The following is a 57,671-nucleotide window of genomic DNA, read 5'->3' as shown; positions in this document are numbered from 1 at the left end:
TTTGATAGCTTGTGATTCCCAGGATTGTTCGCCAGCAGATTGTGCAGCTTGCAGGTCGGTTGATACCTCAGAGGATGCTTGGATTGGAGCTTTATTTGCGATGTCAAAGCCGCGCACTGGATTTGCCAGCGTTGGAATTGTTGCTGAGAGCAGCGACGGATTTGAAGTGGATATATCTGCTTTCTTAGACCCAAATATGCGATTGCTCATCTCACATCCTCAAGCATATTTTTGAATCAAATTATACAATTTGTTGGGTGGCGATCGCTATCGACTTAAGTATAAATTATTCTTTGTCGGCAGTGGCTCTGTGTGAGCGAGACTTGTAATTCTAGAAAGCTGGGATGAAAAACTGGGGCGATCGCTTTTGCAGGTGAATGAATTGGGTTAAGTTAGATTTATCTTGTCAAACTAGAAATTATTATGTCTTCTGCTCAAGATTTAGGAATAATTTTAGAAGACACACCAGAAGATGTTATATTTCCTCCTGGTGATTTATACAGTGATGAACCACCTTTGGAAACAGAACTTCACTTGCGGCAAATACTGCTATTGATTCAGTGTTTGGAATGGTTGTGGCAGGAGCGTCAAGATTTCTACGCTTGCGGTAACATGACGATTTATTACAGTCCGCGTCAACGCAAGTCTGAGCAATTTAGAGGCCCCGACTTCTTTGTAGTTTTAAATACCCAACGCAAAATACGCAAAAGCTGGGTAGTTTGGGAAGAAGATGGCAAATACCCAAATGTGATTGTAGAGATTCTTTCTGACAAAACCGCTGCTACTGATAGAGGGTTGAAAAAGGAAATCTATCAAGATATTTGGCGGACTCCTGATTATTTTTGGTTTGACCCGGTAAGTTTAGAATTTAAAGGATTTCATTTATTAGATGGCCGTTATCAAGAACTGCAAGCAAATGAAGCAGGTTGGTTATGGAGTCAGCAATTGCAGTTATATTTGGGAGTTTATGAATCGAAGTTGCGGTTTTTCACTCCCGATGGACAACTGACACCCACGCCTGAAGAAGTAGCACGCCAAGAACAGCAACAGCGTCAACAAGCCGAACAGCAACGCGAACAAGCCGAGCAACAACTTGCTCAAATGGAGTCCATGCTTGCTCGCTATCGGGAAAGATTTGGTGAATTACCAGAGTAATTTTGTTTGCTATATTTTCAAACGACGATTAACGTGTTCAACAACAATTCTTAATCAATTAAGTTCTCGATTATATTTATTCTGTTCTTTCGTCAATTTCTTCCCTTTTGGTTTTTTCATTAGAGTCTCACTCAATTGATGAATTTTAGTAATTCCTTGATAGCCTTTATCCGCTTAAATGTGTTGATTAATATGGGAGGTAAATAATGGATGGAGAAGAATTGAGAAGAAGATATGCTGCTGGGGAAAGAGATTTTAGCGGTCTCAATCTCAGGGGTGTTAATATCAGCGGCTCCGAACCAATGGAAGATGTTTTTATTAATATTGACTTGAGTGGAATCAATTTGAGTGGAGCCAACTTGACTGATACTATCTTGGCTGGTGCTGATCTTACTGATGCCAATTTGAGTAACGCCAATCTGACTAGTGCCCACTTGGGCCAGTGCAAATTAATTCGTGCTAATTTGAGTGGAGCCAATTTGACTAAAGCTTGTTTGGATGTTGTTAAGTTCATGGATACTGACATGAGTGGTGCTGAATTGCGATCCGCTTCTATCAGCCAAACTCAACTGGGTAACACCAATATGAGTGGAGCCAAGCATGTGAGTAATGTTGACTGGACTGGTACTACCGTCAGAGGTCTTGTTTTGGAGGATGGAAGTGTCCTCAACGACGATCACGACTGGTGAGACCATTGTTAGTTGAGAATTCGCCAACAGGGACGCATTCAATCCTAAATTTTGAAAATCAGTAACATCCATTTCAAGATTGTAAAATCACATCCATCCTCCAACTTCCGCATCAGTCAAGGGTTTCTCTAACTTACTGTATTCTGTTTGAGCCGCCCGCAATACGTGTTTCATCTGCACTGCTTCCCCAGCATCGGCAGCCAGGAAAGCTGCATTTAAAGCAATATTACGGATATTACCCCCAGCCACATTGAGCCGTGCTAGTTGCAAAGCATCTAAGTCTGCGGTTGGGGTTTCGGCTGGAAAGACGCGTCGCCAAATCTCGGCTCGTTGGGTTGTATCAGGGAAGGGAAACTGCACTACAAAGCGAATCCGTCGCAGAAAGGCTGTATCAATTGCACTCTTCAAGTTCGTAGTCAAGACTGCTAAACCTGGGTAACTTTCCATGCGTTGCAATAAGTAGCTAACTTCAATATTGGCATAGCGATCGCGCGCATCTTTAACTTCACTCCGTTTACCAAATAAAGCGTCGGCTTCATCAAATAACAAAATCACTCCACCTTGTTCTGCGGCATCAAATACCCGGCGCAAATTCTTCTCTGTCTCACCAATATATTTGCTAACTACCGATGATAGGTCAATCCGATAGAGGTCGAGGCGCAATTTCTGGGCCAGAACTTCTGCCCCCAAGGTTTTACCAGTGCCGCTACTACCTGCAAATAGAGCGCTGATTCCCAATCCCCTAGCACTCTTGCCCCCAAAACCCCAATTGTTATATACAGTACTACGTTGGCGCACATGAGCCGCAATTTCCCGCAGAACTTGTTTCTGCGCTTCTGGCAATACTAAGTCATCCCAATCACCGGATGGCTCAATCCGTTGGGCAAGTTCATCTAAGCGCGGACGTGCTTGCACGCGGCAGGCATCCCATAAAATGCTAGTGATATCGGTTTCTGGTGTTTGTGCTAATTGTCCTGCGGCTTCTGCACAAGCAGCGCGAATGGTTGCAGCACTGAGGTTAAACTGATCCACTAGGGTTTTGACTTGCCCATTCATTTGCGATGCACTCGCCCCTAATGCATCTTGCCAAACTGCACCTTGTTCTTTGCTAGTTGGTTGATGTACGTCAAAATTAACTACTAGGCGTTGTGATAAGCCGATGCGTTCCCGACTTGTGACTATTAAAAAGCCCTTTGTGCGTTCGATGAAACGAGCGATCGCATTTAGCCGCGCTGTATCATTAGTATCCAGTTCGTTGCAGTCTATCAGTAAGGCACTCTTACTTAAAATCGTCTCGCGAGTCCACAGGCGGATGAGATTATCCAACTCGCCAGGTGCTAAAGGAATGACTTGTGCAGGTATTACCCACAAGCTTAAACCCTGAAGTTGACAAATTGTGGCGGCAATGTCACGTTTACTGGCAGTTTCACCACTAGATAACTGGATAATTGGCAAGCTATTAACCTTGTAAGCTTGTGACCAAACTGCTGCGATTCGCTCTGCTAAATCTTGATGCGAAGGTACTAAATCGCTAACCTCTTGTAATGGCTCAATGATACCAGCTAGCCGTTCGTCAAGATATTGAATACCCGTGAGATAATGTAAAATCCGCTCGTCAATTCTCAAGGGACTAAGAGTTAGGGAATGACCATCACCAATTTGAATTAACCGCCAATGACGTAAGGGAGCATTTGGAGCGATCGCATCCCAGTGGACATTAGGTAAAGCTGCCAAAGCTAAACCCAAAGTTGGGTAAGCTCGTTGTGATTCATCGTGAACTATAGCACACAATTTGGCAAAATCTCCATTTAATTCCATACCTGCACACAACAGCAACAAATCGCGTTCAAAGGATGAGAGGCGAAACATTTTGCAGACTCTCTCTAATGCCGATGGTGCAGGCATAGCAGCAGTAGCTTCCTGTAACTCCTGCTGTAAATGCTCTTGGTTGTTCTCTTCAGGTTGATTTTGCTCTTTTGCCGTGTGATTTTCTAAAATACCACGCACCACGGCTAGGGCTGCTGATAGGTAGCGGTAGTTTGCCTCATCCCAATTGTGATTAATTGTCGTAGCATTCATAAAATTGTCACCTGTGGCGAATCATATTCCCCTAACTGATTCTTTTGCAGTGGACTTTCGGCGCCATCCACCCGCGCCCGAACAATATAAGTTCCTGGTTTGACATTTTTGACCGGAATCGCGATCGCATCAGTGTCTTGGGTAGGTGGTGCAGCCAAGAAAGAGTAAGCTACCGGATTATCACCTGATACCTCATTGAGTAGCAAAACTACCCGCTGTGCCTTACCTACTTTTGGCTGGAATTTAACGGTAATTTCTGCTGCGCGTAAATTCTCACCGCTATTTTCTACTTGAGTGACGAATGCTGTAATTGTTGGATGTAAGACAAAAGCCGCCACGTTTGATTCAACTAGATGATTCGTTTGCCCTGCATTACCCATTGTTAGATGTACAACTTGCACACCCTGTACGCTTGCGTATAAATCTGGCGGGACTAATAAACTGATTTGCGTTTCTTTTACTTCTTGAGGTACTAGTAATGTCTCCGTATTACCAAAACGAACTCGTGTGATTTCACCGCGTAACCGTTTACCACGAATTACTAATGTTGTACCTGTAACAATCATTTGTTCAGTCTTGGCCGGAGCTATAACTTGCTCTATATTCGGTTGAGATAAGGGCATCATGTAAAAACTTTCAGACTTGTCATTGGTACTTTCAATCAATACCATTGATGCCAGATAGGTAGCTGAAGGTCGATAGTGTGTTTGTAAAGCAGACCATAACTTAGAAGTTTCTTCCATGTTAAAAAACTCTGGAGTCAATTTGATCTGCCCAATTTGTTCAGCTAAAGCGGATACAGACACACTTGCTACAGCTTGCGAAAAAGCACTTGAAGTATTGGTTGTAGATGCATTGATCAAAGTATTTTCAATAATATCGGATGTGATAGCTGGTGTTTTGTGTAATAAATGCATTGCATAGCCGAGTAAAAGCTCTGCCTGAAAATCCTTGGCTCCGTAGGCTGTTAGTAAGTAGTGCAGGTCAAGAGCTAGTGGTGGAGTTGGAGAGCGTGGGTTTCCATTAATCCGTGAGTGCCTGCTCCGAAATTCTTGAGATACCCAATCGACATTGCGATTCTGCGTCACTTGATAGAGAAAGAGGTTGATTTGGGCACGCTCGTCAGCTTCAACTGAAATTCGATCGGGCGGTAGGGCAGTTACAATCACATCACCAACACTAGCAGCGATCGGATCGCTGACTAAACCATTTTCCAGCAAGACTTTTAGTACTGCTGTCACTGCGGCTATAGAGAGCACATTACTCATCCTGATTCCTCATGGCAATAGCACATATTAATCATGTACGCCAGAGAACATTAATAGAATATATTTTGCAAAACTTTAAGTATTCTGTAGCAAAGACTATCAGCACGCCAGACAAAAGCGCGTTGTCAACTATTAATTAAGACTTTAAATAATTAAAACTAAAGTCCCTATGACTACTAACCCAGTTCCTAAAATGATCTTCCAGCTTAATGTTTCTCCCAAGAAAATAACTGAAAACAATAAAACTAATACCAAGCTTGATTTATCAATTGGTGCGACAAGTGAAGCTTTTCCTACTTGTAAGGCTTGGAAGTAAAAAATCCATGATAATCCTGTAGATAATCCAGATAATAATAAGAAAATCATGGTTTTTTGGGATATAGCTAAGATATTAACTACGTTTCCTTGAAAAAATACAATCCCCCAAGCAACTACTAAGATGACAACAGTTCGGATTGCTGTTGCTAAATTAGCATTCACATTTTCTATCCCAATTTTGGCAAAGATAGTTGTCAATGCTGCAAAGCCAGCTGACAATAATGCATATATCCACCATGTTGTGGTGTTGCTTTCCATCTTAGCCTCCTGATTTGCTAGTCAAAATTAGCAGTGTAATTTAAGAAGAGTGTTAAATTCAATTACTTGTCTGTAAAGTTTGACTTGCTAGGTGCGTAGTTTGCGCTCTACCGTTTCACTCTCTTAGTCACTCAGCACTACTGAAGCAGACGATTCTCGTCGAACTTGCGCTAACTTAATATCAGGAACAAATTTCAACTGCTATTAGGTCTAAAGTTTAAACATTTTATCAAAATTATCACATTACTTTAAGTTACTAATATGTTAAGCTGAGTATAATTAGATAACTGCTAGTAGCATATATTACTAATATTCATCTAAGTTATGAAGCAATCATATTTGTAATACTAGTACTATCTCTGACTAAAGTTAACATTTTAAAGTAACTAGGATGGGTTGCCCCAGATGAAATCCCCACCTTCTTCAAATTCTTGGAATGGTCGCTTCGTAGGTGATAACCAGCGATACCGTTTAGACAGACGGTTAGGCGGGGGTGGCATGGGAGAAGTCTTCCTAGCAACGGACACCCGTGTTGGTCAACAGGTAGCGTTGAAGTTGCTCAAAGATACGCTAGTGGCATCACTCGAAATGAGAAAGCGTTTTGAGCGGGAGGTGGCAGTTTGTGCTGCTTTGCAAAGCGACCACATTGTTAAGATTAGTGACTGTGGTGTAACCCCGGAAGGTTTTCCATTTTACGTTATGGAATATTTGCGGGGGCAAACGCTCAGGCAATTACTGCTGCGCGAAAAGCGGCTGTCTGTTGAGCGGACGGTGAAGATTATGGCGCAAGTTTGTAAAGGTCTACAGCTTGCTCATCAAGGAGTTACTCTCCAAAGAGATGGCGGCAAAACCACTGAACATATTCAGGTAGTTCACCGCGACCTAAAGCCAGATAATATATTTTTGATGCCGACAGATTTGGGAGAGTGGGTGAAGATTTTGGATTTTGGTGTTGCCAAGATTCGTAGTGAATCTTCAGAAAATTCCAATATTACAAATATAACTAGTACATTTATCGGTACATTTCGTTACGCACCTCCTGAACAAATCCAAAGCGATCAAAACCTGGATGCTAGAGGTGATATTTACAGCTTAGGGATTATCCTTTATGAAATGCTGAGTGCAGCCGACCCCTTTGGAATCAGCATTAAGGGTAGTCATGTTAGTGAGGCTTCTTGGGTATTAGCTCATGCTTATGAGCCACCAAAACCACTGCGCGAGCAACCAGGGTGTGAGCATTTACCCGTACAATTAGAAGCCGTGGTGATGAAATGCCTCCACAAGAACCCAGCCAACCGATTTGCAACGGTAGAAGAACTGAATCAGGCTTTACAAGCTGCTGCCAAATTTGCCACAGAATCTAGCGTACCCGAACAAATGACTGGGCGATCGCAACCTTCTTCTAATCAAGGCTCAAATCACGAAACTGTTCCCAGACAATCAAACGACGACACGATTCTGCGTCCTCCATCTGCTTTCAATCAGGGTTCAAATCACGAAACTGTTCCTAGACAATCAAACGACGATACTGTTATTCGTCCTCCATCTGCTTTCAATCAAGGCTCAAATCACGAAACTGTTCCCAGACAATCAAACGACGATACTGTTATTCGTCCTCCATCTGCTTTCAATCAAGGCTCAAATCACGAAACCGTTCCTAGACCATTTAACCCAGTTGAACAAAATCCACAGAGTCCTGTGAATAATCCGAACGCCAGCAAACCTGATGTGACGTTATATCAACCACGACCAGGATCTAATCAAGGCGGGCAACAAGTACCACCAGATAAGACGTTGTTTCAACCGCGACCAGGATCTAATCAAGGCGGTCAACAAGTGCCACCAGATAAGACGTTGTTTCAACCGCGACCAGGATCTAATCAAGGTGGGCAACAAGTGTCACCAGATAAGACGTTGTTTCAGCCGCGACCAGTATCTAATCAAACTAGACCACCAGTGCAACCAGATGTGACTTTATATCAGCCACGACCTGCGTCTAATCAACGCAGACCACAAGCGCGAACGGATGACACTATTTACCAACCAAGGCTAAGTGAGCAGCTAACTACGAGAATTACCCCCAATTTCTTGCGAATCGTAGGGGTGGTGTTGGCTATTGGGGTGACTTTAGCAGTAGTAACCTATATATATACTCAATTTCAATCTGGTAAACAGCCAAGCAACCAGCAAAATTTACCTAATAGCGATCAGCGCATTTAGAACTAATCAGCTAAAGAGGCTTTTGGGATTTTTGCACAGATGCGGTAATCATAAGTGATATCATGTCCGCTTGGTTACTTATTAAACCTCAAGAACCCCACCCCGCCAAAGCTACGCTTTGTCTCCCCTCCCCGCAGGCGGGGAGGGGCTGGGGGTGGGGTGCAATGATTGTGAAAATCATAGCTGATAAATCATCATAAAGACGCGATAAATCGCCGTCTCTACAATATCAGTCTTTTGTAGAGACGGCGATTCATCGCGTCTCCCGACTTGGGCGAATTGGCGTACTACTCATAGGGGTACACCAATCAGCATTGCTGTGCCCCTATAATTCATCCCAAACTACGGGAAAGGAATAATCTGAAAACGCCGAGAAATCACGATTTTCGCTGCGGGTTTCTTCATCCAGAACTTTGACAACTTTGTTATAAATATCTTGCGCTTGTTGCGGTGAATCACCGATGCTGGTTAATCCCACCTTGCCAAACTGCGAAAGGCAACCCATAAGATGAAACACTGTACCCGTTTCTGTACCACTGTCAAACTGCAATCTGTGGTGAGCGATGATATCCATTAAATCATTAGGTAATAATCCCTGATAGCGCTCTTTTTGGAGATTATCAGTGGCAACGTAGTATTTTGGACGACCTTGTTGACTATAAAATAAACCCGTGGAAAGGTCATAGCGACCGTTCGTTAATAATTTCAGGGTCATGAATGGATGAGTTGTACCGCCTTTACGTAGGTTAATTTCGATCGCCTGAATATCCCAGTCTCCATTACCCTTGTCAACGGCGATAAAATCTACACCAAACCGTTCTAAAGTGCCTTTATCTGCTAGCTTTCTGCCAACTTGAAGTCCCAATTGCTGTAATTGCAACCGATATCTTTCATCAGCAGGAAAGCTGCAACCAAGATAAATCTGACCGTCTGGGCCTCCGAGAATTTGGTCGTGAGTTGAAAGGATTTCCACTTCGCCTTGGGGTGTGATCCGTCCTTGAACGCTGGGCGATCGCTTAATTTCCCCTTCCACAAATGCTTCGGTAATTGCCCCTAATTCCGGGATTCTTCCCGAAAAATTATCCCATGTCTCAAGTTTTGCTTGAAAGCGCATCGTTGAAAGGCGATCGCTAATTACGGCTATCCTTTCGGCATGAGTACCAGTGTTTGGTGCTAAATTCGCAATCGGTCTGAGATCCAACAATGCATTCCCCTCGCCAGAAATGCCCTCGTTGAGTTTTACTACTACCCGTTTTAATGTTGGTTGGCGTTCCCACAAATCAACGGTAGCGGAAGCCAAATCTGTGGGGTTCCAAACTTTTTCGCTGCCATCTGGATGTGGTACTCCGCTTTCCTTGAAAATTTGCCGACTACCACTTTTTGTCCCCCAAATCTGTAAATCTGGTGCAGCAGCATATAGTGGTACACCTAATTTTAAAGACAATTCGCCTTCCCAGTGCGAAGAGTTGTAGCAGATCATAAATGATTTGTCTAGCCTCAAAGATTGCTGAATCCGCTCTAGCAGACGGGGGCGTTCTAAAATCTTTTGGCTCAGAGGCTTAAGGGAGGAATCGTAAGTAGAAAGTAACAGCAAGCGATTGCGAGCATGAGAAAAGGGAATTCCTGGCAACAGTTGCAAATAATAATCAATGATACTTGGATGCAGCGGTACTGATGTTACATAAATCAGCCGAGTTTGGGGATTCCGCAACCGAATTAAAGAAAATAGTAATCTTTCTTCATAATGTTCGCAGCCTTCGATCTTTTGGAGTTCGCGCTGGTCAAGACTCAAGGAGGGAATAATTAAAATATCCGCTTCGCTATTGTCAAATAGTTCGCTCGTTTTCCAGCGATCGCGCAGGGTTAATTGTAAGTGGCGAAACTTTTCAACCTGTTCTAACTCGGAAATATTTAATGTTGCCATAACCCATGCCCTCTAATGATCTCAATGTAGCGCACCACGCACCCTTTTGGACGATGTATAGTCGCTGTGTCAAGATTCAGGTATTTTTGTAAAAAATTTCTGGAAGTCCGCAAGGATCGATCAAACTATAGCAACCCGCAAATCGCCGACTTCTTTAATTCTTTTCCCTCTTAAGGTTGAGCTAATTGCTGCTTACTTTACCTCTAGAGGGCGATAAAGTACAGCAATATAATAGTTAACTTTAAAACAGATGAAAAAGATAAATTCTTCATCACATTAGAGTTGTGTACTTATTTTCATGGTCAGGCGTGAGGATAACTAATGTAAGTTGCGTAGAGTTGCTGGAATAAGTAAGTTTGGCAAACATCCAGGATATAAGTGCCTAAAATTGCAAATGGCTAGTGAGAGTCAAAGCAAAAAATAAACCTTGGGTTGAATTTTCGATCCAAGGTTTAGTTATGAGATAGGGAATAGGAGAAAGATGGAGTGTAACTAATTCCCAATGCCCCTTTCTCAATGCCCCATTCAATATTCACCAAGGTAAAACAGATGGCTAAATCAAAAGAACCAAAAGAGAAAAAAGAGCAAAAATTGCAACCGCCGCAGCAACAAGAAACTCCAGGTGTTGAATCAGAAATGACACCAAAACCCAAAGCTGATGATGCTCAGTATCGGGGTAGTGGGAAGTTACAAGATAAAGTAGCATTGATTACGGGTGCAGATAGTGGGATTGGTCGTGCTGTTGCGATCGCATTTGCAAAAGAAGGTGCAGATGTGGCTATTCTTTACCTTAACGAACACGATGATGCCAAAGAAACAAAACATTTGGTAGAAAAACAAGGGCGTCGTGCAGTAACCATTGCAGGTGATATTGGCAATGAAAGTTTTTGTCAGCAAGCCATACAGCAAACAGTTGGTGAGTTTGGCAAACTCGATATTCTCGTCAACAACGCTGCTGAACAACATCCAAAAGAAAGTATTGAAGAAATCACCGAAGAACAACTAGAGCGAACTTTCCGCACTAATATCTTCTCGATGTTTTTTATGACTAAAGCTGCACTCAAGCATTTGCAAGCAGGCAGTTCTATCATCAACACCACATCAGTAACAGCTTATAAAGGTAGTCCACAACTACTAGATTACTCCTCTACAAAAGGCGCGATCGTTGCTTTTACTCGCTCCTTATCAAAAAATTTGGTATCCAAAGGAATTCGCGTTAATGCTGTCGCACCAGGGCCAATTTGGACACCTTTAATTCCCTCAACTTTTCCTGAAGAGAAAGTTGAAACTTTTGGGAAACAAGTACCAATGGAACGAGCCGGACAACCAGAAGAAGTTGCTCCTAGCTACGTATATTTAGCTTCGGATGATGGTTCTTATGTTTCTGGACAAGTGTTACATGTCAATGGTGGAGATGTTGTCAATGGGTAAGTAGAATAGTTAAGAGTTAAGAGTTAGGAGTTATGAGTAAGGAGTTAGGAATTAAGAGTTATAAACAATATATTTTAAACTTACAACTTTTAAGTCCTAACTCTAAACTTATAACCCTTAACTTTTAACTTTTAACTCTAAACTTATAACTCTTAACTCTACCTCATGGTCATCCATTGGAGGGATGATTTAATGTCGAAATATTGATAGCCTGTCTAACAGCGTACATTTAAGAAATAATAACTACGTTTATGGCATCTCCTACACCATTGAATGGCAGAGAACTAGTAGATTGTGCTAGAGCAAATGCCCAGCAAGGAATTGAAACTGCTGCTTATCAATGTGGCTATGGTCAAGACCTCAACAAATTTGCCAGAGAACTTAGACAAGCTTGTGAAGACATGAATTTACAAGTGAAGGAACTTAGCGGATTGATTACTGACCAGGATATGATACTGCAATTGGGTACTGGCGAAATTGTTGCTCCAGATACGGAATCAGAATTGTAAAAGTTAAGTTAGTCATTTGTCGTTTGTCCTACCCTGCGGGTTCGCCTTTGGCGTTCTCGAAGAGTAGCCCCTGGCGCGTCTATGTCATTTGTAGTGTGTTATTCACTAATGACTAATACTTCTCTACGAGAGGCTCCGCCAACGACTACGCTCAGTACAAGTGACTAATGACTAATGACTTTTTTCATAACTTTAAAATTACCCGCGCTAAATTGAAATAAATCAAAACACCTACGACATCAACTGCTGTGGTAATAAATGGTGCTGACATTAATGCCGGATCTAAACGAAGATAGCGAAATAGAAATGGCAGTGATGAACCAGAGATCGAAGCTAAAATAGAGATAGCTACCAAACTAGTGCCTACAGCGATCGCTACTTCTATTCGTCCTTGCAAAAAATAAGCCCAGACAGTAGCGATCGTACCTAACATTCCTCCCAATAATGCCCCAGCGATCGCTTCCCGGCCGATTACCTGCAATGCACCAAGCGATCGGATTTCATCGGTATTCATCCCGCGAATCACCACTGTGGAAGATTGAGCGCCTACATTACCCCCAGTACCAGTCAACAAGGGGATAAAGGCCGTCAGTGTCACCACTTTTGCTAAAAGATCCTCTTGCGACTTAATAATTGTCCCTGTAACGGTATTAGTTATAAGTAAGACCAATAACCAGACAACTCGCTTCCGAGCAATTTCTAGCAAATTCATTTGAAAATAATTGTCGCCCCCCGACTGCACACCACCACCCAAGGCATAGATATCCTCGGTGGTTTCTTGTTGCAGAATATCAATTACATCATCTACCGTAACAATACCTACTAGAAGCTGTTCTCGATCTACCACAGGCACAGCCAAAAAATCATATCTTTGGATTAATCTTGCAACTTCTTCCTGGTCTGTATCAGTGTAGACAAACACCACATCACGGGTCATAATTTCGCCAATAATTTGCTCAGGCTGAGACGTTACTAATTCCCGCAACGATACAATTCCCGTCAAGCGCCTTGCCGCATCCATGACATAAAGATAATAAATCATCTCACTAGCATTAGCTAAGTTGCGAATTCGCTCTAGAGCTTGAGATACTGTAAAGTTTTCTTTCAGCGAGATCAACTCTAGCGTCATAATTCGCCCAGCTGTATCAGCTTCATAACCCAATAGTTGGGCTGTAGCTTGACGTTCTGCTGGACTCAGTTGTTCTAGCAAGCGATTAACGACTTTTGCCGGTAATTCATCAAATAACCTAGCTCGGTCATCCGGCGACATTTGATCGACAATATCGCAGACTTCCTGGCTTTTAAGTTCTTCAATTAACCGTTCTTGAACACTGTAGTCGAGATATTCATAAACTTCTATAGCTTCATCCTTAGAAAGCAAGCGAAAAGCCAAAGCGTGCATCGCTTCTGGCAAACCCTCAATCGCCTCGGCGATATCCGCAGGCTGCACGGGCACGAGAATAGATTTTGCTCCCTGCAAGTCTCCTGCCTCTAGGAGCATTTGCAGCTGAGTCCGCACTAAATCTCGCAATTCCCTGCGTGAGAGATTCTGGGTGGTAGAGTTTACATTGTTTGTCTCAGTCAAAGTCCACTTTCCTCAGCCAGTTTGAACAAGGTTGCTGCCCCTAGTCTAGGGGAAAGTGGGATGTGCAAGGTCAAACTTGTAATTTTTCTCACTTTGAGTAAATTGAAAACTTTTGTAAATTAACGAAAGAGTAGGGTTTCGGACGCTGACAATTCTTTGCGTTCAGCGATATCACAGCGTCTCGTTGACGCTGTGCTATCCGCCAGTCATACAGAATACCCAACTGAATTCTGACTCCTGACTCCTGAATTATGTTCGATAAATTAATAGTCAAGATGAAGTATGGATAAATATTAGTTTTTTAAATCTTTAAATATTAAAAGTTTTCTTTATCTAATTTTTATATAGTTAATAAATCTGTAGATAAAATACATTAAATTATCCGGTACTTTAACAATTTTTACTTAAACATCATCAAAACTTTTATATTCCTTTAAAAAAGAATATATTAATGTGAATATTTAAACAAAGTTCCATAAACAAGATAGACATAACACCGCATCTATTGTCAAATATGTAGAAGTAAAAGAATACTTAAGTAATCTATGTAAAGCTATTACATTTGACTAATTACGCATGTATTTGCTTTCTTGAGCATTGCTTGCCTTACTGAAATATGCATCTGCACATCATTGAAATTTAGAAGGTCTCAAAAACTCAGTAATTTTTTGAAAGCAAATAAAGACTAATATGTTCTTCAAGTAATTATTCATAATTAGTAATTAATAAAGATATATTTATAAGCCAATCAATGATTAGCCGATCAATATATTTATATCAAGCTTTATGATGCATTCTTGGTTGAAATATTCAATCTAAAACTAATCCTGAAACGTTAATTATGGCATCAAATCAAAACTTATCAACATCTGTAAGCCCAGTAATTACGACTAAATCATCTCTAGAAAGCATTGACCAAGGGCAAACCAGCATTTCTGCTCGGTCTAGCCTCATCTCTCAAGGAGATGGACTCAAGGCAGAGTATTACGACAACATCGACTTCACCAGCCTCAAGCAAACTCGCATAGATGCGACGGTGAACTTTAACTGGCGCGCTGGTTCCCCCGCTGCGTCGATTGATGCAGATAGCTTCTCAGCGCGGTGGACAGGTCAGGTAGAAGCCAAGTACAGCGAAACTTACAAGTTCTACACCACTGCTGATGATGGTGTGCGACTGTGGGTGAATGGTCAACAAATCATCAATCAGTTTATCGATCAACCTGCCACCGAATCCAGTGGCTCGATCGCACTAGTTGCAGGTCAGAAGTACGATATTAAACTTGAGTACTACGAAAATAAAAACAATGCCGTTTCTCAACTGCGTTGGTCAAGCACCTCTCAGGCGAAGGAAATCATTCCTCAGTCCCAACTGTATAGTAATGTCAGCACACCTAGTAGTGGCAATGGACTCAAAGCAGAGTACTACGACAACATCGACTTCACTAACCTGAAGGTAACTACTACAAATCCGACGGTGAACTTTAACTGGGGCGCTGATTCTCCCGCTCCGTCGATTGATGCAGATAGCTTCTCAGCGCGGTGGACAGGTCAGGTAGAAGCCAAGTACAGCGAAAGTTACAAGTTCTACACCACTGCTGATGATGGTGTGCGACTGTGGGTGAATGGTCAACAAATCATCAATCAGTTTATCGATCAATCTGCCACCGAATCCAGTGGCTCGATCGCATTGGTTGCAGGTCAGAAATACGATATTAAACTTGAGTACTACGAAAATAAAAACAATGCTGTTTCTCAACTGCGTTGGTCAAGCGCCTCTCAGGTGAAAGAAATCATTCCTCAGTCTCAACTTTATTCACCATTTCTTGAGACCACTATCACCTTGGGATCGTCTTCGATGACTGTGAACGAAGGCAGTGATAGTGTTACCGTTAAAATACTTAGAACTGGAGATTTAAGTAGTACATCTTCAATCAAGTATGCAACTATAGGTAATACTGCTACAAAAGGAATTGACTATGGGAATGAAGGCGTTGAAAGTGCTGGAATACTTACTTTTGCGGCGGGACAAAGCAGCACGCAGGTATCCATTCCGATCAATGATGATTCCTCGATAGAAGCAGATGAAACCTTTAATTTTGTCATCGATCAGGCAGAGGGGGCAACACTCGGAGTTCAAAGAACTCTCGCAATTACGATTCAAGACAACGATCGCTCCGGCCTCGATTTCAGTCAGCCAGTAGTTAGTGAGGGTGACGGTACTGCTAAGGTGACAGTTACACGGGGCAATGCTTCGGCGGCTGCTAGCGTCAACTACATAACCCAAGATGGGACTGCTAAAGCTGGATCTGACTACCAGGCTGTATCTGGAAGCTTGAGTTTTGCAGTTGGACAAACCAGCAACACCATTGTTATCCCCATTCTTAATGACAACGTTGGGGAATCAAATGAAACATTTGCTTTGAAGTTCAGTAACCCAGTTGGAGTGCAGCTAACTAATCAACAGACAAGTATCAGTATTATTGATAATGACTCTGGTAACTTTGCTTTAGATACGGTAGCTTCTGGTTTGAATCAACCTACAGCTTTTGAATGGGCACCTGATGGTAACAGTATGTTCATTGCCCAGAAGAATGGGGTAGTGCGAGTCATGAAAAACGGTACCTTATTATCTACACCATTTACTGATATTCGCGGACAGGTAAATGATACGCGCGATCGCGGTCTGTTAGGCATTGCCGTACATCCAGATTTTGGCAAAAATCCCAACGGCAACAACTATGTTTACCTGTTGTATACCTACGATCCACCAGAAACTAATACAAGCAATTCTAAGAACAATCCCAATAGTACATTGGACGATCCCGATCAGAATGGGAATCGGACTGCACGGCTAAGTCGCTTTAAAGCCGACCCCAACACTAATTACACTACTGCGATCGCTGGCAGCGAAGTTGTGCTACTCGGTACAAATGGCACTTGGGCGAATATTATCAAGCCAGATGGAAATAGTACAAATGTCTCACTTGGCTATGCACCATCAGGAATTCTCAACAAAGATACTGGTAAGCCGTTTACCAGCTTGCAGGATTATCTCAATAATCTCGATAAAGTCCAAAATATCCAGAATTTTATAGCCAATGATAGTGAATCTCACTCAGTTGGTTCTGTGCGTTTTGGTACTGATGGTTCTCTGTTTGTGAGCTTAGGAGATGGTACTTCCTACAATGGAGTAGACCCCAGAGCAATTCGCGTCCAGGATAAGAATAATCTATCCGGCAAGATTCTGCGGATTGACCCGATTACTGGTCAAGGCTTATCAAGCAATCCTTTCTACAACGGTGACGCCAATAGCAATATTTCCAAAGTTTATGACTTAGGTCTGCGTAACCCCTTCCGTTTCACAATTGATAAAAAGACCAATACCCCTGTAATTGGTGATGTTGGCTTCGGTACTTACGAAGAGGTCAATATCGGAAAACCAGGAGCTAACTTTGGCTGGCCATTCTATGAAGGTGGACTTGATGCAAATGGTAATGTCGTCAGTCTGAAACAACCAGTCTACGCTAATTTAGATGCAGCAAAAGCCTTCTATAATAGTGGCTCATCTGTTACAGAACCACTGTACACTTACAAGCATTCTGGTTCTAATTCGATCCTGGTGGGTGACTTTTACACAGGTAATACTTTCCCTTCAATCTATCAAGGTGCCTTATTCATTGGTGATTTCAGTCAAGGAACTATCGATGCTTTGATATTAGATAGTCAAGGTAAAGTTACCTCCGTTAAGCGGTTTGCTTCCCCAGCAGACAGGCCTAATCTAGGACTGCCTACACAAATCACCACTGGCCCTGATGGTAATCTGTATTACGCAAACTTGACCGGAGGCGAGATCGATCGCTTCCGACCTGTTTAGAGATGACTTGAAGGAGGCAGGAGGCAGGAGGCAGGAGGCAGAAGGCAGGAGGTAGAAGGCAGGAGGCAGGAGGTAGGAGGCAGGAGGCAGGAGGCAGAAGGCAGGAGGCAGAAGGCAGGAGGTAGGAAGTAAACTCTTGATGTCTGATTTTGACTCCTGTACTTTATACTTCATCTAGTTGAAAACTGCTGTATCAGTTATCAGTGAACAGTCGGATAACTGTTCACTGATTTTGCTCAAGATAACTTTGTCAGAAATCCCAACAATTTTTTGGTATTTGATGTTAAAAGTGTTCGGCGATAAGCATCAGCGGCTTTTTTAATCGCTTCGGCTTGAGTGGGATAAGGATGAATTACACTGCTTAACTTGCTCAAACCAATCTTATTCACCATTGCCGTAGTCACTTCTGAGATCATCTCACCCGCGTGACTGGCGACAATAGTTGCACCGATAATTTCATCAGACCCCTTTTTATGGTGGATTTTGAGAAATCCTAACTCTTCACCATCTGCGATCGCTCGGTCTACACTATTAAAAGGTATGTTGATGGTCGTCACTTCAATACCCAATTTTTCCGCCTCGTGTTCGTATAACCCTACGTGAGCAATTTCTGGGTCAGTATAAGTTACCCAAGGCATCACCAAACTACTGAGTTTCGAGCGTCCCAAGCCAAAGGGAGAAAACAGGGTATTTTTAATTACAATCCGCGCCGCGGCATCAGCAGCATGGGTAAACTTCCAGTTCATGCAGATATCGCCAGCTGCATAAATTTTGGGATTGGTCGTCTGGAGGTAATCATTTACCTTCACGCCTTGGTGCTTGTCATATTCTACACCCACAGCTTCTAAATTTAGATTTTCGACATTTGGCGATCGCCCCGCACCAACTAAAATTTCATCGACTGTCACCGAATCTCGATGACCATTGGTGGAGAAGTAAAGGCGTTTCCCTTCGGTGACAGTTACCACTTCTTCCAATTTGGAATCGAGTACTAGGCGAATTCCTTCTTTAATCAAAACCTTTTGGAGAATTTCAGCGCCCTCAGCATCTTCTTTATTAAGGATGTGAGAACCGCTATGGAAAAGTACCACCTCACAACCCAACCGTCGGAAAGCTTGCGCCAATTCGCAACCAATGGGGCCGCCACCAATCACCGCCAAACGTTCCGGTCGTTGAATCAGCGAAAACACTGTCTCATTAGTTAGATAACCCGCCTGTTCAATTCCTGGAATCGGCAGTTGTGCAGCTCTTGCGCCAGTTGCAATCACAGCTTTTTTAAACTTGAGGGTTTTATCGCCAACTTCCACGGTATTTTTACTCGCAAATCGACCGCTACCCAAAAAGACATCAACACCCAAGTTTTGAAACCGTTCCGCCGAGTCGTTAGGGCTGATATCAGCTCTTATCCGCCGCATTCTGGCCATGACTTTGGGAAAATCAACATCAATATTGCGTTGGGGAATATTAACTCCCAAGTCTTTAGCATCCCAGATTTCGCCAATGACGCGGGCAGAGCGAATAATAGTTTTAGATGGTACGCAACCAACATTTAAGCAATCTCCACCCATGAGATGCTTTTCAATTATCGCCACCTTTAAACCCAAATCCAGACCCGCCGCACCCGCAGCCACTACTAATCCTGCCGTACCAGCACCAATTACTACCAAGTCGTAAACATCGGCAGGTTGAGGATTAACCCAATTTGGCGGATGGACGTAAGATACCAACTTTTGGTTATACTCGTCTATTGGGCGAACTGTAACTCTCTCTAAATCTGAATTGGTCATTGGCAAAACCTCTTTTAAAATTAAGAATCCCGATTAATTTAGGCGGCTCAGTCTTTTATTTTTATGCTTGTTTAATGAATTAGACTTTGGACAAAATTAATTATTTGTCGGCGCATCCAATTCGGGCAATAACTGCCGAACGATTGAATTGACGCAGCGCGAAACCGCAACCAAGCCCGATAAAAATTAACGGACAATGCGAGCGTATCTTATGATTCACGAAGTCCTACGGCTTGAGATTAAGCGACGCTTTGCCTGTCTCCGGGTCGAAAGGCACTGATTGATGCTCATGCACAATCATCCACTTGCCGTCAATCTCACGCAAGCAAACAGTCGCCCGCACCCACATTTCGACTTTCCCTCCGTCTGTCAGTGTTCCGCTCACACGATAGAGGTAATGGCAGAAAGCTACCGTTTCGCCCGTCGTGATGCTCAGGTCTAGAATCTCATAGCCGATTGAGCCTTTAAACGAAGAAACCCACTTCTGGGCGCGTTCTTTAACCGTATCTGCTCCGATATATTGCAGTGGATTGATGATATCGAAGGACAGAATATCCGGCGCGTGATTGGACAAAAGCGCGTTGATGTCCTTGTTGCCTACTGCTTTGACGCGCTCCTCGATTATCGTGCGAATTTGGACTTCATCATTTGGTTTACTATTTTCAGTTGTCATATTATTTTCCTTTGTTCAATTGTTATCCCATTTTCCGCAATTTATTTTGTAATATACGAAGATTGCCAAAGATAGCGAGGGCATCTGTCCACCCTTACAATTCCTCTTCTAAAGCTTTCCGCGCAATCCGGGTTACATAAACTGTAACGGCGACTGTCGCAAATAAACCCAAAATGCGAATTGCCCATTGTAAAGTCGGGTTGGTAGGTTGAGCCTCAGTCCCAATCATCGCCAGATTACCTGCAAGGGAACCAATATAAACGTACAAAATGGTTCCGGGAATCATGCCTAGAGAGCCGATGAAGTAATCTTGAAGTGAAACTCCAGTGATGCCAAAGGCATAGTTAAGCAAATTGAAAGGAAATATCGGGGATAGTCGCGTTAACAGGACAATTTTTAATCCTTCTTTACCTACCGCTTGGTCAATGGCGGCAAATTTTTTGTTATCTGCGATTTTACCAGCAACCCAGTTTCTTGCTAAATAACGTCCCACAAGGAAAGCAGCAGTAGCGCCAAGGGTTGCACCGATAAACACGTAGAGAGAACCCCAAACTGCACCAAAAATTACACCTGCTCCCAAGGTGAGAATAGAACCTGGGAAAAAAGCAACGGTAGCGACAATATAAAGGGCAATAAAAGCTATGGCTCCCATCGCACCCAGGCTATCAATCCACTGCAAGGCTTCGCGTAAAATTGCTTGGGGATTAAAATAATTTGGATTTGCCGATTCTTGTGCCAAAGCCGGGTCTGTGTTTAATGAGAAACTACTTGCCAATATTAGTAATATTAATAGACTGAGGCTAAAAAACTTCTGCAAGCTTGTGGCATCAATACTTTTAACACTTCGGCTTCGCTCAGTGTTAAAGCCGAGCGGAGTCGTTCGCGTAGCGTCTCGCAGAGAGGCTCTAAATATCTGAATGATTGTTAGTTTTTTCATGAGTTGTGATTTCTTCTATTGCCACACTTTGAGCTAATGCTTTCTGAGCAATTTTTGTGATATATGCAGTTACAGCAACGGTAGCAATCAACCCAACCACTCGCATTATCCATTGCCAAACCTGAGTCTCTGGAGTAATTGGTTGATGAGAGGTGTTAATCATGGCAAGATTACCAGCTAAAGAACCAATATAAACGTACATCACAGTACCGGGAATAATGCCGAAGGAACCTAATATATAGTCTTTGAGAGAAACCTGTGTTATCCCAAAAGCATAATTTAATAAATTGAAGGGAAAGACGGGTGAAAGACGAGTTAGCAAAACAATTTTCCATCCTTCTTTAGCAACTGCTAAATCAATCGCTTTAAATTTAAGATGTTTTTCCATTTGTCGAGAAACCCAATCCCGCGACAGGTAGCGTCCAATGAGAAAAGCCAAGGTTGCTCCGATTGTTGCAGCAATTAGCACATATATTGATCCCCAAAATACACCAAACAGACAACCACCTTTGAGGGTTAGAAGAGAACCCGGTATAAATAGTAATGTTGCTAAGTTGAAAATAACTATGTAGGCGATAGGCCCGAAAGCACCAAGACTGTGAACCCAAATGACTAAGGTCTGTAAAAGTCCCTGAAAGTTTAACTGTTTAGCAGCAATTATTAGAGTGATAATCAGGCAACTTAGCAGTAGTAGTTTGAGTTTGAAATTGAATAAACGCTTGTTCATTTTTATAAGTTTCACCCTCAGAGGCTCGATGTTGACCTTTTGAAGCTCGATGTTGACCTTCTGAAGCTCGATGTTGACCTTCTGAGGCTCGATGTTGACCTTCTGAGGCTCAATGTTGACCTTCTGAGGCTCAATGTTGACCTTCTGAGGCTCAATGTTGACCTTCTGAGGCTCAATGTTGACCTTCTGAGGCTCAATGTTGACCTTCTGAGGCTCAACTTTAAAATTTATACCTCAAATCTAATGCCCCTAAGATATACTACCCACATGAGAAACAGCTTAAAGCCTCTTAAATTTTTCTCGGCGATACCAGCTGCAAATTCGCTCAGGTGAAACGCCGAGCAAATAAGCAATAATTACTATTTGATTAAGTAGCGTAGTTTTCAATACTCCCTTTTGCAACCATCTACGGGCTGAGGTGACAACTGGTGTAGGAATAATTACAACGCGTCCGATGCGTTTTAAACGACGCATGAGTTCAAAGTCTTCCATGATAGGCAATTCGGGAAAACTGCCTATTTGCTGAAATACTTGCTTTGTTAAAAAAATTGCTTGGTCGCCATAGGGCATTTGGTAAAAATGCGATCGCACATTTACCCCCCACTCTACCCATCGTAAACTTAAAAGTGAGGCATCAATCCGCAACTTAAAAGCACCAGCTACAGTCCCAGGTTGTTGTAGCGCTGTGCGAATCATCTCATCAAACCCAGCAGGTAAACGAGTATCTGCATGAAGAAATAGCAGAATCTCGCCGCTAGCCGCTACAGCACCCGCGTTCATTTGCACAGCACGACCGGGAGATGATGAGATAACTTTGACATTTAAAGACTGAGCGATCGCTACAGTATCATCACTTGAGCCACCATCGACTACAATGACTTCTATATTTAGATTGGCTTGAGTAGTAGCAATGGCTTTTTTAATATTCCCCGCTTCATTAATAGCCGGAATAATAATCGAAATTTTGGCTGCGTCAATACTCTCACTCATGATTGCTGAGTTTTCTTTTCCGGTTGGTCAGGAAACGAACACTCTACCGTTATCTTAAGATTACTTTCAGCCGTGCCTTTAGTCACGTAAGGTATACCTGCTTCACCGCCAACTTTGATGCCAAATTCTAAAGTGACTTTATCAATATTAGCAACAGGGATTTTCTTAAAAGCATTGAGTGAATAAACAGTGTAAGCCCGAATTGTACCTTCAATTGCTTGGAAATTTTGCACTATCTGTTTTTGTGCAGCATCAGCATTCCATCCCTTATCAATTAGTGCTTCTTCTTCTCCCTCTGGAGAAACTTCGATGCTGACTGGTGGTGCATCTACGTTATTTGTGGCTTCAATGTAAATAATCGTGCCATCTTCTAACTGAATAGGTGTGAGTTGAGTCATGGGATAAATCTCGCCTAAAAGAATTGCGTCTAGGGTAGCCCAACTGTGCTTATCTACAAAATTTTACGGAAAATGCGGTAAATTTCTTGTAGAAGCTGGAAATAATTCGGCACAACTATCATAGGGCTTTGCAGGATGAGTCGAGACGCTTTGGTGGTGGGAATTAATACGTATGACCGCTTAAAGAGTCTCAACGCACCAGCTGCCGATGGTGAAGCAATCGCTCAAATCTTACAACAATATGGTGAATTTCGGGTAACGCGGCTACCAGCAGTCAAAGACAAGGAAAATGAGACGATTCGCATTGGTAAGCAAACTAAAGTTAGTTTAACTCAGTTAGAAAGAGCGATCGTCCAATTATTTAAGCCAGATGGGAAACCGCCAGATACAGCGCTATTGTATTTTTCCGGTCATGGGTTGCGCAAAAATCTAGGAATTCAGGAAGGCTTTTTAGCGACAAGTGAAGTCAACCCTGATGCAGGTAATTGGGGATTATCTTTGCAATGGCTGCGGCGACTGCTGCAAGAAAGTGAAGTAAGACAACAAATTGTGATTTTGGATTGCTGCTATAGCGGAGAAGTGCTAAATTTTGCAGAAGCAGATCCAGGCGATCGGGGTAAAGGTAGAGACAGGTGTTTTATTGCGGCTTCTCGTGATTTTGAAGTTGCTTTTGAAGAGATTAACAGCCAACACAGCGTTCTCACCGCCGCACTGCTGAAAGGTTTAGAACCAAAACAAGACCGTTGGGTGAGTAACTACACTTTAGTAGACTTGCTAAATCAAGAACATCACCCGTTCCCCCAGCGTCCAATTTTTGCCAACTCTGGTGAAGCAATTAATCTCACCCGCAAATGGAATTCCTCTGTTGTTGACTCCACAGTACAGGTATCAGCTATTTGTCCTTACAAAGGGTTGTCTTATTTTGATTGCACAGAAGCAGATGCTAAATTATTTTATGGCAGAACAGCATTAACCGACGAATTATTAGAAAAAGTGCGATCGGGTAATTTCCTGGCTGTGTTGGGAGCATCAGGAAGTGGTAAATCTAGTGTTGTCAGAGCAGGTTTACTTTATCAATTACAGTTAGGACGCAGGTTATCAGATAGCGATACTTGGCAGTTAAAAATATTTCGACCAGGCATTAATCCCTTACAAAATTTAGCACTGGCATTTCTAGAATCAGAATTATCAGATATTGAACGTGCATCACAATTGGCGAAAGCAGAAGAATTAATTGCAAAAGGCGCAGTTGGTTTCGGACAGTTGATTACTGCTGCACAAACTCAGCGCGTAATGCTAGTGATAGACCAGTTTGAGGAAGCTTTTACTCAATGTCAAGACATTACAAAACGACAGCAATTTTTTGAATGTGTGCTAGGTGCTTTGCAACGGGATGACAATAAACTCTGCTTAATAATCACAATGCGGGCTGATTTTTTTGGTAAATGTATGGAACAAGAGTATGGCGGACTAGCTAAGAAGATTCAAGAGCATTTAGTAACAGTAATACCGATGAATCGGGAGGAATTAGAAACAGCAATTCTCAAACCTGCTGAACAAGTTAACTTAGCAGTAGAACCGGAATTAGTTTCTCAAATGATTGCAGATGTAGAAAATTCACCGGGTAGTTTACCGTTATTGCAGTACACGCTGACAGAACTATGGCAGCAAAGAACTGAAGAACGGTTAACCTTGACTACCTATAGCAAACTAGGTGGAGTCAGGGGAACCCTGCAAACACGCGCTACAGAAGTTTATGAGTCATTATCACTTGAGGAACAGCAAGCAACAAAGCGGATTTTTTTAGAATTGACACGGTTGGGAGAAGGAACAGAAGATACCCGCAGACAGGTTGTGCAACGAGATTTAGTTACTTCACAGCATCCAGAATTTGTGATTAATAGAATAATTCAACGGTTAGCTGATGAGAAGCTAGTTGTCACCAGTACCTTATCTAATCAAATTGCTGTGGTAGATGTGGCACATGAAGCACTGATTCGCCATTGGTTGCTATTACGCAAATGGATTGAGGAAAGTCGGGATATACTGCGACAAAAGCGGAAAATTGAAGCGGCAGCTATTGAATGGCGAGATAGGAGATGGGTAAAGGATTATCTCTTTCAGGGGAAGCGTTTAAGAGAGGTAGTAGATTTTCAGCAGCAACAAACTGAGAACTTGAGATTATCGGACTTAGCTATTGAGTTTATTCAAGCAAGTGTCAGACAAAGATGGAATAATCGCTTTCGGTCAATTGTTTTTTTCCTAATTATCCCGCTGGGTTTATCGGTATATGTGGGCATAGTTATTGAGAAATCGATTAGGATAAACCAACTTTGGCAAACTGTTGATGCTGCTAGAGGAAAGGAGTATAGTCAGGCAAGAATTCAAGCACTTGAAAAACTACTCTTAGCTGGTGAGAGTCTAGCTAAAAAAGATTTCAGCAACGCCGACCTCAGCAGTGCCAACCTCAGCCGTACCGACCTCAGCAATGCCAACTTCAGAGGTGTCATTTTCAGCGGTGTCAACCTCAGCGATGCCAACCTCAGGGGTGCTGACCTCAGTCGTGCCGACCTCAGGGGTGCTGACCTCAGTCGTGCTGACCTCAGCGGTGCAGAACTCACCAGTGCCAACCTCAGGGGTGCAGAACTCACCAGTGCCAACCTCAGCAGTGCCAACCTCAGGGGTGCAGAACTCACCAGTGCCAAGCTCAGGGGTGCCGACCTCAGCAGTGCCAACCTCAAGAGTGCCAACCTCAAGAGTGCCAACCTCAATGGTACCAACCTCAATAGTACCAACCTCAGCAGTGCCGACCTCAGCAGTGCCAACCTCAGCAGTGCCAACCTCAGCAGTGCCAACCTCAAGAGTGCCAACCTCAGCAGTGCCTACCTCAGCACTGCCAACCTCAGCACTGCCAACCTCAGTGGTACTAACCTCAGCAGTGCTAACCTCAGCAGTGCCTACCTCAGTGGTACTAACCTCAGCAGTGCCAACCTCAGCAGTGCTAACCTCAGCAGTGCCTACCTCATTGATGCCAATCTCAATGGTACCAACCTCAATAGTACCAACCTCAGCAGTGCCGACCTCAGCAGTGCCAACCTCAGCAGTGCCGACCTTAGCAGTGCCGACCTCAGCTATGCCAGAAACCTTACTCCTGAGCAAGTTAAATCTGCTAAAAGTTGGGAGGAGGCAATATACGACGAGGATTTCCGTGCCAAGCTCGGTTTACCACCAAAATTGGTTAAGTGAATACTTTGGGTTGCGTTTTTACTTCTACCCAATCCCGCGATTCAACTTTTTGCAAACTTTTTGTACATCATTATTCGACTAAAAGTAGTTGTTTTGCAGTCTTCTTTGCCTCTATGGGCAAAACAAAAAGATTTATTTGTCATAGCGAGCAACGCTCAAAGATTGCTTTGCTCGCAGTAAGTTTTTATAATTAAGCGATCGCACCAAACAAAGACGAACCCTGCATCTAGTCTGAAAAAATGGTGTTCAAGAGCGATCGCTTAACTCTGAAATTCATAGCTAAGTGACTTCCAAAGAATGAATTATCGCAAACATAACCGCCCTTAGTACAATTATATTAACTACCCCAATAGCTACTTTGTCTATATATCAGGGAGAAAATGCCAGCAAAAGATGTATACCATGATGCGGTTAAAAATGCCTTAATTAAAGATGGTTGGATAATTACAGCCGATCCTTATCCGATTAAATATGAAGAAGTTAAACTGTTTGCTGACCTTGCTGGTGAAAAAACCATTGCCGCGAGTAGAGAAGGAAAACAAATTGTTATTGAAATTAAAAGTTTTCTGAGTCGCTCTCCTATGCGTGATTTGGAAACTGCATTAGGTCAGTATCTCATTTATAAAGCTTTCCTTTCTCTGGAATATCCTGAAAAGCAATTATATTTGGCAATAGGTGAAATAATTTATGAAGATTTCTTTCAAAAAGTTGCAATTAAATTTATTTTGGAAAAGTATCAAGTCTCACTATTAGTTGTTGATATGAATAAACAGGAGATTGTCAAATGGATAAGTTAACTCAATATCAAAATCTGATCAAGCAAATCTTAACAGAGTATCAAAGAATATCTTCACAAGTTTCTGTTTTTGATGTGGATGAAGTGTTAATGTTTGATGATGAGAGAAGTCAATATTTGTGGTTCAATATTGGTTGGAAACAAGGAAAAAGAGTTAAAGGAATTTCTGTATATATTCGCATTAAAAATGAAAAAATTTACATTGAAGAAGATTTGACTGAAGAAGGAATGGCAACCGAGTTAATGCGTTTAAATGTTCCTCCAATTGATATTGTCTTGGCTTTTCAGCCTCCAGAAGTGCGGAAATATACTGAGTTTGCGACAGTTTAAAGATTATTTTCTCTGGGAATTATTACGTTAACAGGGAGAAGAGTTAAAAACAACCTTCACACACCCTACCAATCCTTTTCTATAGCGATATCTTGTTCAGTCAAGTAGGAAAATTCCAGTCCCATTAAATCTAATAGTTGAAGAAATACATCAGGCTCAATTTCCATGATTTTTGCGGCTTTTTTCAAACTAATAACTCTCGAAAATAACGCCCCGATCACAAACAAAAATCTTTCTTTTTGCTCAATATTATTAAATAATGGAATTTCTGAGGCAACACTTCTTAATTCTTCCTTACTAGTCATAGGTATTTCAAGCTAGCGACTGAATATCCTCTAGATTCTCCCAAACTTCTGCAAGCAATGTCTAGGAGATTGTGAAAACGTTTCAGGTATTCCAAATAGTTGGCTTATTTACGCTCTGCTGTACTAGCGTGGCTGAAAGCGGCTTATTAGAGCATCTAATCTGAAAAAATGGTATCAAAGAGCGATCGCTCTTTTCAAAGATTGCTTTGCTCGCAGTAAGTTTTTATAATTAAGCGATCGCAGAACCCTGAAGTCACTTCCGGGAATTCTGCATCTAGTCTGAAAAAATGGTGTTAACTGATAACTGTCAACCACCAAGTATTATGTATAACTACAATCCCTTAGACTGCCTACCTTCATCGGCGGAATTACCAGATTCTGATGATACCCCTGTGGATAACGAACTACAAATATTAATTCCTAATTTATTGTTAGCCATCTTAGCCTCGATTTGGCAAACCCGTGATGACTGGTTTTTCGGTATCAACATGGGAATTTACTATACACCATTACAACCAGCTATAGTCCCCGATGGGTTTTTGAGTTTAGGTGTTGAACGTTTTGTTGGAGAAAACGGACGTTCTAGTTACGTTTTCTGGGAAGAAGAAGGGATTACGCCCATTTTAGCTTTAGAAGTGGTTTCTCAAACCTACAATGGTGAATATGAACAAAAGAAAATAGATTATGCCCAATTAGGCATTTTATATTACGTCATTTATGCACCAACGCGGCTACGTCGTAAGCGTCAACGTTTAGAAGTTTATCGCTTAGTTGAAGGTAAGTATATTTTACAAATCGGCGATAAAATTTGGATGCCAGAAATTGGTTTAGGGATTGGACGAGAACAGGGTACTTATCAAGGAAGAACACGAGAATGGCTGTTTTGGTATGACCAAGATGGTAACAGATACCAAACTCCAGAAGAGGTAAACGCACAACAGCAACAACAGCTAGAACAAACTCAGCAGCAGCTTCAAGAACTTTTAGCCAGATTACAACAACAAGGAATTGACCCAAATTTACTATGAACTACCCCTAGCTCAAACTTTCGCACAGCTAGAGGTAGTTCATTATCTGAGTTTTATACCTGCACAAGTCAGATAAAACCTATTACCTTCTAAGTTTTGTTAACTGTGATTGAGAATTAACTGCGGTTATCTATCTGAGCGCGTTGCAAACTTCCAGAGAAGTCAACGTAGACACTTTTCCATTCTGTGAAAACATCCAAAGCAGTAGTTCCAGCTTCGCGGTGTCCGTTACCGGTTTGTTTCACACCACCAAAGGGCAAGTGTACCTCTGCGCCAATAGTGGGGCCGTTAATATAGGTGATACCTGCTTCGATGTCGCGCATGGCAGTAAAAGCCCGGTTGATATCGCGGGTGTAAACTGAAGAAGAAAGACCATAATTGCTATCGTTGAGAATTGCGATCGCATCCTCAAAGGAGCTAACCTCAATTAATGCCACTACTGGCCCAAATATCTCTTCACGAGCAACTCGCATATCAGAAGTTACATCATCCAAAATAGTTGGTTGAAAAAAGTAACCGTTTTTCAATGAGCCTTCACTAGCAATTTCCCCACCAATTAAAACCTTTGCTCCTTCGTCACGAGCGATATCCAAATATTTCCTCACCTGTTGGAGTTGCTTTTCATTGACTATTGGGCCAATATCTGTATCATAGTCACTGCCAGCACCCAAGCGTAACTTACTGGTACGCTCATAAAGCATAGCGGTAAATTTTTCCTTGATATCACGATGCAAAATCAAGCGACTGGTAGCCGTACACCGTTGCCCAGTTGTCCCAAATGCTCCCCACACTGCACCATCGAGAGCAAGTTCTAAATCGGCATCTTCCATTACCACTTGAGCGTTTTTACCACCCATTTCCAAACAGACACGCTTGTGAGTGCGTCCACAAGTAGCGCCGACAAAAGCACCCGTTTCTGAAGAACCAGTAAACGATACCAAATCTACATTGGGATGCTCAACTAAAGCTTTCCCCGCCTCTTCTCCCAAACCATGCACCAAGTTAATTACTCCTGGTGGTAAACCTGCTTGTTGAAAAATTTCAATCAATTTAGTGGCACAGGCGGAAGTATCTTCGGCAGGTTTGAGAATAACTGTATTGCCACACACCAAGGCTGGCATAGCTTTCCAGCAAGGAATTGCCACCGGGAAATTCCAGGGAGTAATTAAGGCGCAGACTCCGATGGGCATCCGCACAGTCATGGCGAATTTATTGGACATTTCCGAGGGTGTCGTTTGCCCAAATAGTCGCCGTCCTTCGCCAGCACTGTAAAAGGCGCAGTCAATACCTTCTTGCACATCTCCCCTGGCTTCTGTCAAAGGTTTACCCATTTCCCGACTGATTAACTGGGCAAGTTCTTCTTTATGCTGAAGTAATATTTCCCCAACGCGAAAGATGTATTCTGCCCTCGCTGGGGCTGGGACTGTGCGCCAACTACGGTAGGCTTTACGGGCGGCGGCTACTGCTGTATTTACATCCTGAACTTGGGAACGGGGAAATGTGGCCACCACTTCGGTTTTGTCGGCAGGGTTGCGACTTTCTAGGGTTGCTTCCTCTCCAGCACTCAACCATTGGCCATCTATATAATTGCGGCAAGATAGCGGAGTTGTCATTTTGAAAATCTCCGATGATCCACTGAAACTTGTGTATTAAGTTTGCTTGCTTTCTAGGTTATCCTCAAGTTTAGGAAATTGGCGCGATAAGTAAATATCGATATAAAAGTTAAGGCACTAACGCCAATACTCCAACAGGAGAACCAGAACCACCACGTAATCTTAGAGGTGCGATCGCTAGAGTAGTACCTTTAGGTGGCAGTTGATCCAAATTTGTCAGATTCTCTAATACAATGCGCGGTTGTTCTAAAACTAGGCGGTTAATCGTAAAACTGTTATCCTGTCCGGGGTCTACACCATGAGTATCAATTCCTACCCCAGCGATTTGCCGTTCATCGAGTAAAAATTGAGTGGCATCGCTTCCAAATCCGGGAAAGTGTGGAATCCCTTGAGCATCATGATTGAGGAATGCACTTTTATCCAACCACTTTTTTTGCCAACCAGTATTCAGTAAAACTACGCAGCCAGGAGAAATTTCACCGTGTTCTTCTTCCCAAGCCAAAACATCAGCAATAGTCAGGGCATAATCAGAATTATCCGCTGTGGCTTGGCAAATATTTATGACCACCGCTGGTATAACCAAAGACTGGGCTGGGTATTGGTCAATTCCCAAAGCAGAACTATGAAAACTGTTAGGAGCATTGATATGGGTAGCGCTATGTTCCCCCAAGGAGAAACGCCGCAGGTAATAACCATCATTATTTAGTTCAGCCACAGTCTCAAATTCTACTGTGGGATCTCCAGACCATTGAGGAATATCTATGTCAATTACATGACTTAGGTGGATAACGCGTGTGTAGGTGATACTATTTTGACTTTGGGGTTGTATCATCCCAGCCTTCTATCTGATTTGTACTCAGGGATTTTTTTATAAGGTGCGTAGGTTCAGTTCGTTGTGTACATCGCCTGGGTTGGGCTATGCCTACGCAAAGATAGTACTACCATTGCAACGTTTTGAAAACCTAATTCCTTATACTAAAAGAGATAATCCCCCCAATTCCTGTAAATTTTAGGTTATTGAGGGGGTTCAAATGTTGCAGCAAAAAGTGAGTTGATCTTAGTTAACAACTATTAGGTTAATTTTTGATTAAGCTTAGATTAAGGTTAGATATCTCCAGAAATTAAATATGCGTTATATCATGTCCGCATAATTAGTTATGCTAACTACAGTTATTGCACCCCACACGCCAGTCGCTCATGGGGGAAACCCCCATCGCGCAGCGTCTCGTAGAGAAGACCGCGCTGGCTCCCCTTAATCCCCTCCCGAAGAGCGGGGAGGGGAGAGAAAGCGTAGCTTTGGCGGGGGTGGGGTTCTTCGGGTTTAATAAGCAATCAAGCGGACATGATATTATCCAGAACCCCTGTAGAGATGTAGCAGTGCTACGGTTCTACATTTTTTCACTCATATCTCTATTGTGTGATATCTACGTTGAGGGTTCTTGCTTTAGTGGAATCATCACAACAAACTCGGCACCTTCTCCTGGTGCTGAAATACACTGGATTTTTCCACCGTGTTTTTGGACTATAATTTGGTAGCTAATTGATAATCCCATACCTGTGCCCTTACCCACAGGTTTTGTAGTGAAGAAGGGGTCAAATATGCGTTTGCGTACTTCCTTAGTCATGCCTGGGCCATTGTCAGCAATTCTAATGATTACATGGTCTTCTTGAATGAGGCTGCGAATGCGAATCTGCGGAAAAGTCATTTCTCCTTGGGAGGCATTGCGTTGGACGGGTTTCCCGGCTTGTTCGCGCAGCGTCTCGGACAGGAGAAGCAACTGCCGTTCATTTGTCCTTTGTTCAGTGTTGTTTACTAATGACATAGGCGCTTTGTCTTCCCGCAGGGTATGACAAATACTTCTCTCCGAGAGGCTGCGCCAACGACTACGCTCAGTACAAGTGACAAATGACTCTTCTAAAACATCGATCGCATTTGTCAACAGATTCATAAACACCTGATTCATCTGTCCAGCGTGACACACTACTGGTGGTAGGTTGCCGTAGTCTCGGATTACTTGGATTTCGGGATGTCCTGGTTTGGCTTTTAGGCGATTTTGCAACAACAGCAAGGTGCTATCCATACCTTGATGAATATCTACTGCTTTTGTACCGTCTTCATCAAGACGAGAAAAATTGCGTAAAGATAGGACAATCTGCCGAATGCGTTCGGCTCCCATTTTCATAGACTCCAAGATTTTGGGTAAATCTTGCCGGAGAAAGTCTAAATCAATGTTATTTATTTGTCGATCAATCTCTGGTGTTGGTGGGTAGTAACTCTGTTGATAAAGTTCTACTAAGTGCAGCAAATCCTTAGTATATTCACTGGCGTGGCTAATATTGCCGTAGATGAAATTGACGGGATTATTGATTTCGTGGGCAATACCTGCAACCAATTGTCCTAAACTGGACATTTTTTCAGTTTGAATCAGTTGCGCTTGAGTTTGTTGAAGTTCTAGCAGTGCTGCTTCTAGTTGCTGGGCTTTGTCTTGGGCAGTTTGGGCAGTGATGCGACTTTGGGTGTAAAGTTTAGCTTGGTCAATAGCGATCGCTAGTTGAACTGTAACTGCTTGTAGTAATTCTACTTCGTTGTTTAGCCAAGGGCGAAAGCCACTACAATAACCACAGCTAAATGCACCAATTTCACCAGATTGAGTGTGTACAGGCAGCGCCATAAAGGCAGTAAAACCAAAATCCTGCAAAAATTGCTGTGCTATGGAATCGCCCACAGTCTCAGTATCATCAATGCGGATGATTTCTCCGTTCAAGGTTTTGGCTGCGATTAATTTGATTTCGGCATGAGTTGCTTCTTGGTCGTTAAGCAGACAGGGTAAAAAGGAATTTTTCACCTCATAGACTTTTTCCCAGTATGGTACATCAGCATCTTGCCGATACCAAAAGAAGACGCAGCGATCGATCTCGAATAAGTTATGAATCTCCTGTACTGCGGTTTCCACAATGTGATTGAGATCCAAAGAAGCTCGAATTTGACTAGAAAGACGATTCAGTAGTGCTTCTCGCTGGGCGCTTTCTCTGAGTGCAATTTCTACTTGTTTGCGCTTGATGCCAATGGCAATCTCTTGAGCGGCAAATTCCAATGCTTTGAAAGTTGATTCTGTAACTGTTTGGCGGGCAAACATGGCTATCACCCCTACAGTTTCATCTTCAACAATCAAGGGATAGCCAGCAAAGGCGACCATACCCTCTCGCTGTGCCCACTCTTTGTTAGCAATGCGGGGATCTGTCTGCACAGAGTTAGTTAAGTGGGGTTTGCCTTCTTCGGCAATCAAACCAATTTTGAATTGACCGATTGGCACACATTTATGGGGCCCATTGACATGGGTGTACATCCCAGAACTGACTTGCAACTCCAATACGTTGTCTTGTTCGTTTAGCGTCCAGATGCGAGCAAAGGCTGCATCAAGATGTTCAACTAAGGCGTCAGTGCAGCGGCGCATCATATTCTGTAAACTGTCACTCTGAGTCAATGCTGCGTCTACATCGGCACGAAAATTTGCTAAACGCGCTCGTTCTGCTAGAGCTACTTCTGCTTCTTTACGGTCGGTGGTGTCATAGCAAATACCAACAAAGTACAAAACATTGCCATTAGCATCTTTAATCGCAGATGAGTTGCTTGTATGCCATCGCCAACTACCATTTTTGTATTGGACTCGATATTCAATTGCTTTTTGTTTTTCGCCTGTTGTCAAAATTCTTTGAAAATAATCGACACAGATATGCACATCGTCAGGATGTATAAAGGGAATAAAGGATTTGCCTTCAACCTCTGCAACCTCATGCCCAAAAATCTCAGTCCAGTTAGGAGAAACGTAAGAAAATATCCCTTCAAGTGTCAGCGCAAAAATAACGTTGTTGGCATTTTCTACAATGCTGCGGAACTTGGCATCACTTTCTATTAAGGCTGCTTGGATGTTGTTGCTGGTGTCGCGGATAAGAACTATAATTTGTCGGTCTGGTAATGGTAATAATCTAGCTTCAAAATTATTATTTTTTTCCGGTAACGGTAAGGTATATTCAAAACTGACTTCATATTGAGTTTCCAGTACTTGAGTTATTGCTTGATGGAAGCGATCGCCTACAGCAGTCGGTAAGCATTCGCGCAAACTCTTACCCTGACAATCTTCTGGTGGAATATACAGACTCTCCATCAACCCTTGCTTGTAATCCAGAATACTTCCATCAGCATCAAGACGAAAGTAGGAATCAGGAAGTACTTGCAAAATCGCGGCAAATTCTGATGTTTTTTGGCGTAACTGTGCTTCAACTGCTTGGCGTTTGCGAATTTCAGTTTGCAGTTGCTCTAATGCTTTTGCTAATTCTGTCGCCCGTTCTCTATCTGTAATTTTACGTAGGCGACGAGAAGAATTTGTCGATAGCGAGTAGCTTTCTGTTAGGGAAGGTTGGCTGATCCCTATCGGCACTCCTGTTAGATCGATACAATAACCGATGTAACCAACAAAGCTACCATCTGCCGCAAATCGTGGCGCGGCTGTATCTAAAATCCAGCGATATTCGCCACTAGCACTACGCAGACGATATTGCCTCTGGAAGGATTCATACGTCGCAAATGCTCTCAGGTATATATCTTCGCATCGCTGTCTATCTTCTGGATGGACGCTGCCAGTCCAAATATTGCCTATTTCCTCTTCTAGCGCAGATGCAGACGCGGCTTTTGTGAGATGTGTTCCAGTAAATTTCAGCCAATTAGAATTGAAGTAACAGTAAAGTGCATTATATCCAGACATCCAAATCATCAGAGGAGCAATATCTGCCTGCTGGCAGAATACTTTTTCATCCTGTTGTATTTCTTCTTCAACTATGATTTGTTTAACGTAGCTCTGCACCTTTTTAGAAAACACTTTTGCCTGCCTGCTCTGCCTAAATTATTAAGGTAATATGCTGAAAATACAATTTCTTAATACATGGATATAATCTTGTTTATGCCAACCTGCTACCGATCTTAATACTTTATTTATTTTTATATATGCAGCAATTCCTCTTTTACTGTAAATAAATTGAAAAAATGCTGAAGTTATCATTAAGATTAACTTCAGCACTTTGTGTGAAATTTAAACTATATATATGTCAGAGATCTTGTTTGACTTTGTTTCTTTTTGAAGTCACTGAGAAATTCATCTTAGCTATGTAATTGCATTCCTCAAAAACCTGATTTAGCTTTACGAAAACTATATGATTTTCTGCAAGGCATTTACATCTTTATAAGAAATTCACAATAATCAAGAATTTCATCCAAAATAAATATTGATTTTTTATCAAGAAGAATTCAGCATGAATTAAAATCTGGCTGATGGATATATCTTGCTTAAAATAAGGGAGTATAAAAACTTTGAAATCTACATCTGTATCAGTAGATTAGATTAAATTAGGGGTATAAAAACCAACCCTATTTATTTGTAATTTGGGATAATGATGAATGTATTGTTTTTTATTGTTCTCAACAAAACCCAATTTTTTAAAATTGTCTTGACTAGTCAAAATGCCTTATATAGCAATCCTATCTGAGTGACGATCGATCTAGGTGATGACGAACCGTCTCTCTACGAGACACTACATGTAGCTTGCTTCCTCGTGGGGTACGCGCAGCATCTTGTAGAAAAGTATGCCAATAAAAAGAGAACAAATCTCACGAATGATTTAGGATTGCTATAGCAAAATCACAAATCAAATGAGAGAAATGCTAAATGTGATATCAACTGGTTGTAACAATGCCTGGTAATCGCATTTTATATGTTATAAAGCTCACAGAAATTAATGTTAGGCGGAAACTACTTTATGGAACCAGATAAACTGGGCCGTTTTAAGGAGTACGGCGAATTCATCCTCCGAAAGATAGATTCTGTGCCCCAGTACCCTTCTAAACAAGAAGATTGGGTTCCAGCTAGTCTTGATGACTGTCTTCTTCGTTTGCGTTCAGCTGCCCAGAAAACTGTAGACCTGGCAACTTCGCCTGTCAAAATTGGTGTAATGGGGGAATTTAGTAGTGGAAAAACCTTACTTTTAGGCAGTCTAATTGGATATGCAGATGCTTTGCCAGTCAGTGAAAACCCCACTACAGGTAATGTTACCGCCATACATATTATCCCGCAAGACGATTTTGCAACGACGCAATTAAGTAATTTTACGGTAGAATATCTTTCGCATGAAGGAGTACATGAGTGTCTACGCTTCATGCTAGGGGAAGCCAATAAACGAACAACAGCAGCAGGGCTTCCTCCAATACCAGTATCGAAACTCAACTCTGGCACAGATATTATTGGCTGGTGTGAAGAAGCATGGAATAGCAGTAACAATTTAGAACTGCGTTATTTACTCCGGGAGTTAGTATTATTCCTGCGGGCTTATCAAGCTTATGGGGAAGTTATGTGTGGTGGGCACTACCAAATTGATGCTATCACCGCCCGCGAGGGGCTACAGCTAGTCGAGCAGCCAATGGCAATCCAAACTCTGAAATTTGAGGATCTACCCCCAGCGCACATCAGATTACCGAGTCCACCCCAGAGGCTACCAACAAAGTTATTGCAAAATAGCTTTCCACTAATCCGCCGCGTAGATATCGATGTGAAAATCTCACGGGAAATTTGGGATTTTGCAGACGCAGCTAAATTTATTCTCATCGACTTTCCGGGATTGGGGGCTGCTAATTCGGGGGCTAGGGATACCTTCTTGTCATTGCGGGAATTGGCAGAAGTACAGACAATTTTGGTATTGCTAAATGGTAAATCTCCTGGAAGCGATCGCGCCAATAAAATCTTCACCATGATGCAGCAGCAGCGACCGGGACAAGACCTGAAAGATTTAATTCTCGTCGGTGTGGGTCGCTTCGATCAACTACCTCTAGACAGCGAGGGTGGCGAAAGAGAACTTGACCATCTGATTGAAGATAACCATTTAGAAGAGGAAACGGTTCTCCAAAAACTCAAAGTTCTGCAAACTACCATTGACGGTGCAGCAGCATTTACAACCCAAAAAGACCGCATCGTTTTACTGTCGCCACTGTTGGGATTGGCTGAATTAGCAAAACGTTCTAGTAAAGTCAAAGCAGGCTCACCAGAGTTTTTAGCTAACCTAGACTATCCTGATTACCTAGACAGGTCTAAACGGCTACAACAGAAATGGGAGCTATTAAGTGAACGGCTGATAGAATCTAATACCCGTAGCTATTTAGGCAGACAGCTAGGTTACTTTAGTCAAGATGGCGGACTTAGTAAGCTGCGGGAATTGATTGAAACCCACGTAGCTACTCATGGTCTGAAGCAACTGCATGAAGATACTAAAAGAGCTGCTGATGTGGTGAGTCAGCAACAAGATCACTTGAAAGACATCATAGATGAAATTCACGAGCAAGGCATCCCCACAGGCGATAGTCCGGCTTTTATAGAATTGCGTTTTGTGGTCGAAAGCTTAGATAAAATTTACAGAAATTTTCAAAAAGATATTGGGAAAGAACCACTTAAAGATCGACGCGGTGTTGTTGTCAGCGATGTAGTAAAAGATGAACTCACCTTTAGAATTCTTAATTGGAACCAGTGGACTTTACTCTTCAACAAAGCCAATAATGGAGCGATCGTTCTGGCAGAATCTAAGGGTGCAGCTGGGAAATTATTCGATCGGGGAAACCGTGTAAATACTTCCCTTCCAACTAAGAGCGATGATTTTTATCCAGTATTTGAGAAAACCGTTAAAGAAGTAGAAGATTTTGCCCGCGATCGCATCCAGCAAGCCGTGGTAGATTTGTTGAACCAATTATCAATTCATGTAGCCTCAGAACGCGAACAATTGCAGGCATTTTTCCATCCAGAAATGGAACAAGAAATCGAAGAAAAATTTGGTTTTGAAGATGCCGATCTCTTTTATAAATTATTACTAGGATGCGACCCTAACGAATGGAAAGAGGCAATCATCTCGGAAATTACTAGCAAAGATAAAACTGTTGCACCTGAAATTATCTTTCCTTTAGCACGTCAAGACGATAAACACAACGTTGGTCAAATCTTTGATTGGGCACCAGAGAAAAGCCAAGGCCTACCCAGATCGAGCAATCACCAACTTTTAGTACTGCGACTGCGAGATGAAATTACTGCTAGCGCCAGCCTCCATCTTGTGCAGTATGTTAGCGAAGTTAATCAGCAAATTAATTCCGAACTAGAAGGTATTTTGGATCAAATTATTCCTAGTCTGCAAAACCTTTCCAAAAAAGAAAGTTTACTAAGATATTTGGCGGCTGGGGAATTGCCATCTGAGATTCAAATTCCTACTTGGTTGCAGATTATTTCTGAAATGGCGGCTGTTTCTCCCTCAGACGATTTGGATTTGAGATGACGCGATCGCGTAGAGATATGAGGATATATTTGTGAGACGTGATGCGATTTTTTATACAATTTTCAAGCGTGTCCCAGGATTGTTTTTCGAGTTAGTAGAACAACCACCAGCAGAAGCTGCTAGCTATCGCTTTGAATCAGTAGAAGTTAAAGAACCAACATTTCGGATTGATGGGGTATTTTTACCTCCACCTGATGCAACATCTCAAACGATCTTTTTTGCTGAGGTACAATTCCAAAAGGATGAGTTACTATACCATCGCTTTTTCTCAGAATCCATGCTGTATATGTATCGCAACCCGTCGCTTTACGATGACTGGTATGGGGTAATTATTTTACAATCTCGCAGCTTGGAACCAGAAAAAACCACTATTCACAGATCATTACTGAACAGTTCTCAAGTAAAACGGATTTATTTAGATGAGTTAGGTAGTCCTGATGAGCAAAAAGTAGGTATCAGTTTGATGCAGTTGACTATTGCCTCAGAGACTCAAATGGTTCAGGAAGCGAAACGTTTAATTGAGCGAGTGCAACAAGAACAGATAACTGTCTTGGCTAAGGAGGAGATAATAGATGTAATCACAACAATTGCAGTTTATAAATTCGCAAACTTAAGTCGTGAAGAGGTAGAGGCTATGTTAGGAGTTAAGTTAGAAGAAACTAGGGTTTATCAAGAAGCTAAACAAGAAGGACTACAACAAGGAGTAGAAATAGGGCGAGAACAAGGAGTGAAAATAGGGCGAGAACAAGCAAAACTTGAAGTTGTCCCTCAGTTCTTAGCTCTTGGTATGTCGATGGAAGAGGTTGCCCAATCACTTAATTTAACCATCGAACAAGTAAGACTTGCAGCTGAGTAATCACAACAATTACTGGTTATAAATTTACCAACTTAAGTCGTGAAGAGGTAAAGGCTATGTTTGAAATTACGTTACAAGAAACTAGGGTTTATCGAGAAGCTAAAGAAGAAGGGCGACAAGAAGGAATAAAACAAGCACTAGAAGAAATACGAGAAAAAGGACTACAACAAGGACGAGAAGAAGTAAAACGTGAACTTATACCTCGGTGTTTAGCTTATGGTATTTCGATAGAAGAGGTTGCGAGGATACTTAATTTAACTATCGAACAAGTCGAAGAAATAAGACTTGCAAGTGAGCAAGAATCTTCAACATCAACTTAGTAACTGGTGGCATTTTCATAGCGATGCCTACGCTTTTATATGAAAAAGCGTAGGCATCGCCCTAGATAAAAAAGCGATCGCTCAACAGAATCATTTGATACTATAATGAACCCTTTTAAATTGAACAACTATACCGATCGCGAACCAAGCGAGAAACAACAAAAAAGATTTCCAGGATGGTTTGCTTTAGATTTTGGTACGTCGAATTCGACAGTCACACTTTTCGATCCAATTGAAGTACCGATCGCAGAAATTTTACCCAAAGAACAAGAAATGCGGTTGCGCGATCGCTTATCGCAATGGCTGAGTTCTCCCGCCTCAGTGGCTTTACCGGATGTCAGCGCTGATGATTGGGCAAAGTTTATCACAGAAATTAGCAAAAATTTGGAGATAGAACCCAGCCGATTGAGTGAAGTTTTTGAAAGTGATAATAAAGAGCGATTTTTGGAAGCAATTCGCCAAATTGAACTTTCTTTAGGAAACAGCGAGAGATTCCGCCGGGCTGTCAGCAAAAAACTTTACCAAATCTATCATGAGGTGTTTCGCGTCCCTACCCTAGAGTCGCAAAATCTGATCCCAGTTGTGCTGGATATCGATCGCCGCGATACGGAAATTCCCAGCGAGTCCGAAATTTCACACTTAGGGGATTTAAAACTGCGGATGGGTAGGGAAGCTAGAGATAACCGAAAAAAAGCGATCGCTCAAGGTACAAGCGGTTCTTTAAAGGAAATTATCAGCAGATTTCACCATTCACCCAAACGCTATTTTGGTCAGGAGCGATCGTTTTCAGTTATTTTGGATGGCGAAGAAGAAACAATTACCGCTAACCAACTAATCCAATCTGCTTGGGCGCATTTAATCGAGTTAACTGAAGACTATCGCCAACACGCACGACGCAGATTTTCTGAGGGAGACTTTTTAACAGCAGTTGTCACTTATCCCACTGTCGCACCACCAGTTGTTCGTAAAGAAGTTAGAGAACTGGTTGAGCAGTTGGGAATCGATGATGTGCAAACTGCTTATGATGAAGCCGTTTCTGTGGCGATATTCTTTTTATGGCGAGAATTTGGTGGTAATCTCAACATTGGGATCGAGTCATTCAAAACCCGTTGTCGCCAAGTCGGAAACAAATGGTCACAAAATGTTCTCGTCTTGGATATCGGCGGGGGAACTACAGATTTAGCTTTAATTGAACTGACTTTAGAAGATAAAACCCCAGCTTTTGCTGATTATGAAGATCGTGGTTTAGGAGGACGTTATTATAAACTTACTCCCAAACTATTAGGTTCATCTGGTCATTTACAGCTAGGCGGTGAGTTAATTACACTGCGAATTTTTAGATTATTAAAAGTTGCGATCGCAGACTTTTTATTGACAGCAGTCTCAACAGGTGACATAGAAAACGAAAAGTTAGAAGACTTAATTAACTCTGAGTTAAACGAGCGCTTCTTAGAACAAGGCAAATTCAAAACTGGCAGTCTTTTAAAATGTCTAGATAGAGAGAATCCTGAAGGCGATATTTCTTACAAAGATGCTCTTGACACTGCCGAGAAAGTATTGCCCACCCGTTGGCAACAAGCACCTCAACGTCTGCAATCCTTTTATATCCTCTGGGATCATGCAGAAGCAGCTAAACTTAAACTTGGGCAAAAGCCACCAGCAGAGAATTCTCTATTAACCTTCACACTTTCTGAGCAGCAAATTTCCGAATTGCTCACCCAAAGCGCCGTTAAATTGCAAGTCAAAGATCCAAATAATATCTGCGTCACCCTAGATAACCAGCAATTTGAACGAGCCGCCGCATCTGGAATTAAAGAAGCGATCGGAATTGCCAAAGGATTAATGGAAAGTCGTTTGCGTCCCGATGATATTAGCAAAGATTCTTGGAATTCCCAAAAAGTTGATTGGTTAATTTTGTCTGGAAAAACTTGTAATTTAGACATAGTGCAGCGCCAAATCTACCAAGAATTTAGTAAGTCTCCATATTTTGTCTGGAATCCAGAACGGATTACCTTTGTATTGGAATTTACCAAGCTAGCCACCTCCGCCGGTGCTTGTTATGCCGAGAAATTGCGAAGATTGAGATTCGATCCAGAAGAGTCTAAAAGCTTGTTGCGTAAGGGAGCCAACCAACTAGAAATTGATGTTAAAAACCTATTTTATTATTTGCCCTGCAACTTCAAACGCAAAACCCAAAGCAATGATTTACTAACTATATTCAAAGCTGGACAAGAACTCTATCAACTCGCACCTTGGGAAAGTGTCGCCAAAGTTCGTACTCATTGGCAAGGCATACAATTAACTAATATTATCTACCGTCAAGATTACGAAGAGGGAGATTTACGACTATGGGGAAGCTTTGACGGCAAAAACCTCATGAATCAACTGGAAATGCCAGAAGCAGAGTTTCTGAAAAAAATCAAAGTCCAGTTTGAGATTGACCAAACCCTCGAATTTAACGTATTGCTTTGTCAGGGAAATCCCCATTATTTGATTGACATTTCTGGAATTGATTTAGAATCGGTAGTTTCAGAAACTTCAGCGCTATTTGCTGATGGTAAATTGAATTGGAATATTGCTGTAGAACGCTTCAATAAAGACTTGAATGATGGTGATATTGCCGTCAATGTGATTGAGTCAGCAACTGTCGATCAACCAGATGCCTATCATCTTGTATTTGAAGTCGGAAATGATGGTAGTAAAACGTTTCACAAATTTCATTATTTGCGCGATGGAGTGACGCAACCGGGAATTGGGTTAATTAGTAATCCCTTACCTCCATTCCCACAAACTGGACAGCATACCTTCTATGTTTATCAAACAGATGCCGAAACCAACAGTAAAAAATGGATACGAATTGGCGCACTCAGTAAACCAGATATAACCACAGATTACCCTTGCCAATATCGTGTAACTCTCGACGATCGAGGTATTCTAAGGATGCACGCTGGTGAAGTACCTTACTGGACATCACAAAATCAGGAATGCTTGAAAGAAGAAGGATGTGTTTATCGTGCTGAATTAGAATTGCAACCTAATGAAGTTGATAAAGAACGCGATCCCTTTTGCGGCATACATTAAACCTCTGTGTTACTCTGCGCTAACCTTTGCGTTCCTCTGCGTTGAAAAAAATTAATATTTTTAAACGCAAAGGGGCGCGGAGTAAACGCATAGGCGCTTCGCCTTCCCGTAGGGTAGGGGCGCAGAGGTTTGCCAAGTATATTTGGAGGTGATATTTATGCAGGACTTGCGTCAATTATTAGAGATAAAAAACTCAGAGTTAGCCCGGTTACTGCGGTTTAGTCTATATGGACTAGAGGCTACTCTGAATCAGGCTCGCACAGAATTACCACTAGATCCAGGATCTAAAATATGTGATGAGGTGCTGCAAGAACTTCGTAACCTCTTACAACCTGAACCGCCACAGCAAAATACTGGTTGGGAAGATATACAAGATGAGTTAAAACTAAATCACCTTCGAGAAGCTTTTAATTCTGACTCAGAACTTAGCTATTATTTGGGTAATTCCCAACTGCAAAGCCAAACAGACTCAGATTTGTGGAATGAGATTCAACGCAAACTGTTGCGAGTCCCAGAGGATTTAGCTGCATCTTGGCAACAGCGCACCTTGGATTTAGCTCAAGAAGTTGGTGCGATCGCAGATAATTCTAATCTCTTTCAGCTTCCCTTTATCCGCGATGAAATTATTTACCCCGGACTTAGTGGTACTGTTCAAACTCAGGGATTGAACTTGTATCAACAAGCACTTTCAAATTCTCAAATTATCCAAGGGAATGCATCCGATTTACCAGCAGCATTCCTATTTTTATATATGAATTTTATCGAAATAGACCCAGATTTACATCACGCTTTAAAGAGTGTTTTTAGCTTCGATGTCGTCTCCTTACACTCCAAAGCAGAACAGCGCGATCAATATATTGATGCTTTAAGCGATCGCTTCCAACGCACCCAAAAAGCTGACAAAAATACTGATCCCCTGTCAATTCTCCGTGCTTGGATTGACATGGACGAAGCGATACATTCCCTAGTATTTGTACCACCGGCTGAACGCTATTCTTGGTGGGGAAAGCTACAACATGAATCACGGCGCATCCTGAAGAAATTCGCTGATGAAGCGATCAATGCAGGTAATGAAGTGCGAATCCGCCAATTATCGGGACTTTATGCAGATATCTGTGCTTTATCCAAGGATGACTTACAACTAGATTGTGGTGGTATTCCTGGCGAAGTCTTAACTTGTCTTCGAGTCTATGCGCGAATTAATCAAGAAGAATCTCCAGGTCGTGTAATATTTCGCTCATCACGGTAACAGAATTCTTAGCTAAAGGAAAGGCAGACGATTTTACGAATCGCTGCCTTGCCTGATCATCTAATGAAAGTAAAAACGTTTAAATTTAAAGGATGCCCCAGAAGTGTAAAATCCCTTGACCAGAAAACACTTCAAGTGCAACAGCAGATAAAAAACCAATCATTGCAAAACGACCGTTCCAGTTTTCGCTCTGAGGAGTGAAGCCCCAGCGCAAAGCATTAGGATCTTCTGGAACCGAAGGCGTAGTCTTCTTAACGTCTGCCATAAATAATACTCCAAGCTTTTATGTTCTAACAGTTATTACTGCCTGTAAAGTAATGTAACAGGTTTTTACGAAAATGCAACATAAGCTCGATATAAAATTCAAAAAGATATATTACGGGTACGTAGTTTTATGATGGTAGGTTTATTTAACTCTTGCTTAGTTATTTTTATGCTTTAATAGCCAAAGTTGAGCTAAACTCTGGCAAAGACAAATATTAAGAAAAGTTTGAATAAATGGCAGAAATTCTGCATTTTACAGGATTTATCAAGGGTGTAACCTACAAAACTCACTTAGATGAGAATTTAAGTAGGATTAGTTTAGATGTATTTGATGTCAATAAAGAAAAGAGTTATGGATTAATAAAGTCACCTATAACTGAAATTGCTTATTCAAAATGGGTATCACCTAAGAGAACCAGAAGTTATCCATTTGCCAGAATTTATAATACATATAACTCATCGAAAGTTATAACTATTATCCCAGTGATTAAAGATGAGGGCAAAGATGGCGATATAGATAAAATCCAATACTCTACAATTTCTTGGATGAATTTGCTTAATATCTATATAGTACTTGCTTATTAGACATCTCCAAAAACTATCAAAGCTTTGCTGTGACTAGCTCATAATATCTAAGCGCAAGGTTAGCTAACTAGCTAGTCTATANGATAAAATAAGGCTTTGAGATATTTCTTGATAATAATGAGGCAAAAATATGTAGTTATATGCGTTGATTTTAGCCTGATGGCAAAGGAGCTATTGTTGTTGGCAATATTAACGCTCCAATTCGCAATCTGACTAGTCCACAAATTGTCAAAATTACCTCAGCATACTTTTTAGGATTTAATCTAAATCTATCTTGAACAACTCGAAATATTTTGACTGAACGGATTCGGTGTTCAACAAATACTCGTTTGGATGAAAACTCCTTATTTTCTTTTTTCTGGTCAATTGTTAACTTGCTATTTCTCGGTGTTTTAATTGGGGTGTCAATTAAATCTTCTCCTAGATATCCTAAATCCCCCTTAAATTTCTGTTTTGGGTCAAAGTTATCACGGTTTTCTCTAAACAAAATTATGTCGCTTTTTGGACCAGGTTCGCCAGCGATAACATCAACGATATCCCCGGCATGTGGCAAGATAATTATCTGACTTTTAAATGTATGTTTTCTTGCCTTTCCTGAATAATATTTTTCTTGCTCTTTATTGTCTCCAGGTCTTTCCCTCACTTGTTCATAGCTATCTACAATTAATTCATATTCTGTCAGTACCTCTTTAACTACTTCATAGTCAGATTCTTTTTTTTTACCTGTTCAATTAAACTAGATGGTAACAATTCTCTCAGTAGTGGCAACCAATAATTAAATGTATCATTTGCTGTGGACTCACTTACTCCAAACTGGATACCCAAAAGTTGAAAAGTTGTCAGATGCCTCAGATATACCAAGGTTAAAATTATTTGTTCTTTGATAGATAACTTTGATTTACGACCTCCACCGCCAGCAATAATTCTAACTTTCTGGGATTCTAACAACGCTTGTTGTTCATTGTGTAATTTTTCCGCATTATAGATTAATTGTTGTAACTGTTCATGCCCCATACCAATTAACCGCTTTGTTTCTTTGGGATTTTCCTCAATGTGATTCAGTATGTCACTCATATTTTTGTGTCGAAAAACTTCTCATGATGTTCTTTTAGCACAGAATATTACTATTTTGGAGATGTCTGTTACGAAACAGCAAATAAAAGTACCAAAAAGGGGCAAACTAATAAGAATAAATTGAGTAATCAGAAATTTGCTAATGATTTTGTTAAATTTCAAATCAGTGAAATCTTAGCATATCGTCAAAGCGCACTCCATTGGAACAAGAATCTATTTGAAGAAAGATTTACACAAACTTTTGAAAAAGCCCTGGATTCTTATGATTCTATTTTTAATCAAACTGGAGTAATAATTCACTCACGAGAAGGATTAGATAAATATTTACATAAAATCAGAGAAGAGTTTGAAGAATTTAAAAATATTTCTCTTAAAGGTTCTCAGAGTGCTAGTAAGAGAGAAGCGCTGACTTCTCATAAGCTAGAATATTTAGTGGATGGATTAAAAGCAACTTTTAGTATTGAAAACTATCTTGGCGGAATTTACTATTTGACTCCTGATGAGATAATATTCGAGAACAACATATATATTATACAAGAGTCAAAAAATACTTCAACAGCATCTTTGCCAAAGCTCCCTGATATTCAAGATGGTTTATTCAAGCTAATTTTATTTTCTAATTTAGATTCTTTAATACTGAACGGTCAAAAAGTATTATTTTTTACAAAACTTAAGCTTACAGGTAACAATGTTGTTGGTTCTATTGTTTTTCCAGATGCATCACCAGAAGAATTAGAATACTTTTTAGAAGTTAATATTAAAAATTTTAATACGAATCAAAAAATAATTATCAAAAAATTAGCTTTAGAAGCCCGAAACAATCAGAGGCTTAAAATAGAAGTATCCCGTAATTTTTAGACCTTATAATTTTTAGTTATAAGCAAAAGCCCTTTTGAATATCCTGGTCGTAGAGCTTAATTCAGACAATCATGGGTTAGGATTAAAAGGTCATGTGTTATCAATAAACTAAACTGGTGTGACATTCATGGTTACGTATTATAGCTGAGGTGTTGTGCGGTGAGTCAGATTTTAAGCTTGGAATTAAGTGATGAACTTTACGCCGCATTGCAGCAACAAGCTGAGGTTGCAGGCGTATCTCTTGCAGAATTGGTAGCTACTTCTATAGAACAGCAATATGGTTCTCTAAAACGTGAAAATTTGCAAACTGAAACACAAAAAGAAGCAGTTCGCAAACGCTTTCAAAGTCATGCTGGAACCATTAACCTGCCTTACGCTACAGGAGCAGACAACGAAAGTATTGATGCTGATTTAGTTAGAGCATACACAAATAATTTTTAGCAAATAAATTGAATGTTTATATTACCACAAGTGTGACGATTTCTAATTATGATCAAAAGCCCTCTCCGTTATCCTGGTGGTAAGTCGAAAGCAATAAATCAAATAGTTGAATACTTGCCAGAGAGCTTTTCGGAATTTCGAGAACCTTTTGTAGGTGGTGGTTCTGTATTTATTTATTTAAGACAAAAGTTTCCTCATATCAAAATTTGGATTAACGATTTAAACCGCGAACTCTTCTTATTCTGGAAGGTTGCCCAGTCTGATATAACTCAATTAGTTAAAGAAATTCGACATATTAAAGTTAAACATAGAGATGGTAAATTACTCTTTATAGAATTAACTAGTGTAGATGCCAATAATTTATCTGATTTAGAAAGAGCAGTTCGCTTTTTCGTACTCAATAGAATTACTTTCTCAGGAACTGTAGAATCAGGCGGTTTTTCTGAACAAGCTTTCCATAAAAGATTTACTGATTCTTCAATAGAACGGCTAGAAAAGTTAGAAAACATCTTATCAGAAAATGTCCAAATTACTAATTTAGATTACAGCCACCTATTAAAATCAGAAGGAGAAGATGTATTTTTATTTTTAGATCCACCATACTTTAGCGCTACAAAATCAAAACTATACGGTAAAGATGGTGACTTGCATACTTCTTTTGAACATCAGAGATTTGCTAACCTTTTACAACAATGTCATCATCGCTGGCTAATTACCTACGACAACTCAACGCAAATTCGAGACAACTTTCAATGGGCTAATATCTCAGAGTGGGAATTACAGTATGGGATGAATAACTATAAGCAAAGTGGTGCAGCTAAAGGAAAAGAGTTATTCATTACTAACTACGAAGTTAAACTTGATTTGGAAAAAAAATCGCAAGTTCAGAATCTTGCTAATCCAGCTTTGCAATTAAGCCTTGAGATTTAAACCTAACTTTGATAGCTTCCAATTTTCCGGTAGGATAACCCCATAGCTCTCAATATAGCTACAACATACAAACCTTAGCTATGATAACTTCCCCAATCCCTGCTCAAGAATCCTCTGCTAGCTGGTATCTCCTGCTGCAACAATTAATAGATGGACAATCATTGTCTCGCACTCAATCTGCTGAATTAATGCAAGGTTGGCTCAGTGAAGCGGTTCCCCCAGAGTTATCAGGGGCTATATTAACAGCACTGAACTTTAGAGGCATTTCTGCCGACGAGTTGACTGGTATGGCTGAAGTATTACAATCTCAATGTTCCCCACTCAGCCCTCAGAAATCAACACTTAGCACTGTAATAGATACCTGTGGCACTGGTGGAGATGGGTCATCAACCTTTAATATTTCTACAGCGGTTGCTTTTGTTGCCGCTGCATCTGGTATACCCGTTGCTAAACACGGCAATCGTTCAGCATCAAGTCTCACAGGAAGTGCAGATGTATTGGAAGCCTTGGGTGTAAACTTAAATGCCTCTAGTGAAAAAGTACAAGCAGCACTACAAGAAGTCGGGATCACTTTCTTGTTTGCCCCTGGTTGGCATCCAGCACTGAAGGCGGTTGCGTCATTACGGCGGACTTTGAAAGTGCGAACAATTTTTAATTTGCTCGGGCCGTTAGTAAACCCCTTGCGTCCAACTGGGCAAGTGGTGGGCTTATTTACTCCTAAACTTTTGGCAACTGTTGCCGAAGCTTTACAGAATTTGGGCAAGGAAAAGGCGATTGTACTGCATGGGCGAGAAAAACTTGATGAGGCTGGGTTAGGAGATGAAACTGATTTGGCGGTGTTATCAGACGGAGAAGTGCAGTTAACTACTATTAATCCCCTAGATTTGGATCTAACGCCTGCTACCATTGGTATGCTTCGGGGTGGGGATGTCCAAGAGAATGCGGAGATTCTCAAGGCTGTACTCCAAGGTAAGGGAACTCAGGCGCAACAGGACGCAGTAGCTTTGAATGCTTCGTTGGCGCTGCAAGTAGCGGGTACGATGCCTGCGGCGGGCGGGTACGCCATCGCACTCCTAGATCACGCCCAAGGCATTAAAATTGCTAAGGATATCCTACAAAGTGGGGCTGCTTGGACGAAGTTGGAGGAGTTAGTGGAGTTTCTGGGGAATTGATTTGCGATCGCAATTGCGGACGAAACTCTACCACATTACGCTTAATGGTGACATCGTAGTTGCCAAAAAAGTCATGTCCTAGAAGTCCAGTATCTAGTTCCGCACCTGCGATCGCAACTGGTATTTTATTCACTATTACCCCGCCAAGTGCCATCGAATTAACATAGCCCACAGGAAATTCTACCGCTCTGGAACTCGCGGTGTTTGCCTTCGCTTTTCCCACTGTCACGATTCCCAAAGCATTAGCCATCTCTTGGGTGATGACAGTGCCACTTGCTCCCGTATCCACAATCATCTCAAATTGTTGTTGACCATTAAAGGTGACTTCCACAATTGGCGTACCACCAATTCGCCTTTTGATCGGCGCTGTAAATACTGCTTCATCGGGAATTACCACTGCTGATGACGGCAAACCTGGCTCTGGTGATAACGGTTTTGTTTCTCGTGGAGGTAAAGTGAATTTTGGTGTGGTTTCTCTTTGAGGAACAACAACGACTATTTTATGAGGTTCTCTAACTGCAACAGGGCGAGGATTAGCTTGCTGTTGGGCATATTTAACCTGGCGGCGATATTCCTTAATTTTGGTTTGAGCGATCGCAAATTCTGGGCTTTTTCGCCGTATTTTTTGCATCAGCGCGATCGCCTCCTGATACTGACTCGCCACCAATTTCCAATCATCTGGAGATTGAGCCGATTGGCTGATACTCCAAGCGCCAACAGCTTTGTCTCGTCCGATCTCAAAAAGACTTGGTTCACTTTCAAACGGATCTAGCGGCTGCGCTTCTGGGCTAGCTGCTGGTCTTACTGGTTCAACGGTAGGCTTTCTTGATGCAAGATCCCCAACTGGTGTTTGTTGCTCATTGCCAACAATCGCAGTGTTTTGTTTGTCTTCACTACAGGCAACACACAAAACCGCTAGAGCGCTTGATACAAAAATTAGGGTTGCACGGGATAAAAAAGACTGAAGCATAATTAATTTTAACTGCCCAAGCTTTGCCAAATCCACTCCCGCTACTTCAATTCCCTTTTAATTTTAATTAACTATCTTAAAAACTCCCAATTGCTCAACTCATGGGATAATTAACAATCGCAGTATTAAGGAATAGGGAGTGGGGAATAGGGAGCAGGGAGCAGGGAGCAGGGAGAAGAGTTTTCCCCTCTGCCCCCCGCACCCCGCCCCTCTGCCTCTTTTCAATGCCCCATGCCCAATCCCCAATGCTATCACCTATGCCCCTGACTGACGCAGCAATACCAGCTTTACTTGTCTTAGCAGATGGAACCACTTATCGCGGTTGGTCTTTCGGTGCGACGGGAACCGCGATCGGAGAAGTGGTGTTCAACACTGGCATGACCGGCTATCAAGAAGTCTTGACTGACCCTAGTTACCGCGGTCAAATTGTCATTTTTACCTATCCTGAATTGGGGAATACTGGCGTCAATCTGGAAGATGAAGAATCAGATGGGCCCCAAGTGCGGGGTGCGATCGCCCGCAATATTTGTCAGCGTCCAAGTAACTGGCGATCGACACAAACTTTACCTGACTACCTCAAACAAAACCAAATACCAGGGATCTACGGCATCGATACCCGCGCCCTCACACGCAAAATTCGGATGTTCGGAGCGATGAACGGTGGCATTTCTACAACCATTCTCGATGAAGCGGAATTGTTAGAGCAGGTACTAGCAGCCCCCAATATGGCAGGATTGAATCTGGTTCGTGAAGTCACCACCCCAACGGCTTATGAATGGTCTGATCCCACAATTCCAGCTTGGGAATTTAACTCTGAGGCTGGGGAAAATCTTGGGGAAGCCTTTACCGTTGTTGCCCTTGACTTTGGCGTTAAACGCAATATTTTACGTCGATTAGTAAGTTATGGTTGTCGGGTAATTGTTGTACCCGCTGATACACCACCAGAGGAAATCCTCAACTACAATCCAGATGGTGTGTTTCTTTCTAATGGGCCTGGCGACCCAGCTGCCGTCACTGAAGGGATTGCAACTGCCAAAGCACTCCTGTTAAGTGAAAAACCCATCTTTGGTATTTGTATGGGACACCAAATTTTAGGTCATGCACTAGGGGCAGAAACTTATAAACTTAAATTTGGTCATCGTGGTTTGAATCAGCCTGCCGGTTTACAACAACGGGTAGAAATTACTAGCCAAAACCATAGTTTTGCTATTGACCCAGATTCCTTACCTACAGCAGTTGTGGAAATTAGCCACCTAAACTTAAACGATCGCACCATTGCCGGGGTACGGCACAAATCTCTACCTGTGTTCTCCGTACAGTATCATCCAGAAGCTAGTCCTGGCCCACACGATGCTGATTACTTGTTTGAGCAATTTGTTCAATCCATGCGAACAGCACGTCAAGCCGTGGCAGAGGTGAGGTAAAAATAGGGACTAGGGACTAGGGACTAGGGACTAGGGACTAGGGACTAGGGACTAGGGACTAGGGACTAGGGACTAGGAAATAAGATTAAGAATACTATTTTCCAATCCCCAGTACCCAATCCCCAGTACCCAATCCCCAGTACCCAATCCCCAGTACCCAATCCCAACAGATTGTAGACAACTTGCTCAAAAACCATCTATACTTGAGCGTTCACTTTAACTCATGAGGAGGGAATTATTGCTGAGCCACTGAATCTAACCGTTAGCCTGAGGGGCACTCGTGAAGTCCGGGATAACTGTCAGCTATTCCGCCTCACAGGTTTGTTAGATGCTTTTTCTGAGCCGACATTTCGCAAGACACTTGGCAGCAAGATAGACGAGGGTCCTAAGCACATTATTTTGGATCTCTCACAAATTGATTTTGTTGATAGCTCTGGCTTGGGTGCTCTGGTGCAGCTAGCCAAGCAGGCTCAAACTGCCGATGGCACTTTGCAAATTGTTACAAATGCCCGCGTAACTCAAACGGTCAAGCTTGTTCGCCTAGAGAAGTTTCTCTCCCTGCAAAAATCAGTTGAAGACGCTCTAGAAAACGTCAAGTAGTCTTGATTGCTCGATCTGAGAGTTAAATTTAGCTATCCAGATTCAATATCGGATAGCTTAATTTTTAAAACTTCTGGCATAAAACCTCTCTCCTTGTGGGAGAGGCATAAAGCCAGTTGAGCTATTATGTTTAAAGTTGAGTAATAACTAAAGATATAAACACCCAACTCTTGGGTGTGTAATCGTTGGCTAGAATATTGGATAAATAATCAAGTCTGAGATATTTGTAAGAAATACAAAGCCAGCAGATTTGTTTATAGATAGACTTGACTCGATGCTGTATAGTTAAAAGTTGTCGTTTACTCAGTAAGCATGGCAATGCTACCAAGTGAAAAAGTGAATTTGATGTCAAAATTTTACCCTGTCTTAGGCGCAGACCACAATAAGTAGGCGAAATTTGGTTTATAGATGTTGACATCAGGGTGATTTAAAATGCCAACTCTCAATCAAAAAGATGAAATTAGGAAGTAAGTTTGATAGTATTGATTATGCTAAGTATACTATCATGGCATACTTCGGAAAAATCAGTCTTTGCGAAGAATGCCTGCCAAATGTAGCCCGTCAAGGAATGATTTATTTGTGAAGTCACAGGAGGAAGAGCTATTAGATGGACAAGATGAAACTCTCAAACAGAGCTTGTCTTGGACTGAAGCACTCTTGGCAACCACAGGGCCATTCCAACAGATTTCCCTCTCACAAGTGCAACAAATTTCTCCTAGTGCTTTAGCATATTTGGGGGATGCAATTTATGAGTTGTATGTTAGAATGTTCTATCTGCTGCCATTGCAGCGGTCAGGAATTTACCATCGTCTGGTAGTGGAGCAGGTAAGAGCAGAAACACAAGCGCTACATTTGCGATCGCTAATTCCTCATCTCAGGGATAACGAATTAGAAATTGTCCGACGGGGTAGAAACGCCGCAACAGGACGCCCTAAGCGACTTAATCCCGAAATTTATCAACAGGCAACTAGTCTAGAAACTTTAATAGGCTACTTATATATCACCGATTACCAACGTCTAACCGAACTGTTGCAAATACTTCATCTAGAAAAAGAGTGAAAACTCAATTTCGCAGTAGCCACAACACTAGATTAGGTTCAAAAAATTGAGGTAATCGGAACGATCAACCATACGCTATATTCATAACTCCAATGCAGGATAAACCCAGAAAAGTCAAGACTTCTAGCGAACCAAATCGTGGACAACCCGTAAAAATTAAAGGTAAACGTGTTGTTACTAATCCGGCTCGCAATCCCAGGAAAGTAGATAGCAACCCCATCTCTGTTGCGAATCCAACTCGCAATCCGAGAAAAATAGATAGCAACCCCATATCTGTTGAGAATCCGACTCGCAATCCCAGGAAAGTAGATAGCAACCCCATCTCTGTTGAGAATCCGACTCGCAATCCCAGAAAAGTAGATGGCAACACCATCTCTGTTGTTAATCCGAATCGCAATCCCAGGAAAATAGATAGCAACGCCAGCTATGGGAACTCGCGACAACGAAATAGCAACTTCTCCCAGCCGTCTGTATCTACACAGCCGACAGAAGAAGATAACGATCTCATCTACGGTCGTCATCCAGTATTGAGTGCATTGCAAAATCAGCGCAATCTCAACCGTCTCTGGATTACTACCCGTCTGCGGTACGATCCCAGCTTTCACCATTTTCTCTTGCAAGCAAAGGAAAATGGCACAGTTATTGATGAAGTTGAACCCAAGCGTTTAGACTATCTCACCAACGGCGCTAATCACCAAGGTGTGGCAGCACAAATTGCTCCCTACGCTTACATCGAATTGCCCGATCTAATTGAGCAGTGCAAATCTGTAACCGATGCTGTAATTGTCGTGGCTGACGGAATTACCGATCCCCACAACTTGGGAGCAATAATTCGCACTGCCGAAGCAATAGGCGCTCAAGGATTGGTGATTCCTCAAAGAAGGGCATCTGGGATCACTTCCACCGTTATGAAAGTGGCAGCAGGCGCTTTAGAAAATTTTGCTGTAGCTAGAGTTGTCAACCTGAGCCGCTCCTTAGAAGAATTAAAAGAAGCTGGCTTTTGGATTTACGGTACTGCTGCAAGTGGCAGCGAACCTGTGCATACAGTCAATTTCACAGGCCCAATCGTTTTGGTAATCGGCTCAGAAGGTGAAGGTCTGGGTATGTTAACTCAACGCTCTTGTGATTTTTTAGTATCGATTCCTCTACAGGGTAAGACACCCAGCCTGAATGCTTCTGTAGCAGCGGGTATGGCGCTTTATGAGATTTATCGCCAGCGATCGCTAAATACGCTGCACTTAGATAAATTGCAAAAATTCTCTTTGAAAAAATAACAGTAACAGAGTATAAAGAAATGTAAAAGATAATAAAGCAACATATCGTTTAACACCCTGTAGACGTTTATAAATCGGCGAAAACCATGAAAACCATTTGGCATAACCTCAAGGAAGTGTTAATTAACACATTCGACTACATCGGCTTGGCTTGGTGGGTAGAGATTGTGACGCAAAATCCCCGTTGCACGTATTACTTCGGGCCATTTCTAAGTTCTTCTGATGCAAAATTAGCAAGCAAAGGATACATAGAAGATTTGGAGATCGAAGGAGCGCAGGGAATTATTGTGAATGTCAAGCGCTGCAAACCTAGTAACTTAACAATTGCTGACGACTTGGGGGAAAGATTTGACCGCAAAGTACAGCCTGCCTTTGGCGGTCAAATTTAAGTTAGGCCAGAGAATGAAAAGGATGCTCTGATGCAAAGACATAAAGACACAGAAAATCCTTTTACCAACTCAATACTGAGTGCTGTTAGCGGTAGCGGGGCGTTTAGCCCGTGCTGAGTGCTGAGTAAATTTAAGAAGTACTCAGTACTTCCGCACTACGGTAAAAGCCCCGCCCCTTGTGGGCGGAATCTTCTTATAGAGAAAAGGTTGATACCCCACCCGCAAGTGGGGTGGTCTTTTCACTCAGCACCCGAAACTCAGCACTCAGCACTTTTCATCAGGAGTTATTGCGTCTTTTTCATTCATTGCGTCACCACATCTTCCCTTTCCTTTTCTTCTTCGTCAATAGTCAAAATTTTTTTAAATATTTTTTTTAATATTAAATATTTAGACTATTGACTACCAATTACCTGCGGATGAACTTCGAGCCAATGGTCAATATCATTTAGCACCTGCTGGGGAACTTCCCACGGAAAAAGATGGGCAGTGTTGGGATAGCACTGCCACTGAGAATTTTTGAGGTGTTGAGCAGTTTGTAAGCTGGAATCAGATGTAATGTGGCGGTCTTGTTCACCAGCAAGTACTAAACTGGGACATTGTATTTGTTGCAAATCTAAAACCCGATTGTATCCTGATTGAATTGCACTATAGAGAGCGCGAGTAGCAGCAGGAGAAGTTTGCAAATAAGCTGGTACTGCTTCCTTGGCGATGTAATTGTAAGTAATAGATGTATGTTGTTGGATTAAGTAGCGGAAAAGCGATCGCTTACCAAAAGTTTCAATATTCCATTGCCAACTCGGTTTTATATAGTTCAATAGCGCGGCAATGCCAGTATATAAATTATCCTGCCAAGTTATAGGAGGATGACTGCCACGGGGTTTTGCAGCTGTTGCCACCAAAATCAGCCCAGTAACGCGCTCTGGCAAACGTAATGCCATCTCCATTGCCAGGATGCCGCCCAGTGACCATCCTAATACTAAGCACTTTTCAATCTGCAAACGGTCTAGCAGCGCTTCTAAATCAGTCAAATGGTCATTCATCTCAAAATTGCCGTTACAGCGGCTTTTACCGTATCCACGTAAATCAGGGGCAAAAGTTTTGTAGCGTTTTGATAAATGATTGGTAAAGACAGAAAGACTACGACCAGTACCAGGATGACCGTGTAAGCCCAAAATTGGGAATCCTTGGCCTTGGGTGTAAACATTCAGGCGTGTAGCAGTAGTAGGATTATGGCGATCGCTCATTACTCTCCCTTTTTCTGTCTATGGATACTGCCAACTGCATCGATCGCAGCTTCGAGTGCGATCGCTACATGAGTCCAATGAGTCCCACCCTGACAATAAACCACATACGGTTCACGCAAAGGCCCATCTGCTGATAATTCCAAAGTACTCCCTTCAATAAACGTCCCCCCAGCCATCACCACCTGGCTCTCATACCCCGGCATATCATCTGGAACAGGGTCTAAGTAGGAACCAATTGGAGAATGCTGTTGTATGGCTTTACAGAAAGCAATTAGCTTTTCGGCAGAACCGAGTTTAATTGCCTGAATTACATCCCCACGAGGAGCTAGGGGAGCGGGATTTACTGGATAACCAAGTTTATCAAATACATAACCAGTAAGATAAGTTCCTTTCATCGCCTCTCCTACCATCTGCGGCGCTAGAAATAAGCCTTGGAACAGCAGGCGATTTTGGTCAAAAGTAGCACCGCCGTAACTCCCGATACCGGGAGCCGTGAGGCGACAGGCGGATGCTTCCACTAAGTCGGCGCGACCAGCGACATAACCACCAGCGCTAACAATGGTTCCACCAGGATTTTTAATCAATGACCCCGCCATTAAATCAGCACCTACGCCTGTAGGTTCCTTTGTTTCAATAAATTCGCCGTAGCAGTTATCCACAAAGCAAACGGTGTTCGGGTTTTGCTGTTTGACTAAGTGGACGATTTTTTCAATATCGGCAATTGATAAACTAGGTCGCCAAGAATAGCCACAAGATCGCTGAATTAACACTAAACGAGTTTTGTCATCCACTGCATGGCTTAAAGCTTGCCAATCCACTATTCCTTCTGGGGTTAGCTCTAGCTGACGGTAATTTATGCCAAACTCAATAAGGGAGCCTTGACCTTGACCTCGTAAACCAATGACTTCTTCAAGCGTATCGTAGGGAGAACCGACCACTGCTAACATCTCATCTCCAGGACGGAGAACACCAAACAAAGCACAAGCGATCGCATGAGTTCCCGAAACGAACTGCACTCGTACAGCCGCAGCTTCAGCACCCATAACTTCGGCAAAAACTTTATCTAAAGTTTCTCGTCCTAAATCATCATGTCCATAGCCACTTACACCAGCAAAGTGGTGTGCCCCTACACGGTGATTACGAAAAGCATCCAGCACTCGTTTTAGATTATGCTTGACCTGAGTGTCAATTCCAGAAAAAATTTCTAATAGTGCCTGTTCTGCTTGCCGCAGCTGTTCTAAGCTGTTCATCAGTTCCTCGTTCAAAAAAAATTAAGATTATAGATATGCGGATTTTAAGATCGCGCAGACTAGGCTGGAAAATTCAAATTCAGGTTACTGCATGACAATTGCTACTTCAACCAAACCTCAAGTTAACTGGGTT

General features: G+C 42.0%; 49 protein-coding genes and 1 pseudogene (2 of these 50 cut by a window edge). 27 read left to right on the top strand and 23 right to left on the bottom strand.

Annotation, left to right across the window (positions count from 1 at the left end):
• On the bottom strand, positions 1 to 210 hold the beginning of the coding sequence (locus tag CDG76_RS31175) for a hypothetical protein (RefSeq protein WP_094352704.1). It extends 1,338 nt beyond the left edge of the window; 210 of the gene's 1,548 nt are visible here — the first part of the coding sequence; the start codon lies at positions 208 to 210; its stop codon lies off the left edge, out of view.
• A gap of 213 nt (positions 211 to 423) precedes the next feature.
• Here CDG76_RS31175 and CDG76_RS31170 point away from each other — a divergent pair, with 213 nt between their 5' ends.
• The gene (locus CDG76_RS31170; RefSeq protein WP_094352703.1) at positions 424 to 1,155 is read left to right on the top strand and encodes a Uma2 family endonuclease; all 732 of its coding nucleotides are present in this window, start codon (positions 424 to 426) and stop codon (positions 1,153 to 1,155) included.
• Positions 1,156 to 1,212: 57 nt separating this feature from the next.
• On the opposite strand, the pseudogene CDG76_RS39775 reads toward CDG76_RS31170, so the two are convergent.
• Positions 1,213 to 1,329 (bottom strand): annotated as a pseudogene (locus CDG76_RS39775) (IS5/IS1182 family transposase); the annotation flags it as partial.
• Between the two features lie 32 nt (positions 1,330 to 1,361).
• Between CDG76_RS39775 and CDG76_RS31165 the strand changes: the two are divergent.
• Positions 1,362 to 1,844: a pentapeptide repeat-containing protein gene (locus tag CDG76_RS31165; protein WP_094352702.1), complete on the top strand. Its 483-nt coding sequence runs from the start codon at positions 1,362 to 1,364 to the stop codon at positions 1,842 to 1,844.
• Positions 1,845 to 1,931: 87 nt separating this feature from the next.
• On the opposite strand, the gene CDG76_RS31160 is transcribed toward CDG76_RS31165, so the two are convergent.
• From CDG76_RS31160 to CDG76_RS31150, 3 genes are all read right to left on the bottom strand, one after another.
• On the bottom strand, positions 1,932 to 3,923 hold the full coding sequence (locus CDG76_RS31160; RefSeq protein ID WP_094352701.1) for an ATP-binding protein: 1,992 nt from the start codon (positions 3,921 to 3,923) through the stop codon (positions 1,932 to 1,934).
• The gene (locus CDG76_RS31155) at positions 3,920 to 5,191 is read right to left on the bottom strand and encodes a DUF4255 domain-containing protein (RefSeq protein ID WP_094352700.1); all 1,272 of its coding nucleotides are present in this window, start codon (positions 5,189 to 5,191) and stop codon (positions 3,920 to 3,922) included. Before CDG76_RS31155 ends, CDG76_RS31160 begins: the two co-directional genes overlap by 4 nt.
• A gap of 144 nt (positions 5,192 to 5,335) precedes the next feature.
• A complete protein-coding gene (locus tag CDG76_RS31150) occupies positions 5,336 to 5,767 on the bottom strand; it encodes an EamA family transporter (protein WP_094352699.1) in 432 nt (143 codons plus the stop codon).
• 405 nt (positions 5,768 to 6,172) lie between these two features.
• Here CDG76_RS31150 and CDG76_RS31145 point away from each other — a divergent pair, with 405 nt between their 5' ends.
• Positions 6,173 to 7,987: a serine/threonine protein kinase gene (locus tag CDG76_RS31145; protein WP_094352698.1), complete on the top strand. Its 1,815-nt coding sequence runs from the start codon at positions 6,173 to 6,175 to the stop codon at positions 7,985 to 7,987.
• 325 nt (positions 7,988 to 8,312) lie between these two features.
• Here the strand turns inward: CDG76_RS31145 and CDG76_RS31140 are convergent, their stop codons facing one another.
• Positions 8,313 to 9,911: a peptide ligase PGM1-related protein gene (locus tag CDG76_RS31140; protein ID WP_094352697.1), complete on the bottom strand. Its 1,599-nt coding sequence runs from the start codon at positions 9,909 to 9,911 to the stop codon at positions 8,313 to 8,315.
• A gap of 549 nt (positions 9,912 to 10,460) precedes the next feature.
• Here CDG76_RS31140 and CDG76_RS31135 point away from each other — a divergent pair.
• Together CDG76_RS31135 and CDG76_RS31130 are read left to right on the top strand one after the other, a co-directional pair.
• Positions 10,461 to 11,342, top strand: coding sequence for an SDR family oxidoreductase (locus CDG76_RS31135; RefSeq protein ID WP_094352696.1), 882 nt, complete (start codon positions 10,461 to 10,463; stop codon positions 11,340 to 11,342).
• 251 nt (positions 11,343 to 11,593) lie between these two features.
• Entirely contained in the window at positions 11,594 to 11,851 is a 258-nt protein-coding gene (locus tag CDG76_RS31130; RefSeq protein WP_094352695.1) for a hypothetical protein, read from the top strand.
• 184 nt (positions 11,852 to 12,035) lie between these two features.
• Here CDG76_RS31130 and mgtE read toward each other — a convergent pair whose 3' ends face one another.
• Positions 12,036 to 13,436: a magnesium transporter gene (gene mgtE / locus CDG76_RS31125; protein ID WP_094352694.1), complete on the bottom strand. Its 1,401-nt coding sequence runs from the start codon at positions 13,434 to 13,436 to the stop codon at positions 12,036 to 12,038.
• 841 nt (positions 13,437 to 14,277) lie between these two features.
• Between mgtE and CDG76_RS31120 the strand changes: the two genes are divergently transcribed.
• Positions 14,278 to 17,310, top strand: coding sequence for a PA14 domain-containing protein (locus CDG76_RS31120; RefSeq protein ID WP_094352693.1), 3,033 nt, complete (start codon positions 14,278 to 14,280; stop codon positions 17,308 to 17,310).
• Positions 17,311 to 17,546: 236 nt separating this feature from the next.
• Here CDG76_RS31120 and CDG76_RS31115 read toward each other — a convergent pair whose 3' ends face one another.
• The 4 genes from CDG76_RS31115 to CDG76_RS31100 all read right to left on the bottom strand — a co-directional run bounded on the left by CDG76_RS31115 (position 17,547) and on the right by CDG76_RS31100 (position 21,434).
• On the bottom strand, positions 17,547 to 19,097 hold the full coding sequence (locus tag CDG76_RS31115) for a mercuric reductase (protein WP_094352692.1): 1,551 nt from the start codon (positions 19,095 to 19,097) through the stop codon (positions 17,547 to 17,549).
• Positions 19,098 to 19,323: 226 nt separating this feature from the next.
• Complete coding sequence (locus CDG76_RS31110; protein WP_094352691.1) at positions 19,324 to 19,770, bottom strand: YybH family protein; 447 nt, start codon at positions 19,768 to 19,770, stop codon at positions 19,324 to 19,326.
• A 94-nt stretch (positions 19,771 to 19,864) separates the two neighbouring features.
• Positions 19,865 to 20,707, bottom strand: coding sequence for a TVP38/TMEM64 family protein (locus CDG76_RS31105; RefSeq protein ID WP_223265461.1), 843 nt, complete (start codon positions 20,705 to 20,707; stop codon positions 19,865 to 19,867).
• Positions 20,676 to 21,434, bottom strand: coding sequence for a TVP38/TMEM64 family protein (locus CDG76_RS31100; RefSeq protein ID WP_094352690.1), 759 nt, complete (start codon positions 21,432 to 21,434; stop codon positions 20,676 to 20,678). The genes CDG76_RS31105 and CDG76_RS31100 overlap by 32 nt, the downstream gene beginning before the upstream one ends.
• A 39-nt stretch (positions 21,435 to 21,473) precedes the next feature.
• Between CDG76_RS31100 and CDG76_RS36685 the strand changes: the two genes are divergently transcribed.
• Positions 21,474 to 21,767: a hypothetical protein gene (locus CDG76_RS36685; RefSeq protein ID WP_143854201.1), complete on the top strand. Its 294-nt coding sequence runs from the start codon at positions 21,474 to 21,476 to the stop codon at positions 21,765 to 21,767.
• Here CDG76_RS36685 and CDG76_RS31095 read toward each other — a convergent pair.
• Both CDG76_RS31095 and CDG76_RS31090 read right to left on the bottom strand, forming a co-directional pair.
• Positions 21,714 to 22,424, bottom strand: a complete 711-nt coding sequence (locus CDG76_RS31095; protein ID WP_094352689.1) for a TIGR04283 family arsenosugar biosynthesis glycosyltransferase — start codon at positions 22,422 to 22,424, stop codon at positions 21,714 to 21,716. The genes CDG76_RS36685 and CDG76_RS31095 overlap by 54 nt on opposite strands.
• On the bottom strand, positions 22,421 to 22,822 hold the full coding sequence (locus CDG76_RS31090) for a CU044_2847 family protein (protein ID WP_094352688.1): 402 nt from the start codon (positions 22,820 to 22,822) through the stop codon (positions 22,421 to 22,423). The genes CDG76_RS31095 and CDG76_RS31090 overlap by 4 nt, the downstream gene beginning before the upstream one ends.
• 135 nt (positions 22,823 to 22,957) lie before the next feature.
• Between CDG76_RS31090 and CDG76_RS31085 the strand changes: the two genes are divergently transcribed.
• The 3 genes from CDG76_RS31085 to CDG76_RS31075 all read left to right on the top strand — a co-directional run bounded on the left by CDG76_RS31085 (position 22,958) and on the right by CDG76_RS31075 (position 27,194).
• On the top strand, positions 22,958 to 26,068 hold the full coding sequence (locus CDG76_RS31085; protein WP_094352687.1) for an nSTAND1 domain-containing NTPase: 3,111 nt from the start codon (positions 22,958 to 22,960) through the stop codon (positions 26,066 to 26,068).
• A gap of 380 nt (positions 26,069 to 26,448) precedes the next feature.
• On the top strand, positions 26,449 to 26,865 hold the full coding sequence (locus tag CDG76_RS31080) for a XisH family protein (protein WP_094352686.1): 417 nt from the start codon (positions 26,449 to 26,451) through the stop codon (positions 26,863 to 26,865).
• Positions 26,853 to 27,194, top strand: coding sequence for a XisI protein (locus tag CDG76_RS31075; RefSeq protein WP_094352685.1), 342 nt, complete (start codon positions 26,853 to 26,855; stop codon positions 27,192 to 27,194). Before CDG76_RS31080 ends, CDG76_RS31075 begins: the two co-directional genes overlap by 13 nt.
• Positions 27,195 to 27,259: 65 nt before the next feature.
• Here the strand turns inward: CDG76_RS31075 and CDG76_RS31070 are convergent, their stop codons facing one another.
• The gene (locus CDG76_RS31070) at positions 27,260 to 27,499 is read right to left on the bottom strand and encodes a hypothetical protein (protein WP_094352684.1); all 240 of its coding nucleotides are present in this window, start codon (positions 27,497 to 27,499) and stop codon (positions 27,260 to 27,262) included.
• A gap of 323 nt (positions 27,500 to 27,822) precedes the next feature.
• Between CDG76_RS31070 and CDG76_RS31065 the strand changes: the two genes are divergently transcribed.
• Positions 27,823 to 28,527, top strand: coding sequence for a Uma2 family endonuclease (locus tag CDG76_RS31065; RefSeq protein WP_094352734.1), 705 nt, complete (start codon positions 27,823 to 27,825; stop codon positions 28,525 to 28,527).
• Positions 28,528 to 28,643: 116 nt separating this feature from the next.
• Here the strand turns inward: CDG76_RS31065 and CDG76_RS31060 are convergent, their stop codons facing one another.
• The 3 genes from CDG76_RS31060 to CDG76_RS31050 form a co-directional block, all read right to left on the bottom strand.
• Positions 28,644 to 30,140 carry an aldehyde dehydrogenase family protein gene (locus tag CDG76_RS31060; RefSeq protein WP_094352683.1) on the bottom strand — a complete coding sequence of 499 codons (1,497 nt, stop codon included), beginning with the start codon at positions 30,138 to 30,140 and terminating at the stop codon, positions 28,644 to 28,646.
• Positions 30,141 to 30,249: 109 nt separating this feature from the next.
• Positions 30,250 to 30,972, bottom strand: coding sequence for a cyclase family protein (locus CDG76_RS31055; RefSeq protein WP_094352682.1), 723 nt, complete (start codon positions 30,970 to 30,972; stop codon positions 30,250 to 30,252).
• 592 nt (positions 30,973 to 31,564) lie between these two features.
• Positions 31,565 to 35,017: a PAS domain S-box protein gene (locus CDG76_RS31050; RefSeq protein ID WP_223265460.1), complete on the bottom strand. Its 3,453-nt coding sequence runs from the start codon at positions 35,015 to 35,017 to the stop codon at positions 31,565 to 31,567.
• Between the two features lie 934 nt (positions 35,018 to 35,951).
• Between CDG76_RS31050 and CDG76_RS31045 the strand changes: the two genes are divergently transcribed.
• From CDG76_RS31045 to CDG76_RS31025, 5 genes are all read left to right on the top strand, one after another.
• Positions 35,952 to 38,498 (top strand): proteasome protein, encoded by a 2,547-nt coding sequence (locus CDG76_RS31045; protein ID WP_094352732.1) that lies wholly within the window; start codon positions 35,952 to 35,954, stop codon positions 38,496 to 38,498.
• A gap of 31 nt (positions 38,499 to 38,529) precedes the next feature.
• The gene (locus tag CDG76_RS31040; protein WP_094352681.1) at positions 38,530 to 39,354 is read left to right on the top strand and encodes an Rpn family recombination-promoting nuclease/putative transposase; all 825 of its coding nucleotides are present in this window, start codon (positions 38,530 to 38,532) and stop codon (positions 39,352 to 39,354) included.
• A gap of 56 nt (positions 39,355 to 39,410) precedes the next feature.
• Entirely contained in the window at positions 39,411 to 39,674 is a 264-nt protein-coding gene (locus tag CDG76_RS31035; RefSeq protein WP_094352680.1) for a hypothetical protein, read from the top strand.
• A 105-nt stretch (positions 39,675 to 39,779) separates the two neighbouring features.
• A complete protein-coding gene (locus CDG76_RS31030; RefSeq protein ID WP_223265459.1) occupies positions 39,780 to 42,755 on the top strand; it encodes a molecular chaperone in 2,976 nt (991 codons plus the stop codon).
• Between the two features lie 157 nt (positions 42,756 to 42,912).
• Positions 42,913 to 44,004, top strand: coding sequence for a hypothetical protein (locus tag CDG76_RS31025; RefSeq protein WP_094352679.1), 1,092 nt, complete (start codon positions 42,913 to 42,915; stop codon positions 44,002 to 44,004).
• An 85-nt stretch (positions 44,005 to 44,089) separates the two neighbouring features.
• Here CDG76_RS31025 and CDG76_RS31020 read toward each other — a convergent pair whose 3' ends face one another.
• Positions 44,090 to 44,269, bottom strand: a complete 180-nt coding sequence (locus CDG76_RS31020) for a high light inducible protein (protein WP_094352678.1) — start codon at positions 44,267 to 44,269, stop codon at positions 44,090 to 44,092.
• 233 nt (positions 44,270 to 44,502) lie between these two features.
• On the opposite strand from CDG76_RS31020, the gene CDG76_RS31015 reads away from it, so the two are divergent.
• A complete protein-coding gene (locus tag CDG76_RS31015; RefSeq protein WP_223265458.1) occupies positions 44,503 to 44,853 on the top strand; it encodes a hypothetical protein in 351 nt (116 codons plus the stop codon).
• Between the two features lie 151 nt (positions 44,854 to 45,004).
• Here CDG76_RS31015 and CDG76_RS38755 read toward each other — a convergent pair whose 3' ends face one another.
• Both CDG76_RS38755 and CDG76_RS38750 read right to left on the bottom strand, forming a co-directional pair.
• Positions 45,005 to 45,496 carry a transposase family protein gene (locus CDG76_RS38755; RefSeq protein ID WP_262984378.1) on the bottom strand — a complete coding sequence of 164 codons (492 nt, stop codon included), beginning with the start codon at positions 45,494 to 45,496 and terminating at the stop codon, positions 45,005 to 45,007.
• A 50-nt stretch (positions 45,497 to 45,546) separates the two neighbouring features.
• Complete coding sequence (locus CDG76_RS38750) at positions 45,547 to 45,927, bottom strand: helix-turn-helix domain-containing protein (RefSeq protein WP_223265249.1); 381 nt, start codon at positions 45,925 to 45,927, stop codon at positions 45,547 to 45,549.
• A 120-nt stretch (positions 45,928 to 46,047) separates the two neighbouring features.
• Between CDG76_RS38750 and CDG76_RS31005 the strand changes: the two genes are divergently transcribed.
• From CDG76_RS31005 to trpD, 4 genes are all read left to right on the top strand, one after another.
• Positions 46,048 to 46,785 (top strand): hypothetical protein, encoded by a 738-nt coding sequence (locus CDG76_RS31005; protein WP_223265457.1) that lies wholly within the window; start codon positions 46,048 to 46,050, stop codon positions 46,783 to 46,785.
• A gap of 159 nt (positions 46,786 to 46,944) precedes the next feature.
• On the top strand, positions 46,945 to 47,226 hold the full coding sequence (locus tag CDG76_RS31000) for a hypothetical protein (protein ID WP_094352677.1): 282 nt from the start codon (positions 46,945 to 46,947) through the stop codon (positions 47,224 to 47,226).
• A 48-nt stretch (positions 47,227 to 47,274) separates the two neighbouring features.
• A complete protein-coding gene (locus CDG76_RS30995) occupies positions 47,275 to 48,156 on the top strand; it encodes a DNA adenine methylase (protein WP_094352676.1) in 882 nt (293 codons plus the stop codon).
• An 80-nt stretch (positions 48,157 to 48,236) separates the two neighbouring features.
• A complete protein-coding gene (gene trpD / locus CDG76_RS30990; RefSeq protein WP_094352675.1) occupies positions 48,237 to 49,328 on the top strand; it encodes an anthranilate phosphoribosyltransferase in 1,092 nt (363 codons plus the stop codon).
• On the opposite strand, the gene CDG76_RS30985 is transcribed toward trpD, so the two are convergent.
• Entirely contained in the window at positions 49,258 to 50,298 is a 1,041-nt protein-coding gene (locus CDG76_RS30985; protein WP_094352730.1) for a retropepsin-like aspartic protease family protein, read from the bottom strand. The two genes, trpD and CDG76_RS30985, sit on opposite strands and share 71 nt — an antisense overlap.
• A gap of 257 nt (positions 50,299 to 50,555) precedes the next feature.
• Here CDG76_RS30985 and carA point away from each other — a divergent pair, with 257 nt between their 5' ends.
• From carA to CDG76_RS30960, 5 genes are all read left to right on the top strand, one after another.
• The gene (gene carA, locus CDG76_RS30980; protein WP_094352674.1) at positions 50,556 to 51,722 is read left to right on the top strand and encodes a glutamine-hydrolyzing carbamoyl-phosphate synthase small subunit; all 1,167 of its coding nucleotides are present in this window, start codon (positions 50,556 to 50,558) and stop codon (positions 51,720 to 51,722) included.
• A gap of 234 nt (positions 51,723 to 51,956) precedes the next feature.
• Entirely contained in the window at positions 51,957 to 52,322 is a 366-nt protein-coding gene (locus CDG76_RS30975) for an STAS domain-containing protein (protein ID WP_084227153.1), read from the top strand.
• 579 nt (positions 52,323 to 52,901) lie between these two features.
• Positions 52,902 to 53,381, top strand: a complete 480-nt coding sequence (locus CDG76_RS30970) for a Mini-ribonuclease 3 (RefSeq protein WP_094352729.1) — start codon at positions 52,902 to 52,904, stop codon at positions 53,379 to 53,381.
• 92 nt (positions 53,382 to 53,473) lie between these two features.
• Entirely contained in the window at positions 53,474 to 54,655 is a 1,182-nt protein-coding gene (rlmB, locus tag CDG76_RS30965) for a 23S rRNA (guanosine(2251)-2'-O)-methyltransferase RlmB (RefSeq protein WP_094352673.1), read from the top strand.
• A gap of 86 nt (positions 54,656 to 54,741) precedes the next feature.
• Positions 54,742 to 55,044: a DUF1816 domain-containing protein gene (locus CDG76_RS30960; protein WP_094352672.1), complete on the top strand. Its 303-nt coding sequence runs from the start codon at positions 54,742 to 54,744 to the stop codon at positions 55,042 to 55,044.
• A gap of 392 nt (positions 55,045 to 55,436) precedes the next feature.
• On the opposite strand, the gene CDG76_RS30955 is transcribed toward CDG76_RS30960, so the two are convergent.
• Together CDG76_RS30955 and CDG76_RS30950 are read right to left on the bottom strand one after the other, a co-directional pair.
• On the bottom strand, positions 55,437 to 56,288 hold the full coding sequence (locus CDG76_RS30955; RefSeq protein ID WP_094352671.1) for an alpha/beta fold hydrolase: 852 nt from the start codon (positions 56,286 to 56,288) through the stop codon (positions 55,437 to 55,439).
• Positions 56,288 to 57,538, bottom strand: coding sequence for a methionine gamma-lyase family protein (locus CDG76_RS30950; RefSeq protein WP_094352670.1), 1,251 nt, complete (start codon positions 57,536 to 57,538; stop codon positions 56,288 to 56,290). Before CDG76_RS30950 ends, CDG76_RS30955 begins: the two co-directional genes overlap by 1 nt.
• 91 nt (positions 57,539 to 57,629) lie before the next feature.
• On the opposite strand from CDG76_RS30950, the gene CDG76_RS30945 reads away from it, so the two are divergent.
• Positions 57,630 to 57,671 carry the beginning of an acyl-CoA desaturase gene (locus CDG76_RS30945; protein WP_094352669.1) on the top strand. 780 nt of this gene lie beyond the right edge of the window, so 42 of the gene's 822 nt are visible here — the first part of the coding sequence; it begins with the start codon at positions 57,630 to 57,632; its stop codon lies beyond the right edge, outside the window.

Source organism: Nostoc sp. 'Peltigera membranacea cyanobiont' 210A (assembly GCF_002246015.1).
Lineage (GTDB): Bacteria > Cyanobacteriota > Cyanobacteriia > Cyanobacteriales > Nostocaceae > Nostoc.
The sequence above is the reverse complement of the archived record's forward strand: the minus strand, read 5'-3'. Positions and strand labels throughout refer to the sequence as shown.

Bases quoted from the DNA above. Each gene is read 5' to 3' on its own strand.
- CDG76_RS31085 (WP_094352687.1), top strand. From the start codon at position 22,958: ATGAGTCGAGACGCTTTGGTGGTGGGAATTAATACGTATGACCGCTTA.
- CDG76_RS31115 (WP_094352692.1), bottom strand. From the start codon at position 19,097: ATGACCAATTCAGATTTAGAGAGAGTTACAGTTCGCCCAATAGACGAG.
- CDG76_RS31120 (WP_094352693.1), top strand. From the start codon at position 14,278: ATGGCATCAAATCAAAACTTATCAACATCTGTAAGCCCAGTAATTACG.
- CDG76_RS31090 (WP_094352688.1), bottom strand. From the start codon at position 22,822: ATGACTCAACTCACACCTATTCAGTTAGAAGATGGCACGATTATTTAC.
- CDG76_RS38750 (WP_223265249.1), bottom strand. From the start codon at position 45,927: ATGAGTGACATACTGAATCACATTGAGGAAAATCCCAAAGAAACAAAG.
- CDG76_RS31035 (WP_094352680.1), top strand. From the start codon at position 39,411: ATGTTTGAAATTACGTTACAAGAAACTAGGGTTTATCGAGAAGCTAAA.
- CDG76_RS30950 (WP_094352670.1), bottom strand. From the start codon at position 57,538: ATGAACAGCTTAGAACAGCTGCGGCAAGCAGAACAGGCACTATTAGAA.
- CDG76_RS31100 (WP_094352690.1), bottom strand. From the start codon at position 21,434: ATGAACAAGCGTTTATTCAATTTCAAACTCAAACTACTACTGCTAAGT.
- CDG76_RS31030 (WP_223265459.1), top strand. From the start codon at position 39,780: ATGAACCCTTTTAAATTGAACAACTATACCGATCGCGAACCAAGCGAG.
- CDG76_RS31160 (WP_094352701.1), bottom strand. From the start codon at position 3,923: ATGAATGCTACGACAATTAATCACAATTGGGATGAGGCAAACTACCGC.
- CDG76_RS31165 (WP_094352702.1), top strand. From the start codon at position 1,362: ATGGATGGAGAAGAATTGAGAAGAAGATATGCTGCTGGGGAAAGAGAT.
- CDG76_RS31140 (WP_094352697.1), bottom strand. From the start codon at position 9,911: ATGGCAACATTAAATATTTCCGAGTTAGAACAGGTTGAAAAGTTTCGC.
- CDG76_RS31025 (WP_094352679.1), top strand. From the start codon at position 42,913: ATGCAGGACTTGCGTCAATTATTAGAGATAAAAAACTCAGAGTTAGCC.
- CDG76_RS31145 (WP_094352698.1), top strand. From the start codon at position 6,173: ATGAAATCCCCACCTTCTTCAAATTCTTGGAATGGTCGCTTCGTAGGT.
- CDG76_RS30955 (WP_094352671.1), bottom strand. From the start codon at position 56,288: ATGAGCGATCGCCATAATCCTACTACTGCTACACGCCTGAATGTTTAC.
- trpD (WP_094352675.1), top strand. From the start codon at position 48,237: ATGATAACTTCCCCAATCCCTGCTCAAGAATCCTCTGCTAGCTGGTAT.
- CDG76_RS31045 (WP_094352732.1), top strand. From the start codon at position 35,952: ATGGAACCAGATAAACTGGGCCGTTTTAAGGAGTACGGCGAATTCATC.
- CDG76_RS31065 (WP_094352734.1), top strand. From the start codon at position 27,823: ATGTATAACTACAATCCCTTAGACTGCCTACCTTCATCGGCGGAATTA.
- CDG76_RS31150 (WP_094352699.1), bottom strand. From the start codon at position 5,767: ATGGAAAGCAACACCACAACATGGTGGATATATGCATTATTGTCAGCT.
- CDG76_RS30985 (WP_094352730.1), bottom strand. From the start codon at position 50,298: ATGCTTCAGTCTTTTTTATCCCGTGCAACCCTAATTTTTGTATCAAGC.
- carA (WP_094352674.1), top strand. From the start codon at position 50,556: ATGCCCCTGACTGACGCAGCAATACCAGCTTTACTTGTCTTAGCAGAT.
- CDG76_RS31130 (WP_094352695.1), top strand. From the start codon at position 11,594: ATGGCATCTCCTACACCATTGAATGGCAGAGAACTAGTAGATTGTGCT.
- rlmB (WP_094352673.1), top strand. From the start codon at position 53,474: ATGCAGGATAAACCCAGAAAAGTCAAGACTTCTAGCGAACCAAATCGT.
- CDG76_RS31020 (WP_094352678.1), bottom strand. From the start codon at position 44,269: ATGGCAGACGTTAAGAAGACTACGCCTTCGGTTCCAGAAGATCCTAAT.
- CDG76_RS31105 (WP_223265461.1), bottom strand. From the start codon at position 20,707: ATGAAAAAACTAACAATCATTCAGATATTTAGAGCCTCTCTGCGAGAC.
- CDG76_RS31155 (WP_094352700.1), bottom strand. From the start codon at position 5,191: ATGAGTAATGTGCTCTCTATAGCCGCAGTGACAGCAGTACTAAAAGTC.
- CDG76_RS31015 (WP_223265458.1), top strand. From the start codon at position 44,503: ATGGCAGAAATTCTGCATTTTACAGGATTTATCAAGGGTGTAACCTAC.
- CDG76_RS31055 (WP_094352682.1), bottom strand. From the start codon at position 30,972: ATGATACAACCCCAAAGTCAAAATAGTATCACCTACACACGCGTTATC.
- CDG76_RS31135 (WP_094352696.1), top strand. From the start codon at position 10,461: ATGGCTAAATCAAAAGAACCAAAAGAGAAAAAAGAGCAAAAATTGCAA.
- CDG76_RS31110 (WP_094352691.1), bottom strand. From the start codon at position 19,770: ATGACAACTGAAAATAGTAAACCAAATGATGAAGTCCAAATTCGCACG.
- CDG76_RS31075 (WP_094352685.1), top strand. From the start codon at position 26,853: ATGGATAAGTTAACTCAATATCAAAATCTGATCAAGCAAATCTTAACA.
- CDG76_RS30995 (WP_094352676.1), top strand. From the start codon at position 47,275: ATGATCAAAAGCCCTCTCCGTTATCCTGGTGGTAAGTCGAAAGCAATA.
- CDG76_RS30960 (WP_094352672.1), top strand. From the start codon at position 54,742: ATGAAAACCATTTGGCATAACCTCAAGGAAGTGTTAATTAACACATTC.
- CDG76_RS31070 (WP_094352684.1), bottom strand. From the start codon at position 27,499: ATGACTAGTAAGGAAGAATTAAGAAGTGTTGCCTCAGAAATTCCATTA.
- CDG76_RS31095 (WP_094352689.1), bottom strand. From the start codon at position 22,424: ATGAGTGAGAGTATTGACGCAGCCAAAATTTCGATTATTATTCCGGCT.
- CDG76_RS31060 (WP_094352683.1), bottom strand. From the start codon at position 30,140: ATGACAACTCCGCTATCTTGCCGCAATTATATAGATGGCCAATGGTTG.
- CDG76_RS31170 (WP_094352703.1), top strand. From the start codon at position 424: ATGTCTTCTGCTCAAGATTTAGGAATAATTTTAGAAGACACACCAGAA.
- CDG76_RS31080 (WP_094352686.1), top strand. From the start codon at position 26,449: ATGCCAGCAAAAGATGTATACCATGATGCGGTTAAAAATGCCTTAATT.